Genomic DNA, 57,671 nt, shown 5'->3' on the forward strand with positions numbered 1-57,671 from the left:
TATCGGCGTCGAGCGTCTTGCCGACCACACCGCGAATGTCATATGCCTTGAAGATGGATTGGGAGATCATCGATTCTTTCTCGTTTGCGTGCATGGGAAACAGTCGGACTGTCGCGTCACCACGTCTTCGCGTGACCGCGCACTTCGTTCGGGTTCAGGATGCCGCCAGGGCGCGAGCGCGCCTGCGACCGTTGTCGGAGCCGCCCCGATGCCGTGGTGCGCCCCGTCGCTCGACCGATTCACGCGCGCCCCGGGGCCAATTCGTCGCGAAACGCGCAGAACAGTTTGCCGCCTGCCGCCAGATCGTCGATCTGCGCCAGTGTCAGCGATGCGATACGTGATGCCGTCTTTTCCGAAATGCCCAGTTGCCGCGTGGCCTCGTCGCGGTTGGCGAGCAGCAACCACTTCGCCAGCATGAGATACGAGCGATTGAATTCGGCAATCGCACTGGAAATATCGTGTTGTTCAGCCATGGTCAGTCTTGAGTGGCCAGCGCATCGCGCGTTACCGGTCGATTCGCTCGGACACGGCGGTTCGGCATCCACCGGATTTCGATGACACACTGTACGTCGCGAACGCACCGATGGGCCGACAAAGCTCTGAACGGATCCGCCAGCAAGCGTATGGGCGAGGACGCCGGCATGCGCTGCGTTTCGCATGGAACCGCCACGGCTCCATGCGAATCCGTTCAGTCGGCTTCCGCGAGATACGGCGACGTGAACGCGCGCGGCGGAAACAGCGGCACACCGCCTTGCGGCGTAAAGCTGTAGCGGAGATAAACGGCCGCCGTCCACTCGCGATACTGATACGCGTTGCCGAACGATGCCGTCCCGCCGACGGCGAGCTGCGGAGCGACCTGGTATTCGCCGCGCGCGGCGAGCGAATAGGCAACGCCGGTCTTGCTGCGGGCCGGATACACGGCCCCCGGGTCGAGCCCCACCGCTTGACTGGTGGCGGCGTTCGCCGCCGCCTGCGCCTGCATGCCGGGATCGAGCGGGAAATACGGCACCGCGTTCTGCCGGTAATGCTGGACACCGAACGATCCGTTCAGATCGTAGGAAAACGGACCCGTTCGCCCCGCAAACTCGATCGGTATGTTCAGGATCACATACTGCTGCGGACTGAAATAGCCGCCCTGGCCGTACGTGAAATACGACTGGTTTTTGCTGAAGCGCATCCACGTCGCATTGACGCCCACGGTGAGCGTCCGGTCCGCGTCGCGAAACAGGCGCGTATAGGCGCCACCGCTCCCCTTGCCCGAGAAGTTCCGTTCCACGTGATGGCCGTCGTAGTAGTCGAACGCGCCCTCGACATACAAGCCGCTGGTGCCGTCGTCCCAGCTCAGCGCGCCGCGCGCGCCGCTGCGCATCACGCCGCCCCACTTGAGGCCGGCACTCGCATCGCGCGCGCCCGCGAACGAAAGCACGCTGTCGGTCACCGCGCGGCGCGTGACGGCCAGCGAATAGGCGGCCCGATCGGTGATGGCACCGTTGTAGCGCGCGCCGCCGACCATATCCTGGTACGGGAACCCGACCGGCGTCGCGCCGACATCGACCTTCAATTGCTTGCCTTCGTAGCCCGCGGAGAGACCGACGCCGCTCGCCGTCTGGGCACCCGGCGAGCCGCCGCCGGGCGCCATTGCGAGCCCCGCGCCGAACCGGGCGAGGGTCGGCACATCGGTGGCCGAGCTGGCGCCGTCGAGCATGACGGGGGTGGCGGTGACGACGATGTGACCGTTGCCCGCCTTGATCCGCCCTTCCAGCGGCGCCTCGATATCGGTGAGGCCCGACAACCCCGCTTCGCCCGTACGGTTTCGGAACACGAGGCCGCCGGTCGCCGTACTGGCCTGCTCGCGGTTCACCTGCGCAAGCTCGGATGCGACATCGAGCATCTGTCCGCCGGCGTCCGTGCCCGCATCCGGCTGCGGCGAGCGGGCCGCGATCGCGCTTCTCGCATAGCCGGCCGGCGGCTGCGGGATATAGCGAGGCGACGCATCGGCCTGCCCGTATGCCTGCAACGGAACCGACGACCGCGCGGAGGCGAGCTTCGCGCCACCGCGCGACGGCCTGCTCGCCCTGGTGGAGGGCGCGGATGCCATCGGCGATGCGCTCGTTGCCGCGGCGCGCGACGCCGGCGACATCGGCCACGGCGTGGCGACGTAACCGGCACAGTCGTCGTTCGAATCAGCCTGCGACACGCATCCAGCGGACGCCCCCGCTGACGGTACGTCGGCGGCGGGCTCCCGATAGGGCCGATAGCGCCGCGCGATCGCAGGCCCACCCGATTCGCCCGCGCCAACGCTCTCCTGGCCGTAACCGCCGGGATCGCGCGCGACTGGCTGCAGCGGTATGGCGGACGGCACCATGCGCGCCTCCGGCATGGCGGACGGTGTGACGTAGGTCGCGGGCGGCGCGGGCGGCATCGTATAGGGCACGGTCGGAGCGGAAGAAGACGGGGTGGACCAGGAAGGCATGTCCGGCAGCGGCGGTACCGCGGCGCCGAAGCCGGCGCCGTTCGACGGACGCACGACGTCGACGGCGGTCTTGCCTTCGAACGGATTGGTACCGGGCAGCGGATTCGCGCCGATGCGCCGCATCGCGTCTTCCCAACCGCGCGGAACGTTCGATCGCGCCGGCTTGCTGCTCGGGGGCGGCGTATTGGCGGCCAGCAGCGCACGCTGCAGATACTGCGCGGCGAGCGAAAGATTCCCCTCCGCGCGATACAGACGGCCCGTCGCGGCAAGCAGCCCTGCGTCGTCGGGCGCAATACGCAGTGCGGTCGCCGCGAACGCTTCGCCGTCGCGCCATGCCTTCGCGCCGCTCGCCGCATAGATCGCCGCGACCAGCAAGCCCGTGTCGTCGGGCCGGCGGGCCAGTGCGACCCGATAGCATTTCAGCGCGTTCGGCGCGTCGCCGGCCGACGTATACAGCCTCGCGAGCGCGCCCTGGAGCTCCGGACTGTCGGGCATCGCGGCCAGCCAGGGGGCGATGACGGCATAGCCGCCGGCAAGGTCGCCCTCCTGACGTACCGCATCGGCGCGACGCACGACGATCTCGAGGTTCAGGCGTTCGAAGTCGCCTCGCTGCGCGGGCGACAGCGTCATCGCGGCAAGCCGGCGCATCGCGTCGCCCAGAAGCGCATCGTCGCGCACGGTCAGCAGAATCCGCGCATATTGCAGCAGCAAGTCGGCGTTGTCCGGCTCCCGGGCCAGCGCACGCTGCACGATCCAGAGCGCACGCGACACGTCGCCGGCTTGCGCATAGCCCGCCGACAGCTGCGCCGCGAGCGCCGGCACCGACTGACCGATTCCCTCGGCGTCGTGCAGTACGCCGAGCGCCTGCGCACGGCGGCCCTCGCGCGCCATCCGCGTCGCGAGTGCAACCTGCTGGCCGACCCAGAGGCGGTGCTGCAACGTCGTCATCGCCGCCGTGCGCTGCGCGGGCGCGATGCGCTCGAGCCGCTGCAGCCCGACGCTCCAGTCCTGCGTCTGCTCGGCCAGCAGCGCGCCGGCGTAGAGCGCGTCGGCCATGTCGGGCCGCTCGGCCAGCAATCCGTCCATCATGCTGCGTGCCGACGCGATCGCGCCCTGCCGCACGTATACGCGTGCCAGATCCAGCCGCAGCCATGGATCGTCCGGGCTGCCCGCGAGCGCATCCTCGAACAGGCTGCGCGCCGTGCCCAGGTCGCCGCGCGCTTCGGCCTGCCGCGCCTGCGCCGCCTCGGCCGTACGACGCAGCCGGTCGAGGCCACCGGCCTTCGATTGCTGCTCGGCGCTCAGTTGCGTCGCGAACTGCAACGCTTCGTCGCCGCGTCCCTGCGCGGCCAGCGCGCCGACCAGGCCGCGTATCGCGTCCGGATTGTCGGACTGACGCCGCAGCGCCATCCGGTACGCCTGCTCGGCGCCACGCGCATCGCGATTCTCCAGCAGCGCGTCGCCGAGCATCACCTGCGCGGTGACGTTCGACGGATCGGCAAGAATCGCGCGCTCGAACAGCGCTTTCGCCTTGGCGAAGTCGCCGTTGCTTTGCGCGCCCAGTGCCTCGCTCGTGTAGGACCAGTATGTCGCGCTGCCCAGCGCCGATCGCCAGCGCGCCGTATTCCCGCCTCGCGACGCGCGCTCCAGATCGCTTCGCGCCTGCGCAAAGCGCTCCTGCTTCAGTTCGACGATGCCGCGACCGCCCAGCGCGTCGCTGTCGTTCGGCGACTTGTCGAGCACGGCGTTGAAGCGGGCCCGCGCCGCGTCGAGATCGCCGCGCTGGAGTGCCGCGAAGCCGTCCTCGATCGCGCGGCCGCGCGCTTCGTTCGACGCGTCGCGCTGATCGTCCTCGCGCCCGGTTTGATCCTGTCGCACCATGCTGTCGTAGCGCGCCTTGACCGGCGGGTCGTCGGGCACCACCTTCAGGTAGGCGAGATAGCGTGCCTGATCCGACGGCCTTGCCGCGAGCCAGAGCAGCGCCTGGCGCCAGCTCTGGCGCGCCTCCTTCCCGACTTTCCCGTCGGCGGACAACTGCTCGAGCCGCGCGATGCCGTCGCGGCGCGTCGCGTCGCGATAGGTCAGGTGTTGCGCATACGCGAGCGCGTAGCGCGGATCGTCGGGGTTGTCGCGCGCGAGACGTTCCAGGCCCCGCCGCGCTTCGCTCCATCCGCTCGGCGTGGCCGCGAGCGCCTGGAAATATTCGAGCTGCAGTGCCGGCGACGACGGCGCGCCTTGCAGCGCGCGCTGATACTCGCGCGCGGCCAGTGCGCTCTGCCCCGTTTGCGCGAGGCGGCGGGCATCGCTGATCTCGCCGTCCCGCACGCTCGCGTCGCCCAGGCGCCGGCCAAGCTCGTCGATCCGCGCAAAGCCGGGCGCGATACGGCGCAACTGTTCAAGGTAGCGGCGCGCGCCGTCGTCATCGTGGCGATCGGCGAGCACCATGCCCATGCCGAACAGCGCGTCGGGCTGATTCGGATCGACGCCCAGCACCTTCTTCCAGGCCTGTGTCGCAAGGTCGCCTCGACCGTGCGCCTGCCAGTATCGACCCTGATCGACGAGCACCTTCAGCGCGTCGCTGCCGGCAGCCTCCGCATGCGGCAGTGCCAGCGCGATCAGGAGACTCGCGACACCGCCCGCGCGGGCGGCGCCGAGCCCGCGTAACCGTCGGTTTCGCATGTCATTCCTTCAGCCGGCGCGCCGCGCGCGCACGGAGCAAACGATAGAAGAGCGCCGCCGCGACGAACGCGGCCAGCACGCTGAACAGCGCAAGCAGCAGCGGGCGCTCCGACAGCATCCAGCGCAGGTACGTGATCGGCGGCAGCGCACCGACGTGATACGACGTTTCGTTCGACGTCACCGAGACGGTGCGATCGCGAATCACGACCATCGCGCCCTGGATCGACGTGAGCATGTCGTCGTCGAGCAGTGCGCGGCCGAGCACGTCGTCCGCATGCCCTGTCGCGCCGATCAACGCGACGGCGCTGCGCGTCTTGCGCAACGGCGACTCGAAACCGGCAATCAGCGCGCTCGTGCCGTCCGAGACGATCGAGAGGCCGGCGCGCACGCGTTCGCGCTCGGCACGAGGCGACTGCGCCGCCTCGGCGAGGCCGAAGATGCCGCCGTCGCGATCCGTGCCGAACGGCATGCGCGCCGCCCAGCGGGTCAGCAGAGGCTGGGTATCCGGCGCGCCGAGAATCAGCAGGTCCTTGGACGCGAACGCGCCGACACCGCCGGCATCCGTCACCGTCACGCCGGTGACCGGATAACCCGTCGACACGCCCATGCGGCCCATCGCGAGCAGGTACAGACTGTAGACGTCCGGAGTCGGCTCGGCAGGCAGCACGACGGCCGTGTCCGACAGGTCGGCCATCCGCGTGAACGGAAAGCCGCTGTTGGCGAACGCGGCGAGGTCGGGCAGCGCCTTGTAGTGCGGAAACGACGACACGTCGATCGTCGAATCCGGGTCGATCGAACCCGCGACGTTCTGCAGCAGCCGCCCCGTGCATCTGCCCATATCCGGGATCTCGTAGAAGAAGTGCAGCTGCAGTTGCGTGCGCGGCGTGAGCAGCAGCGGCGGCACGTGCAGCGTCGCGCGGTCGATGCCGTTGGCGATGAACGGCAGGTAGCGACTCAGGCTCCAGCGGGACGTTTCCCGCGCCGGAATCGGCAGCGCCTTCACGAACGTGTCGCCGACGCTCTGGTTGAGCGACGAGCGGTCGGCGCGCAGCGTCGGCGTGTATCGATAACGCAGGTCGATCGGTGCGCCGCGCGTATCCCATGTGAACAGATCGGGCGCCACGCGCAGGTCGAGCCGAATCGCGCCCGCGTCGTATCCGGACACGCTGAGCGCGCGCCCGTCGAGCAGGTCGCCGATCCGCACCGGGCGGGTCGACGACAGCCAGTTCGGCGCGTCGTACGGCACGCGCGGCGCAACGTTCGCGGCTCGGCTCATCGTGGCCTGCGTGCCCGCGAGCGTCTTGCTGCCGAGCGCGAGCGCAAGCGCGGCAACCTTCACTTCGGCCGGCGTTCGACCGAGCACCAGCAAGAGCTGCCCCTGGGCAGGCGCCTGCCGCTCGGCGATGGCCAGCGTCGGTCCGTCGATTGCCGGCAGCGTCACGCCGTTCAGACGATCGTCGGGCGTCGCGAACACCACGGCATTGCCCGATTCGGGCAAACCGCCGGGCCTGGCCGGAAACCGCGCGCCGCGATACGAGGCCAGCGCGCCGAACCACGAAGCGACGATGCCCGCCGCCTCCAGCGTCTCCCGCGGCGGTCGCGCGGCGAATGCGAACGGCAGCTCGAGCCGCCGGACGTCCCGCGAATCGAAGAACGGCGCGGGCAGGACGCCAAGCTCCGGCCGTTCGGGCAGCGCCGCATAGGTCAGGTCGAGCCGGCTCGCGTTGCTTACCGTTGCCCACAGCGAGGAGCTGGCTGGATTCTCGCAATCGTTCGTGTAATGACCGATCAGCTGAACGTTGAGATGGTTGTATTCGGTGACGAAGCGCGGATCGATCAACACGTCGCGTGCAACCGTCATCCCGCCTTGAGCGGCCGGCAACGGCAGCGTCGCCGCCACTTCGCCGTTGACGAGCACCTTGAGCTGCGACAGATTCGGCAGCAGCGCGGGCGAGTAGCTATAAATCAGATGCAGCGTCGCGCTCGTGACGACCTCGTCGCGACGGACCGAGAACGCGATGCCGTTCTGGCCGTCCGTGCCCCGCAGCTGCAGCGGATCGCGCGCCCCGAGATCCGCGAACGTCAGTGCCTGGCGCCGGCCGCCGGGCACGAGCGTGCCGGGCTCGGCGGTGGTCGGCAGCACGCCGAAGCGGCGGCGCTCGGTGTCGGCTGCCGGCACCGGCTCGGCGAGCAACGGCGGGCGCGCCGTGGCGGGCCCGACGGGTACGGCCGGCGACGGCGGCGCCACGTCGCCCGACGACATCGCGCCATCCGCCGCTCGCACCGCGCCCGGCGCCGGCATCTCGGCGGCCGATGCCCCGCCGCCCGATGCGATGCCGCTCGCCACGGCCCAGAGCAGGACCGAGAGCATCCCGCGCGACACGCGCGCATGCCGGCCAATACGGGCAGAAACCGCGGCAACCGCGCCCTGCGAAATGCACGCCTTGCGGCGCGTGCTGCCGCGCTGTCGCGACGCCCACGTCATGCTTTCCGACCTCACGTTATTTTTTGTCGTTGTTTTGACCGCCGCGCCCGAGCATGCGCATGTCCGCATACAGGCGTGCGATCAAGCGAAAGAAGCCGTGCACGCCGACCTTCGAGAGATGCAGGAACGCACGCGGCGGCGAATCGGGCCGGCGGCCGTCCGTCCAGTCGACCCATGCATCCGCACGGGAAAAAGTCGAACTGACGAGATCGAACTCCTGCTGTTGCGACAGGCTCTCGAACCGAATACCGAGACGTCCCGTTTCGACATACTCGATCGTCGCGGGAAACGCGTACTCGTCGACCCCGCGAAACAGCGACACCGTCACCGCTTCGCCGCTCGGAACGCGCGCATCGTCGGGGACGACGACGCCGATGCCGCCCTCCGAGTAGTCACGCGTTTCGCATGCCAGGGTCCGGCCGTTCCCAAACCGCAGCATGACCGGAATGCGCGCCGTGACACGATGAGACACGCGTACCTGCCGGCGTTCGTTCGCCGCCGCGACGGCGAGGCCCAGAATCAGGATGTTGTAGGTCGTCCACGCCAGGTTGAACGCAATCGTCTGGACCTCGCTGCCGACATGACGATTGAGCGACAGGTTCAGGATGCCGATCGCCAGGCCGATCGCGTTCAGGATCACCAGGCTCAGATACGGTTTCGACACGGCCCAATCGAAGTAGCCGCGGTCGATTTTCCCGCCCTTGGCCGTCACGTTGAACTTGCCCAGCCGCGGGTTGATCAGCGCGAGCAACGTCGGCAACGCGATGTACGACGCCAGCACGGCCTCGTACACTTCGGCCCAGAACGAATGCCGGAACCGGCTCTGCATCCGCGAGTTCGTCACGTTCGCGTGGACGACGTGGGGCAGCGCATAGAGCGCAAGCATCGTCGCGGACGCATGGATCACGTGCGCGTTGAAGAACAGGAACGACAACGGCGCGGTCAGGAACACGAGCCGCGGGATACCGTAGAAGAAATGCATCATCGCGTTCAGGTAGCACAGCCGCTGGCCCACCGTCAGCCCGCGCCCGAACAACGGGTTGTCGATCCGGAATATCTGCGTCATGCCGCGCGCCCAGCGGATTCGCTGGCCGATGTGTCCGGTCAGGCTCTCGGTGGCGAGCCCCGCCGCCTGCGGTATCGCGAGATAAGCGGTCGTATAGCCGCGGCGATGCAGCTTGAGCGCGGTGTGCGCATCTTCAGTCACCGTCTCCGTCGCGATGCCGCCGATCTCTTCCACCATCGAGCGGCGCAGCAGCGCACATGACCCGCAAAAAAACGTCGCGTTCCAGAAATCGTTGCCGTCCTGCACCAGCCCGTAGAACAATTCGCCTTCGTTCGGCACCTCTCTGAAAATGCCGAGATTGCGCTCGAACGGGTCCGGCGAAAAGAAATGGTGCGGTGTCTGCAGCAAGGACAGCTTCGGATCCCGAAGGAACCAGCCGAGACAGACCTGCAGGAACGAACGCGTCGGCACGTGATCGCAATCGAAGATCGCGACGTATTCCCCGTCGGTGATCTTCAATGCTTCGTTGAGGTTGCCGGCCTTGGCATGGCGATTGTGATCGCGGGTCGTCCAGTGCACGCCGACGGACTCGCAAAACGCGCGGAATTCCGGGCGGCGTCCGTCGTCCAGCACGTGAATCGACAGCTTGTCGGCCGGGTAATCCAGCGCGAGCGCCGCATAGATGGTCGGTTTGACGACGCTCAACGGTTCGTTGTACGTCGGAATGAACACGTCGACGCTCGGCCAATGCGCGCGCGACGCGGGCAACGGCAGCGGCTTGCGCCCGAGGGGCCACGCGGTCTGGAAGTAGCCGAGCAGCAGCACCGCCGCCGCATAGACTTCGGCAGCCACGAGCAGCGTGCCCCACACCGCGTCGAGCGGATGCAGCCACATGAGCGTGTCGGACAGCCGCCAGTACATGTACCGGCCGGTGGCCGCCACCGACAGCACGATCATGACGAGCGTCGCGTAGCGGCCATCCAGGCGCCGCAGCAGCAGCGAACAGACGATGCAGGCGCTGGCGAACACGAGCTGCCCGATATTGTCGAGCGGCACGGTACACACGAAGTACAGCGCAAGCAACGCGCATGCCGCCGCCGGCAACGCGACGAACCAGCCGTTCCCGGGCAGCGCGTCGACGAACCGATCAACCGCCGAGGGCTGCGCAGCATCCCCGCGGGCGCTCAAGCGACGCTCCGCGCGGTGTCACGCCGCTCGAGCACGCGCTCGAGCCATGCGCCGCACGCGTTCAGATCGGCAGCCGCCTGCGAGCGCGGGTCGTAGCGATTCACGGTCGTCCGGCACGCGAGCGATTCCGCGACCCCTTGATCCGCGTGAATCACGCCGCCGAACCGTGCCGTGCCGAGACTGTCGCACAGCACGCGCAGCACGTCGCGGCCCAGTTCGCGCGACTGATCGACCTGATTGACCACATAGCCGTCGCCCAGGAAATCCGCGCGGGTTGCCGCGTAGACGTCGAGCATCCGCCGCATCTGCGGGATCGTCGCGTACGATGCCGCATCGGCCAGCACGACATTGAGCACGAAATGCGCGGCCGTCAGCGCGGCGCGCATGTAGACCGAGGTGCCCGGCGGCGTATCGAGGATCACGATGTCGTCGTCGCCGAGCTCGAGCGCCGCGAGCCCGCGCGCGAGCCACGACGGATCGTGGTCCAGCAGTCGCTCGAAGCGGCGCTGATCCGCTTCGCTGACCACGCCGAACGGCATGATCGTGATCCCGTCGACGACCGCCGCCGGCCAGCGCAGTCCGTTCAGCGCGGCGGCCGCAAGCCCTTCGGTCATCTCGATCGGCACGCCGAAATGCAGCTTCAGCGCATTCTGCGGATCGAGATCCACCATGCTCACGCGCCGCCGCCGCGACGCCGCCATCACGGCCGCGAGGTTCGCCGCCAGCGTCGTCTTGCCGACTCCGCCCTTTGCCGAAGCGATCGCGACGATCTTCATGAACGCCCCGTCCACACCGACGGTTTCTTCGGCTCCTCGCCCTTCGTCTCGGCTCGCAACCGCTCGAACAGCCGAACCAGCGGCTGCGGCGAGCCTTGCGCGCCCGTACTCGTACTGTCCGACGCCGCCGGCTTGCCGACCAGTTTCTTCAGCGAGCCCGGAGGTTGATCCCGCCTGCCCGCATCCGGCGCAAGCGCCGCGCGCGCGTTGGTGATCACGACATTGCTCGGGCTCGGCCGGTTCTCCAGTGCCCCCGAATCCGGTTGCCCTTGCAGATCGCTGTCACGCAACTCGACACCGCCGAGCAACGGCCAACGCACGCGCGCCATTTCGGCGTCGACCTCGGCACGAACTTCCTGATAGCGTTCGGCATCACCGCCAAAACGCTTGAACAACGATTCGATATCCCCTGAGGTCGACATAGCGTGCCCATTTGTTATCGCGGAAATTCCGGTCGACCGGGCCGCTCAGTTCCTTGCCCGCGCCACGCGCAGCTCGATTCGCGAGTCGTCCGTCGGCGCGATGTCCTGCGCCACACGCAGGCCCGTCGCGCCGACGCTGTCGAACCAGCCCTGATACGCACCTTGCAAAAAAGCCGAGGACCACGCGAGATGGTCATTGCCGAGCGCGCGTAACGGCGCGGCGTAATGGACGATGCGCAGGAATTCGTGTTCGTCGGACAGTTCGGCGTAACCCCACTGCATGTCGCGCCAGCGCGCGTTCAGTGCATCCGTGAGATCGTCCGTCGACTCGCAGGGGCCCAGCGGATGGGCGGCCGCGAAGCGCATGCCGACGCGTTCCATCAACTGCCTCAACTCGTCCCGATCGAGCTGACCGGTGAATTCGCCGGCCAATGCTTCCAGGAATCCGCGCCATTGGGGCGATACCTGGCGCTCGAGAAGATGCTCCAACATTCCCTGCATGGACGACGGACCCGGTGAAAGACAATGATCGGCGTGACCGCATCGCGCGTTTCGCGTGCGGACATCTTGGCAACAGCGTTTTTGCGCATCGTATCGAATCCGGGGAGCCGAATGGCGTTCGATACCTAGTCGAAAAACGCCAAACCATCAGACATAACCGACAATTGGCGGCAGCAGCCCTGGCGATCACCGAACGCGATCGCTCGCGAACCGGCAACCTGATATCAGGCCGTGTTCGTGCGCGATGTGACGCGTGAAACGCTGGAAAGGCGCCGGGTCAGGCCCGGCCGGGGGAAGATTCCGCGCGGAATTCGCAGAACAGTTCGCGACGCTCGGCGAGCACCTCGATCTGGGCCGGCGTCAATGCACCGACGATCGAGGCCGTCTCGTCCGACATGCCGAGTTGTTGTTTCGCCGCTTCGCGATCCGCTCGCAGCAATCGCTGTGCAAGCATCAGATACGAACGGTTGAATTCCACAATCGCGTCGAAGATATCGTCCTGTTCGGCCATGGTCGTTCCTGTTATGGACGACCATTGAATTCGGCCGGCCGCAGGGCGCCTATTCGCAACGCCCGGAGTTTTCGACCACGCACTCTACGTGACGGATGCATCGATGGACGGACAAAGCATAGAAGTAATCCGCCAGATCGCCTGTTTTTTTATTTCCGCTTGAAAAAATACGGTAATGAGGCTTAGCCGTGTTGCCGTTTCGCAGAAACCGCTCGATACCACATTAAAGAAAGCAAAACCAGCGGTTCCCGAAAACCGGACGCATCGCGCGAAATGCCGCCAACGCGCGGCCTAAGTCTGCGCCCTGCGGCTGATCAGCGCTTCGATCTCGCTCGGCGTCAATGCGATGATCCGGGACGCGATCTGGTCCGAAATGCCCAATTCACGTGTCGCCACCTCGCAGTCGATCTTCAACATCTGCTGCATCAGTTCGAGATAGGCCGGATCCAATGTTTCCAGCGTGTGACAAACATCATCCTGTTCCATCGTCACTCCCTCCCAATGACACGCCCGTGAACTCGATGCGCGGCATACGGACGCATCTGCCGACAAACGACAGCCGCAATCCGCTATATAACGCCGAGTCGGCCACATGCATACCGTTTCAAAATAATTCTTTGTGCAATGCCGGCCTTTCAATCAGCCTGTCGGATTCGCCCAGGATTCAGTCGCCGCCTCATCCGCAAATACACCTAGGATTTCCGGAATTGCACGTGCGCGACCATGCAATTGCGTCCTGTGCGACGTCGAATATTCTGTTGCGCCCGGACGCCGACATCGGACATCGACGTTGTCCGCTTTTCATTCCGAACTCATGGAATTACCACTATGTTGAAAGTGACGAAAGCCGTCTTTCCGGTCGCCGGTTTGGGCACGCGGTTCCTGCCTGCCACCAAGGCGAGCCCCAAGGAAATGTTGCCGGTCGTGGACAAGCCCTTGATCCAGTATGCGGTCGAGGAAGCGATCGAAGCGGGTATCACGGAGATGATTTTCGTGACCGGACGCAGCAAGCGCGCGATCGAGGATCATTTCGACAAGTCGTACGAGATCGAGGCAGAGCTCGAGGCGCGCGGCAAGGACAAGCTGCTTTCGCTGGTGCGCAGCATCAAGCCGAGCCATGTCGACTGCTTCTACGTTCGCCAGGCCGAAGCGCTCGGGCTCGGCCATGCCGTCCTTTGCGCGGAGAAACTCGTCGGCGACAATCCGTTCGCGGTGATCCTCGCCGACGACCTGCTCGATGGCCCGAAGCCGGTGCTGCGCCAGATGATCGACGTCTTCGACCATTATCATGCGTCGGTCATCGGGGTCGAGGAGATCGCCCCTGAAGATTCGAAGTCCTATGGCGTGATCGACGGCAAGCGCTGGGAAGACGATCTCTTCAAGCTGTCCGGGATCATCGAGAAGCCCGAACCGGCGAATGCGCCGTCCAATTTCGGCGTCGTTGGCCGCTATGTGCTGAAGCCGAAGATCTTCGAGCATCTTCGCGGGCTCAAACCCGGCGCGGGCGGCGAATTGCAACTGACCGACGCGATCCAGTCGCTGCTCACCGACGAACAGGTACTGGCTTACCGCTACAACGGCACACGCTACGATTGCGGCAGCAAGCTCGGGTACCTCAAGGCGACGGTCGAGTTCGCGCTGCGGCATCCGGAAGTTGCGGCGGACTTCGAGCGGTATCTGCTCGCGCGTCTATCCGAAGCGCTGATCGCATGACATGAACGCGAAATGGCGATTCGCCTCCATTGCACTGTCAACGCCATCGTTACCGCGGACAACGGCTCCTGCCCCGCTCGCTCAAGCGGTTAGAGTCGGACATGTGGACATCGATTAGTCATCTCGGTGACGCGGCGTTGATCGTCCCGCTCGCGGCAGTTTGCAGCGCATGGCTCGCGACGTCGATGCATGGCTGGCGGATTACCGTATCGTGGTTGATGCTGCTCGGCGGCGGAATGCTGGCGGTGGGATTGACCAAGATTCTTTACGCGGGCTGCGGCATCGAGATCCAGACGATCCATTTTCGCGTGATCAGCGGCCACACGATGCTTGCGGCATCGGTGTGGCCGATGGCCTTCCTGCTCGCGCTGCACGACGGTTGGCATGTTCGTGCTCATGTTGCTTTGCTCCCTGGCTCGGCGCTGGCGGCTGCAGTCGCGACCGCACGCGTATTCGATCATGCTCACACCGTGTCCGAGGTGACGACCGGCTGGATTATCGGCACGCTTGTCACGGTGACGCTGCTGCGGTGGAAAGCCGCACCAGTGCTGCTTCCTTGGCGGCGATCGCCTGCGGCCGCATCCATGCTTGCCGTCTCGAGCATTGCATATGGATACAGCTCACCGATCCAGGCCGCGATCGATACCTATTCGCCGTTCCTGTGCATGCCTTTTCGATGAAGCGCCAGCACGGGTGAGCAACGACGTCACGCGGGCAGTTGTGGTATCGGGTCGTCGGATGCTCATTGCAGCCACGTGGCGGCACACACCAACATTCTGTCGGACAGATGCACCGTGCAATCCGCACAATGCTGCCATTGCGCACCGCATCATTTTTCCTGGAATCACGCTGCTAGCCGATGAAAGTCCTCATCTACGGTATCAACTATGCTCCTGAACTAACGGGCATCGGCAAGTACACCGCGGAAATGGCCGAAACGCTCGCCGCAAAAGGTCACGCGGTACGTGTCGTCTGCGCACCGCCGTATTACCCAGAATGGCGAGTGGCGAGTGGGTATCGCGCGGTTTGGTACGCGACCGAATACCGCAACGGCGTCAGCCTGTGGCGAGCGCCGCTGTGGGTCCCGCGCCGGCCACGCGGTGCACTGCGCATCTTGCATCTCGCAAGCTTCGCACTGACGAGTTTCCCCCTGATGTTGCGTCATGTGTTCTGGCGTCCAGACGCCATCATCTGTATCGCGCCTAGCTTGTTGAATGCCCCAGGCGGATGGCTCGCGGCCAAGCTGAGCGGTGCACATGCGTGGCTTCACATCCAAGATTATGAAATCGATGCCGCATTCAATCTCGGCATGCTCGATGGCTCGTTGCTTCGGCGTGTGGCGCTCGCACTGGAGCGGATGCTCATGAGGCGCTTCGATACCGTCTCGACAATCTCCGGGAAGATGATCGAACGCGCGATGCATAAGGGTATTTCCCCCGGCAAGCTCGTACATTTCGCGAACTGGGCAGACACTCGTTCGATCTATCCGCTCGGGCGCCCAAGCGAGCTGCGGGCCGCTCTTAATATCTCGCTCGACGCTACTGTCGTGCTTTATTCCGGCAACATGGGTGCAAAGCAAGGGCTCGATATACTGGCGGACGCGGCGCAACGCCTGGCACTACGCGACAACCTCGTGTTTGTCTTTTGCGGCAATGGCCCAGCACGTGATGATCTCATCGCACGTTGCGGCAAGCTGAGAAACTGCAGATTCATGAATCTGCAGCCTGCCAACCGCCTCAACGAACTGCTGAATCTTGCGGACATACATGTGCTTCCCCAACGAGCCGACGCCGCTGACTTAGTAATGCCTTCGAAGTTGACCGGCATGTTCGCGAGCGGCCGGGCAGTCATTGCTATGGCCAACACCGGTACGGAACTGCACAACGTGGTATCACGGCGCGGGGTACTGGTTCCCCCCGGAGATCCGGAAGCACTGGCAAACGCAATCGATGCGCTCGCTGCCGATGCACGGCAACGGATGAGTCTCGGGCTCGCCGGACGCAGTTTCGCAGAGGCCGTACTGTCACGCGAAGCGGTGTTGCGCGAATTCGAGGCCAGATTGTCTGCATTGCAGCGAACATCGTCCAATACTTAATTGCGTGGCCGATAACGGGGCTTCGCTCATACCTCCGTCATGTTCGGCCAACCAGTCGCAAATCGCTCCCGGGCGCGTCTTCCGGTCGCCTTGCGCAATATGCTCAACGGCGCCCTTCTGGCCGCTGCAGCTCGACAGCTTTCACCGATATCAGATACTCATAAACACATTGCAAGAACGTGTAATGCCATCCGGCACGCCCGTCGAGAAACGACCGACGGACAACCATCATGTAGAAAAACTTGAACAAAGGCCGACAAGGCATCCTGTAGAACAACGCCTTTTGATGAAACCGTCGAACATTAAAGTCGCGATCGAATAGAGCCTTGATGATCGAGAAATCGGCCTGCCGCCGACGAAGCAACTCGCCGGCTTCCATTGACGAATAGATGTTGTGTTTGCCAACCCAGTGAGCCATACCCTTCGAGAACGGAAAGTGGTCCAGCGGCCCGGCGAGTTCACGAATATCCCCATCGACGATCAGAACTTCGTTCACCTCACGCTCGTAATGCACACGCGACGGACGCACGAGCCGGATAAAGTATGGCGAGATTTGCGCATGCTTCAACCACCGTCCGAGAAAGTAGTCTCTGCGACGCACCCGAGCTGCGCCAATCTCATTGGGAGCATCGGGAACAAAGCGGCGAAGTTCGTTCAACAGTTCCTGAGAGGGACGCTCATCGGCATCCAGGATCAGCAGCCAATCATGCTTGAAATCGAAATTCCGCAATGCATGGTTTCGTTGAGCGGCGAACCCGTCGAACTCCCGTGCAACGACGCGCGCACCGAACGCGTTCGCGATTTTCACGGTACCGTCTTCGCTCATCGAATCAAGGACCCAAATGTCGTCTACGCCGTCGATGCTCTTCAGACACCCCGGCAGGTCTGCTTCCTCGTTCTTCGTCAGGATCAGGACTGAGAATCCGTATGTCATTCCGCTCCTCTGCGCACGCGCGAGTTAATTCGACGGGCGGGCATACCGGCATACACCGCCCACTGTTCTTCGAGCGGCCGCGACACGACCGCCCTTGCCGCCACCACCGCGCCCTCGGGTACGACGGCTCCCGGCGTGAGGAAAGCCTCGGCGCAGACCCACGCATGATCACCCACCGTAATTGGACGCGTAACGAGCTGGAAATTGCGTGAGTGAATATCGTGTGAACCAGCGCATAGGTGGGCACCTTGTGAAATCACGACGTGACTTCCTATCTTGATATTGGCCATGTTGTAGAGGATCACGCCATCCGCTATTCCGACATGCGAACCAATCTCCAGCATCCATGGCGCCCAGATCCTGACGCGCGGATAGACATGAACGTGGGGTCCCAATTTTGCGCCGAACGATCTAAGCAATAGCGATCGCCATGCGTGCAGCGGCCTGGGACTGAATCTGAATAGCAAGACATAAACCGTTCCCCAGACAGCGCGACGCAGTCGATTCGAAAAATTGAACGACGGCTCGGTGAAGGGATCATTACCGTCAATGATCATACAATCGAGAAATGAGCGAGGGCGGATCCGCACCGATCGGCACGGGAACAAATCACGTCGGCTCTCCGTAGCAGCCAACGGCAAGAGAAACGAGTACGTCGAGCCGTAAGTCTACCGTCCTGCGTGCCCATTCCAAGCGTATCAATCCGCCAAAATCTAGCTGTTCGCGCACCTAGGCTCCGGACCTCACGGGCTGCGGGCTATCATCGAATCGATCGAATTTCATTTCGACTCATTTCAATTCTCCCGAGAGCCGAATCATGAAGGTTAGCGTTGCGGTATGCGGCCGGTTTCACTTTCACAACTATATTGATCGGCTAGACGAGCTCGAAATTCTGGACACGTTCTACTACTCACACAGAGCGCGTACCACCCCGTTTTCGCTGGCGCATGGACGGGCAGTCAATATATGGGCAAAGGAATATGCGGTTCGAGCTCACTCGAAGCTGTTGAAGAGCCGGTTAAGCGATCGGCTCTTTCCCATATACCACGATCTATGGCAGTTCGGCGTGCGCTTCAACTGGCGGCCGACACCGCTTCTGCATGTCATGGCGCATGGCACTGCGCGCCACATCGTTGCAAAGGCAAAGCGCGAAGGTTCAATCGTACTCGGCGAGGTTGTCAACACTCACCCTCTCTATCGCGATCGGCTCCTCTCGGAAGAAGAGAACAGGCGCGGACTTCCACATGGCCATCGGATCAACCGGCAACAACAGCGCCTGATCGATGAGGTCAATCTGTACGACTACATCCTGGCGCCGTCGTCGATCGTTCGGGAGTCGTTCATTCAGCATGGCGTTCCCGCGAGCATCATCAAGGTAATTCCCTACGCAGCCAATGTGCAGAGATTTCGTCCGCTGGAACGGCGCGGAACGAATCCGAATCGATTCGGCATCCTCTGCGTTGGCCAGATCTGTCTGCGCAAGGGGCAGATCTACCTCCTGGAAGCCGTGAAGCAACTCGGCGACGCGCGCGTACATGTCACATTGATCGGACAGATCGACCCGACGATCGAGCCACTGCTCGCTCCGTACCGGCACTTGTTCACACACATTCCTCGCGTAGACAATGCTCAACTCAATGACTACTACAACGCGGCAGATCTCTTCGTACTTCCGTCGCTTGAAGAAGGACTCGCCGTTGTACTATGCGAGGCGCTCGCGACAGGTTTGCCGATCGTCGCGACACGAGAATCCGGCGCCGCCGAGATCATCGAGCACGATCGCAGCGGCAAGATCGTCCCGTCCGGCTCCGTCGATCAGCTAGCCAACGCCATCGGCGAGATGATCGGCTCGCCAGACAAGATTGTGGAATTCTCTCGTCAGGCAAGCATCGCGGCAGCCAGTACGCACAACTGGATTCAGTATGTCGACAAACTGCATCAGGTCTATGTCGACTGCCTCCGTTAGACAGTGAGGCGCGATGTACTCTCTTGCAGGCGCAGGCCGTCGTCGATACGCACTTATCGACTGATCCGCGGTACGGCGCCTGAAATCCCTACCGACAGCCCCTGCACGCCCGGGAGCAAACCGGCTGCAGACCTCCCGCCATCCGCACGCCGTGCGGAACGCAGGCTCGAGACTGAACCGGCGCCCATTCCGGAGTACATGCTGCCGCGAGCGTAGCCCATTCGCTCCACGTCATCTGCGTATGGATTCTTCGCAGCGGCGGCGGCCATCGCGAATGTCCGCAACTCGCTTGAATTCGATACGGATTGTTGATAAATGCCAGAATAGTTCTTCAATGAACTTTCGCCCGGGTCACTATCGATCCCCCTTGCTTGCGCGCCGGTGCCTGATCTCGGATGATCGTGGCACCCGGGCAACGCACACGTCGCAAGCGACGCGATTGGTGCCGTCGCTCCAGCCGCGATCGACACTGCATATAGTAACGACACTATTTTCCGTACATTGAATAAGCCAGTTGGTTCATTCATCTCGATTCACCTCGTCGGTCAGCAGAACTTTTATATCCACGTGTTTGGCAGAGGCCGTACGACCGGAAATGCACACGACCCTCAATCGCACGAATCGGACGTTCGGCAACGTCGACAACTGGTCGCCCATCATGCCCAATACGTGGCGTTCACTGATCGTGCGAATGCCGGACGCTGCCACGTTGACGATACCCCGCCAGACCGGGTGGCCGGTGTAATTCAATCCGGTCAGGGCCAGCTTCGCGTCGGAATCGACTGCCGCAGTTGTATGCAAGTCGCCGATCTCGATGGTCAGCTCACGTGCCCGCCTATGGATCGTAAGATCGAAAGGGCGCCGACGCTCGTCGTCACCGAAGTCGAATCCGACAGCAATCATTTCGTCATCGTGATGTGCATCGCGAATTCGCGCGTCGTCCGCATTCAATTGAACAGCAATATCGAACGAAGCATCCGAAGTGCTTCGCGGGCTAGAAAACCGAGCATCGATATCCGATTGCGCTCCGACAATGACTGGATCGATGATCGTCAAACGATGGCAAATGTTTGCGATGAATACCTGATTGACACGCGCCACAACAGCAGCATCTCGTGCCGTGACACCAATTGCCGTGCGCCCGTTCTCGAACCATATCCCCACGACATCGAATTGCGGTTGACCACTTTCGTTTCGAAGCACCGAGCCGATTGTCAATGCACGCGGCACAGGGTCGTTGATGCCGGAAAAGTCAGTATACAGGACGCCAGTTTCCGTGCCGGTCACCTTGATCCTGACAACTCCGCCCCCCGTAGTCAGCGGCAGGGTAGTGCCGCGAGAGGAGACCAGCCTGGGTCGATTGAACACGACCGACTCCATCGGCGTGGAGAAACTCAGCGTTACGAATGCGCTGGCTGGCCGTCGTGCTCCATCGAAGGTGACGTCATTGAATTCGACGTTGCGACAGCTGATGATCGGAATCGGTTCTTCTATCGTCGAATTGTTTACGACGATCCGGTTCACAGCCGGGCCGTTGGAAAAGAAACCGATCTGGCATCGGTTGTATTCGATCCTGTCAACCAGTTTGTCATTCTCGACGAAGCGGATATACGAGTCGTTGACGACGATGGTTCCGCTGGCAGACGGATAGAAGTAACCATTGACGCGAATGCGGTTGCATACGATCAGGTCGGCAGAAAACGCGTACAGGCTTCCGTCGAGCGAATTGACATCATCGTCATGATTATCGCGCGACGAAAGGAATTCCAGATCGTCGAGAACGACTCGCTTGGCAATGTGAAAACCAGCCCGATCCAGACTCAGAATACGCGGGGCGCCGGTCGCGCTGGCCATTCGATCACGCTCGCTACCGTTCTGTGCGATATCGGCCCAACGCGCGTCATAGGTGTTCCGCAGGGGCGCAGCAAGCTCGAGGGTATCGGCACCGACTTTCACGATCGTGTTCCGCTCGAAATATCGAATCGATGGCGGGTAGCCCTGCGAGTCCTGATTGAACCCATAGACCAGTATCGGCATTCCCGTCCGATACTTCAACGCGGCGCCAGTGCTCGCCAGGCGTACGCGCAATGTGCCGGCGGCCACCGACTCGATGCGGTCGCCATTCACGAACTCGCCGAAGCCAGGTATCGAACCGGCATTATCGAGAAAGTAGTCCTGGTTGATGATAAGCGGTACGCGTTCAGTCGTGGACTGCGACTTTCCGATATTGCACAATTGCGTGCCTCTTCCGCCTCTTACATGCACGTCCGCGACGCCTTGCAGCCACCTGCCGGTCAGAATATTCAACCTTCCGTCCGGTAGGACGAGATCGAATGCGGCATCGGTCCACCGCATTTTCTCGCGAATCTTCAACAGTGCCCGTGAATTCTGTTCCGCGGACGCAGCTGCTGATACACCGTAGGCTGCAGCATCGATCACTTCGCGAACCGATGGTCCAAGACGGCGCTCCAACGCACCGGCATCAGGCAAAACCGCGTCCGCACTTGCGGCGGACGCAATCAACTTCAGGAACGCTCGCCTAGATTGCTTCACGCCGCTCGCTCCCGCATCTGGATCATGGTCATACCCGAAAACGCCTGTCTGCACGAAGTTACTCGCACCTTGTACCAATCGGCTCTGGTCATGCCACCGAGCCGACCGTGCTCGGAAGTACCTTGGCCGCAGCTGCCACCGGCGGCCGAATCCTCGCCATTCTGATCTTTCCTGCCCTCACCAAAATATAGACTGCAACGAACGAGAAACCGAAGAAATAAGCCATCGGCACCCCCCCATCGCGAAACAGCGTCGAGATATAGCCATTGAAAATCCAGTACGACGCAAATAGTTTTGGACTAGCCGTATACGTGACACGGTGATGAAACCGGTACAGAAGCAAGCCGACCACGAACATACCGCCGACTAGCGACGGGAACCCGAATATCGAATACAAATCTGCATGCAACGACCAGGTCAGCGCAAAGAAATTCCCATATTTCAGGAGGTTTATCCTTTGCGTGGTCGTCGGTTTGTCAGGCCATATTGCGCGAGGGATCGGCCACACAAGCAGCCGCAGATATTGCGTTCCCCAGTTGAACCCTGTCCTCTCGGGAACAAGTTCGTAGATTGCCGACGACACGTCAAACTCCTGGAAGTCGCTAGTTCCTGCGCCGACCGCTCTCGATTTCTGATATCGATCCACGATCTCAGAAATACTCGTGTCGCCAGTCAGAATCTTCCGGGCTGCGAGGCGGTCCGAACCGACGACATCGAACACGAGGATCAGGCATACACCAATGATGATCGTCTTCATCGCAAAGCTGCGGCGACCACGCCGCATCAAACCGATGGTCAGTGCACTCAGCACGACAATGACGAATGACAGCCGCTGTGCACCGACGAGTATGCGCAATAACACGAATGCGCCAATCCCGGCGACCATGGGCGGCGTAACGCCATACGTGAGAATCAGGATCAGCAACGCCGCCGGAATGAATTCTGCAAACGCCATTAGATAGCCGGACACGCCGACCAGACGCTGCCCACCGTTCGCATCAACCTGCACTTCGAACGATTGGACCGAATCAATACCGGCCGTTCCATACGCGACATGCGTCGAATACAACCCGAGCACAACGAGAACGATCAGCGCCAGAAAAAAGCGAACCTTGTCGGTGATGACGAAGCGGGTCGGAGGAATCCTGAGCTGTCGGAGATTGCGCGGCTCGACGAGCGCAGGCAGGATGACCGCCGCAACCAGCGCACAGTTGATATTTAGGCAGGTCAGCCAAAGCGTCCCATCTGACGGCGTCAACCCAATGGTGTTCCACAGGAGAGATTTTCCGATCAGATAGATGTTGATCGGGCGAATGACATATCCCAAGAAGTGATAGATCAAATACAAGAAAATCGGATGATAGATTGGCATGCGCATCGCCATGACGAACGCGAAGCACATTCCCCAGCACAATAGATTGATTACCGCTATATAGCCAATGATTTCCATGTCACCTCTTCCCCGGTCGGATACTCACTCGATGACGCACGAAGGCTTCCCACGAGACCCCATTAGCCAACCATAGACGTCGGCCATCTGGGTCGCAACGGCATTCCATGTGAAGTGATCTTCGACCAAAGCTCTTCCGCCATTGCCCATTGCCACGAGCTGCGCATCGTCAATGCTATGGAGTTCGTCAAGAAAAGCCATCAGCCCCTCGACTGAATTGAGGATTTCGAAAGCTGCACGTCGGGAAAATCCGATCGATAGATTGCATTCGCGTGTAAGCGCGACCGGTTTTCGGAAAGACCATGCCTCCAGAGGCACCATGGGCAGCCCTTCGCTGAACGATGGCAGAATCACGCAATCGCAAGCCGCGTACGTCTTTGCCTTGTCCTGGCCGAATTGCGGGCCAACGAAATGGACACCGTCCCCGTTCACACCCTCGCTAACCATGCTGCGCAAGTGACCGATATAGGAAGGATCCCCCCAACCACCGACGATCAGATTCCAGCGGACATGGATCGAATCCGCAATGACGCGATCTTTCCAGGCTGTTAGTAGATTCTCCACGCCCTTTTTGGGATGTAGCCGTCCAAAATAAAGCAGCAGCTTTCTGGATCCCAGCTCGCCGGTCCACCACGACGGCAGACCGGGACTGTCGAACTCCGGAATCGTCACGCCGTTATGCACGACGGCGATCGGCTGTTTCAGACCAACGGCCCGGATCGCGTCTGCCTCTTCACGATTGAGTGCATGAAAGCAGGCCGCACGATTCAGATGACTGCGTTCATAGGCTGCCAACGCAAGCCATTTCTTCAATTTCGAACGATTCAGAATCCAACGATCGAGCATCCCGTGCGGCGAGATGATGTAAGGCTTGCGTTCGCGCCGATGCCACGCGACGACATCCGCCGACGGATGCATCCAGATGCCGTGCGTATGGACGACATCCGCATCGGATGCAAGTATCGAAGTACGCAAAGCCGGAGAGTAGCCGAGCATTGCAGGACCGACCGCATCGCAGGTCGTCACCTGGGTCCCGCGCCATTGCGGAAGATCGCCCTCGGTGTTCGAGTCGTTCAGGGCGAACACCTGTGGTACGAACCCGTTTTCCGGGAGTGCGAGTGCAAGACCTCGTACCGCGTCGAACAGGCCACCGCCGGTTCTGGACACGGACGCCGTCACGAACCCAACACGATGGGCCGGATCCGCGAGGCGATGGATATCGACCGTCCGAGTCACGCTGCCTCCCGCAGGAGATCCGCAAATCGGGGATACAGGCGGCGATAGCGCTCGACCGCGCGATCGATCTCTTCCTGTCCCTCGGATGGAGCCCGGTAGTCGGCAATCATCGTCTTCGCCACCTCGTCAACATCGAATCCGTCGATGTCGTGAACGCGGGCGCTCAGACCGAGGTCCGTCATGATGCCGCTAGTTTTGGGTAGATAGGAAAGCGCAACTAGCGGCCGCCCTGCCAACAGACCGAAGATGCATGAATGAAAACGGCTTCCCAGAAAAACCGACGCGCCGGCGATGATGCTCCTGACGTCCGAAACCGGTCGATCCTTCTGATCCAAGATGACAAACCCCGGACACTGTGCCGCAATCTCACGACCTACCGGCAGATCCGCCGCAACCTGGTTGACGATCACAATGCGCACGCCCAGCGCGTCGTGCAGGACATTCAGAAGCGTGCATATTTTGCGCACGTACCTTTCCTTGGCCTCCGCTTGGTTGGGGGCTAGCGGAAACGCCCATTCGATCACCGAGACCGCGATATAAGGCTCGTTCGGTTCGAATCCAAGCTCGATCTTCATCGATGCCGTCGCTGCCGGCGCCGACGCATGCCAGAAGGCAAGGTCGCCCGTCCGGGCCACGCGCGCTGCCGGCAACGCCAGCGTCTCGACGACAAAATGGTACGACTCGCTTTCCCGCACGCAGATAAGAGCCGCCTTCGCGAGCACCTTCGCGGCAAACCATCGGCCGCGCCTGGAGCGGATCGGACCGACGCTCTGCGGTGCCAGAACCACAGTGGCGCCGAATCTCGAAGCGACCCAGATCTGTATCAGGTTGGCATAGTAAGACGGATTGGAATCCTCGAGATACCCGCCCGGACAACTGACGACGACGTCGGCTTTCCCGAGCGCATCGATTGCGCGCCGTTGCTCGACCGGAATCAGACGGCCGAGGAGTCGCGGGCGTCGCAACGATACATATCCGATCGTAATGCACTGGCGCACGACATTGCACAGACGACGACGCCACACATTCTTCGACACGCAGTTTCCGAGCCGCTCGTGCCACGTCACACGTGGCAGATGGGCACGTTGCGTCGAGGGCTGATATGCAATGCCACTGAGAGAAGCGTTTGGATAGGCTTCGCGGATCTCGTCGATACATACTTCGATGAGTGCCGCATCACCTTTGTTGACCGCACCAAAGACATTGGCCACAACGACATGATTCACTTGCATTTCGAGAACCTGTTCGCGAAGTTCAACACATTTTCGGAAAACCGCTGCAAATCCCAGTCCCGCAGATTCCACGGAAAGTTGCGCCTGATCGCAGACAGCTTTTCGTCGTCGAGCAGCGTCGCGACGCCACGGTCGATGTCTGCATCCGTTCCATCAGTAACGAATCCGTTTTCGCCGTGTCGGACCAACTCATGCGCTGCCCCACAGCGATCGCTACACAATACTGGCGTCCCGCACGCGAGGGCCTCGTTCAGACAGAGGCCCCATTGGTCGTAGTCACTCAAAAGCATCATGAAATTGGCAAGAGACAGAAAAACCGGCATGTCCCGATTGGGTACCAACCCCTTGAATACGACGTCGTCTGCGATGCCGAGGCGCTCGCAACGCGCTCGCAACGACTGATCCAGATCCCCCGCGCCGATGATGAGCAGCGAAACACCGATTGCCCTTGCCTGCGAACGTGCATACGCGTCGATGACCTTGTCCACACGCTTGCGGGCGACCAACCGCGACACGCAAACGATGTACTTTTCCGGTAATCCCATCTGTCTGCGAAGCTCGTGGGCTTGAGTACGGGCCGCCGCAGCGGCTGTCATGAATCGGTCGTTATCGACCACGTCATATCCGACGTGGATGTGCTCCTCCGGTATCCCAAGGAACTGGAAATAGTGTCTCTGCCGGTGTCCTGCCACGATTGCACCGTCATAAAGGCATGCCAGCCGCGCCTTGAACAGCTCGCGGCTTGGCTGGCGCACGCCGTCGTCGAACTTGCTGTCGGCACAAAACACAATTCTCGTGCGACGCGTCAACCATCGATAGATCAGCCCGACAAGCGAATACGGAAAGTTGTACCCGATAGTCACGATCATGTCTGGCTTCTCCCGAACAATTTCCTTGAACAGGTACGCCAAAAACATTGGCTGCGTGCGTCGCGAGCGTTCCTCCATCACATACCGCCAGCCGTCTTCCGATGCCTCGCGCCCGGAGCGCTGCACCTCGCGATGCAGGTAGTCCGTCGACTTGCGATCCATCACCAGAACGCGAAATTCGACGCTCTCCTGGGCAAGACGGCGTCCCGCATCGCTCAAGCGTGCGGTATGATAATCGCCTACGCTACCGATCAAGAACAGAACCTTCATAATCCTTCTCGCGATACTTTTGAAATACCTCGTACTCGCCAAAGAGAACCAGGAATACGTCCAGTCCCAGCAGACAGATCGCAACGGATACGATCCCACCGTGGTGAACGGCGAATAATCCAATAACTATCGCAACACTCGCGGCGACCAGGTAAGCGACTGCAAAGCGGATATGGCGGTTGATCGCAATGACGAATATGGAAGCCGACTGCCACATAGAATTTGCGACCATCGACAGCAACAGAATGTCGAATAATGCCGAATCAAAAACGACATGCTTCCCGGTCCATGCCGAATAGAATCGTTCACCGTACTCACTCATTCCGATACCGATCGTGCCCGCAACGGCTATCGTGACGATCGTCAGTCTGCGCTTGATACGCGCAACGTCGCCTTTTCTTCCGACGGCGGAAAGTTTCGACACCTCCGACCAGACCGAGTTGGACAACAGATTCATCATTTGCACTGCTACGCGAGTCAACGTACGCATCGTTGAAAATGCCGCCACCTGAGCGGGACCGAGTGCAGTTCCGATCACCCACAGAATCCCCTGAAAATTCAACCCGTTGCTGAGTGGGAATCCAAGGAATGCCAGTGACGGAACCAGTGATCTCCTGAGCCACATCCAGTCGATCGTCAATGGAAACAGCGTGGCCCATGGGCAATAGCGCTTCTTCACGATCTGCTGCGCTGCGAAGCCGGCAATGCGCGCGACCAGCATCGCGGTTGCGACTGCTATTGGTGTCTTAAATACCATCAGCGCAATCAGTCCGAACGTCAGCGCAACAAAGCGCGTCGCGTTCAGTATGCCAACTGACAGCGCATAGCAATTGGCACTTCGCAATGCGGCTGTCTGAGGTCCATACATTACGCTCAGACATACGTCCCCAATCAGGATCAATGCGACAAATCTGACCTCATCCGCCGACATGTACCGAAACACGTGTGCGCCAGTACCCAAGACCCACCACGCCGCACCCGACACGATCAGTACCGTAAGAACGAACATTGCGACTGTCGCTGAGAGTGTCCGGTAAATTATCTGAAGTCGGTCGTGATCTCCGACTGCGGCCCGTTGATCCATCTCGTTCGCCGCAACAGTCGACAAGCCCAGATCACTCAACGCGAGGTACGTGGGAATTGTCGAGATTAGAATCCATTCTCCATATTTCGCAGCGCCCCACACCGACAGAAACAGCGGAACCGATACGATCTGTGCGAAAACACTCACGGCCTGTCCGAGACCGTGAGCGAAAAATGCCTTGATGATACGTTTTGCCGACATGGTAGGTTTGAGCAGATAACGGGATATGGCGTGTGGTTCATACCCCGCCTTGATGTCATTTCCGTGCCGCGTATTCGTACTGGTACGCATACTTGTATTTTCCGTATGCGTAACCCCCGGTGTTCAGCGGCAGATCGTTGAAGATCACGCCCTTCAGCGTCCCGCCTCCCTGGCGCAGTTGCTTGATCGCCATTTCCACTTCTCGAGGCGGGTTCGCGCCGAAGCGCAACACTAACAATGTCACACCTGCGTAGCGCCCCACGATAGCGGGATCCGTGACGGCGAGAACGGGCGGGGTATCGATAATCACGTTATCGTATCGAGACGCCAGCTGATTTAACACCTTATCGAAGTTGGGATGCAGCAGCAGTTCGGCCGCGTTCGGCGGCAACTCGCCGGTCGGCATGAAGTCGAGCCCCTTCACGAGCGTGTCTCGTTGAATGAATTCCCCAGCATCGCCGTCCGATCTGATCAACTCCGTCAATCCGCGCCCACGCGCCGCGCCGACATAGCGATGCAAATAACCTCGGCGGAGATCGCCGTCGATCAGCAGGACTTTCTTTCCCGTACTCGCCATCAGCGCGGCAAGGTTGATGGCAATGAACGACTTACCTACACCCGGCGCGGGACCGGTTAGCATCAAGATGTTGTTTCGCGCGTCGAATTGCGCGAACTGCAGTGCTGTACGCAAACTGCGGATGGCCTCGACAGCGAGGTCGTTCGGCGCGGCCATGGTCAACAATGGCGTATCGCTTCCGCCGGATCGTTCGATTCGCCCGAACGTCGATTGTTGCTCGCTATGCGGAATAGTCGCATAGACGGGAAGCCCGAACTTGTCTTCAACTTCGGCCGGATCCTCGATGCCGCTACGCAGCGCCTTGAACGCAAAAGAGATGACCAACCCGAGGAATACACCGAGCGTCGTCGCCACGAGGATGATCAGCCCGGGACGCGGCCAAACCGGCACCGTGATGAGCTCCGCGCCATCGAGCAAACGGACGTTCCCGGTCTTCCCCGCCTTCAGTACCCGCAATTGTTCGACGTTGTTGAGCAGGGTCGTATAGATTTCCTGGGCGACCATTGCATCTCGAGCGAGGCCAACGGCGTCCTGTTCGTTTGCCGGAATCGCCTTCAATCGCTGATTGAAGCCGGCGATCTGAGCATTGACTGTATCGAGTTGCCGATTGACAGCATCAACATTCGGATGCTGCGGCGTGAAGCGTTGAAGCAACTGATCTCGTTGCAGTACGAGCTGGCTCTTCTGAACCTCCGCCTGCACGATCTGATTCAGCAAGGTCTGTGCCTCGACGGGCAGATCAACAATGGTATTTTTTGTCCGGTAATTGTTGTACTTCGTTTCGGCCTTTGTCAGGTTGTCCTTCAGCCCCGGCAACTGACGATCCAGGAACCGAATCATATTGTCGGCCTCGGCCGATTTCCTATCGACGTTCTGCTTGACATACAGTCTGGCGATCTCATTCAGCACTGCTTGGGTCCTGTGCGGATCGTCGCTGCGCCAGACCGTGCTGATGATGCCTGAATCTTTCCCTTGCTCCGAGATACTGAGTGACTTCTGAAGCCGGGTGATGACATCGAGACGCTTCGAATGAACGAGCTGAAATCGCGCCCCTGATCGGCCGACCAGGCGATCGACGGTCATCACGACTACGCCGCCCTTGACCGACGCACGGCACTCCTTGCCGACTTCGCAATTGCCGATCACCGCTTCATCCTCGGGCGAACGGAGACTGTATTTTCCGTTTGGCAGCAAGGTCAACGTCCAGATGCCACCGTTGTACTGAGACGGTACCTCCATCTTCGAGACTTCAATCGCCTCGCCCCCCCATGCAAAGGAATCCAGATTCAAGCGTGCCGGTCCATCGACGGGCACCGGCACCCGTGATGCGAGGAAACGGCCCACCAGCGGGAAATAGGTTGGCTTTGCGTCGATGTCCAGATGTACTGCATCGACGGTAGGACCGAGAATCATCCGCGACCTCAGGATCTCGATCTCGGTCGTAGCGGCCGTCTTGAGTTCGAACATGCTCGCCAGATCGCCCAGGGCGGATCCTATCGAATTACCGTTCTCTTCGACCTGCACCAGAATGTTCGACTCGTAGGTCGGCTTCGTGATCAACGCGTACACGGCGCCAAGCAACGCTGCACCGAACGCGAACGCGAGAATTACGTTCCTGTATTCCAGCAGCGCGGCCAAGTGCTCGCCGAGACTCGTGCTTTCGTCAGTCGGGGAACTGCGTTGCCTGGACAGGAATTCATCTGCTTCTTGCATGTGCGTGGTTCAAATAGGTGAGTTGCTGAAAGTTGTCCGAATCGGGACCTTCATTCCCTTCAACGGTTTTCCCGGGTTTCTAGTCAAGTAAGCGCGTCTGCACTGCATCCGGTTCCGTGATGCGCCTGCCGGAAGTCGCTATCCTTTCCGACCACTCGCCCACGCCTTTTTCGATCGAACCAAGTGCCATCGCGAACGACTCCCGACCGCGCCCGAACGGGTCGCGGATATCGGTATTCCCGAATTCGCCCAAGCGAAACACTCTTCCCCGCGACAGCGGGTTCAATCTTTCGACATAACGTTTCTGCTCCATGTCCATCACGAGCACGAGATCGGCTTGCATGCATTGCGAGCGCAGCAATTGCCTGGCACGATGACGTTCGATGTCGAATCCTTTTTCCCGCATCAATTCCCTAGCGATCGGGTCTGCCTGCTCCCCTACCAGCGCACCGACTCCTGCGGATTGCACGACACAATCCGGTAGCTCGCTCGCCAGCATGACCTCGGCCATCGGACTGCGACATATGTTTCCAATACAGACAACCAATATGGACCGAATCATCGAATTTTCCCGGTATTACCGCACCTAACGCCGGATGCCTATTGCTGAAACGTACTATCGAAACGCTCCGAAGCAACCGGACGCTGTTGCTATCACGTGCAACATCCGCCATCCTGGTCCGCCGGCTGCACGTCGTGTTCTACGACGTCGCTGTATCGGCGTATCTCGCCTGATAATCTGCATAGGCAATCGATAGCCCCTCCTCAAGGTCGGTCGTTGCGCATATCCCGAGCGAATGCAGCTGACCGACATCGAGCAATTTCCGCGGCGTGCCATCCGGCTTCGACGTGTCGAAGACGATCTCACCATCGAATCCCACCACCTTTGCGATGGTTCGTGCGAGCTCGGCAATCGATAGGTCTACGCCTGTGCCTACGTTGATATGCGCCACCGGTGGACGCCTGTCCCGCTTCCACTGATCGGCCGGAATTTGCATGATTGCCACCGCGGCATCTGCTAGATCGTCTACGTAGAGCAACTCGCGCTTCGGATTCCCACTTCCCCAGACCGTAACCATTTTGCTGCCGCCGATCTTGGCTTCATGCATCCTGCGGATGAGCGCTGGCACGACATGACTGTTTTCCGCGTGGTAGTTGTCGCCAGGACCGTACAGATTGGTCGGCATGACGCTGCGAAAGTCGGTGTCATGCTGCCGGTTGTAGCTCTCGCACAATTTCAGCCCGGCTATCTTGGCGACGGCGTAGGGTTCGTTAGTCGGCTCGAGATACCCGGAAAGGAGAGCCTGTTCCGGGATCGGCTGCTCGGAGAATTTCGGATAAATACATGACGAGCCGAAGAACATGAGCCTGTCGACAGCGGCACGATACGCATGGTGAATGACGTTCGCCTCGATCATGAGATTGTCGTAGATGAAATCAGCCGGATACGCCGAGTTGGCCTGGATTCCGCCGACCTTGGCCGCGGCCAAATATACGTGATCGATCGCCTCGCTCTGGAAGAAGGACTCGACCGCTTCGCCATCGGCGAGATCGAGTTCCGCTCGCGTGCGCGTGATGATCGTACAGAACTTCATCGCCGACAGCCGGCGAACGATCGCACGCCCGACCATCCCATTGTGGCCGGCGACGAATACTTTGGTGTGTTCGCCCATTTTTGCTACTCGTTGTATGCGAATGCCGTGAAACCGGCCAATTTGATCAATGCGTCGCGCTTTGCCGCCTGGTAGTCGGCACGAACCATTTCCTTGACCAGGTCTTCGAACGATATTTTTGGCGTCCAACCAAGCTTTTCTCGTGCGTTCGTTGCATCACCGAGCAACGTTTCGACTTCCGTCGGACGGAAGTAGCGCGGGTCGACGCGCACGATCACGTCACCCTGTTTGACCTTGAGCTCGCTATTCTCGACCGCTTCCACGATAGCTATCTCACTGACACCCGATCCTTCGAAGCGAAGGACAATTCCCAATTCGAGCGCTGCACATTCGACGAACTTCCGAACACTGTGTTGGACACCCGTCGCAATGACGAAGTCTTCCGCCTGGTCCTGCTGGAGCATCAGCCATTGCATCTCGACGTAGTCCCGCGCATGCCCCCAATCGCGCAGTGCTGAGAGATTGCCGAGATACAGGCAATCCTGCAGACCTGCCGCGATTCTCGACAGCGCGCGCGTGATCTTGCGTGTCACGAAGGTTTCGCCGCGCACCGGGGACTCGTGATTGAAAAGAATGCCGTTGCACGCATAAATGCCATAGGCTTCCCGGTAATTCACGGTGATCCAGTACGCATAAAGCTTGGCAACTGCATACGGGCTGCGTGGATAGAACGGTGTTGTCTCCCGCTGTGGAATCTCCTGGACGAGCCCGTAAAGCTCCGATGTCGAAGCCTGATAGAAGCGCGTCTTTTCCTCAAGGGACAGGATGCGAATCGCCTCGAGCACGCGCAGTGCTCCGATACCGTCCGCATTCGCCGTATACTCGGGTTCCTCGAACGACACAGCGACATGGCTTTGCGCGGCAAGGTTATAGATTTCATCGGGCTGCACGCGCTGGACGATGCGTACGATACTCGTCGAATCCGTCAGATCGCCGTGATGCAGCATGAATCGACGATCCGATACGTGTGGATCCTGGTAAAGATGGTCGATACGGTCGGTATTGAACAGCGACGCGCGGCGTTTGATACCGTGCACCTCGTAACCCTTTTCTAGCAGAAACTCCGCCAGATACGATCCATCCTGTCCCGTCACACCTGTGATTAGCGCAACTTTACGTGTCATGCTTTCGCTCCACATCCAATATTCGCCGCCGGGGGGTTGCGAATCTCATGCTGAATTTCGGAACCGCTCGTTCGACGAGATGGCATGGACGCCCACGGCATCCAATCGGCTCCGCGTCGATTACTTCGTCACTACCGCAGCCGTCAATCCTGCGTTCACCGCCGGCAACAGCAAGCTGAGCACTCGGTTCAGGCGAACCAGACCGTTACCGTCGACATAGACGACGTCATTCGGCTGAAGCTGAAACTGATTGGCCAGAACCATCGCAACCGGCGAACGTGCGTCTAGATGAAAGACGTGCGGTGCGGCATTCAATGCCCCACGAATCACATACATTTGCGCGGCGTCAGCTGTGTTGACATTGATGCTGCCCGCCTGAGAAATCGCATCGCTCAGCGAAAGAGAGCCGTCCCGCATAGGCAAGGCTGTCATTGGCTTGTTGACTTCCCCCATTACGTACACGCCGTTTTGATCGCGCGGCAGCACGCGTAGCAAATCTCCGTTGCGCAGCACGATGTGCGCCGGATTCTCCCCGTGGGCAAGCATTGCCGTGAGGTTAATCGGGTAGGATTTCACGCCGCGAACGAGCACCATTCGGCTCTGATCTGCGGTGGCGCTGAAGCCGCCGGCCCGAGTAACGGCTTCGTACAATGTCATCGGAACATCGTTGACGGGAACCGCCCCAGGCGTATGCACCTCGCCATCCACGTAGATCTGCTTCGACCGGAATGACGCAACTCGTACAGTGACCTGCGGATTGCGAAACATGCTTGAGAGTGCGGCCGTCAGCTTCTTCTGAACCTCATCGGGTTGAAGGGAGGCGACGTGCACTTTGCCGATGTACGGAAACTGAAGGTCGCCGTTCTGATCCACCAGATGACCCGGTGCAGGATCGAACGGCCGCGAGTTCGGTGTGGAAAGTTGAGGTCCTTGCGATTCGACTAATTCCGGGTGATCCCAAACCGTGATTTGCAGGACATCACCCGGACCGATGACGTACGGCGCTGGTTTCGAAAAAAGAGCAGCATATTCGGGTGTACCCGCCGCCTGATGCTGCTCCTTGGTCTGTTTGATCAAATCGACCGTAATTTCAGTGATTGGTACATCCGCTCGCGCGGCCGGATGCTGACTGTCGGCAACACTAACGGGAATCGATGCAGGCGCTTGCATGCGCATTCCGGGCGCAAACGTGCAAGCCGACAGCGTCACGCATGATGCAACCAGTAGCGTCACCCGCATGCGATCAATCGGATACCAGTACCGTTCACGCTCACTGCGTACCATCGTCATCATCAAAGCAATTTCCGCAAGTTTCATCCGTTTGCCCTAGGCGCACGTCGTTGAGCAACGCGCGTTGAAAATTTCGAAACCATCTTGACGTGCGAGCTCCACGATATCAGCTCAATAGGCATTGGAATTCACCAACCCCTTCGCCACCGTCGCCAACACGATCCGCATATCCAGCGCAAACGACCAGTTCCGCAGGTAATAGAGGTCGTACTCGACGCGCTTCTGCATCTTCTCGAGCCGATCGGTTTCCCCGCGATACCCGTTCACCTGGGCCCATCCGGTAATCCCCGGCTTGATCCGATAACGATGGATGTACCCATCGACAACTTTCTGATAAATCCGATCGTGCTCGATCGCATGCGGCCGCGGCCCCACCACCGACATCTCACCGCGCAGCACGTTAAGGAACTGCGGCAGCTCGTCAAGACTGGTCCGCCTGAGAAAACGTCCGACCCGTGTGATACGCGAGTCGCTCTTCGTCGCCTGCGTAACCACGCCTGCCTGTTCGGCGTGTACGCGCATCGTGCGGAACTTGAGGATCTGGAATTTTCGCCCGTCGGCACCCTTGCGGTATTGCTTGAAGAACACCGGCCCGTGCGACGACAACTTCACCGCGACGGCGATCACCACCATCAGCGGCAACAGCGCCACCAGCGCGACTGCCGCGAACAGGCGATCGAACACCTCCTTCTGCCACATCGCATGGCGCGGCATAGGCGACGCCACGAGATTGATCGCCGGCGCGCCGATGAGGTCGATCATCGCGCCGTCGAACAGCGCGACGCTACGCACATCGGGAATGAAGCGGATATTCACGAGATCGTCGCCGAACGCATTGACGAACCGCAGCACGGTCGCTTCCTCGGACAAAGGCAGCGCAAGCCAGATTTCCCGGACACCGTTTTCACGGACAAACTGCGCGAACTCATCGAGCTCCGTGAATACCGGCACACGATTCGAAGCATTTGCGATGATCGGGCGCAGGTCGAATATGGCCGCCGGACGAAAGCCGCTGGCCGGCGACTCCTCGATGTTCCGAACGACCTGCTGGCAGTGCTGTGCATGCCCGACCACCGCGACACTGCGCAGGTTGATGCCTGCATGCCGAACACTGCGCAGAAAAAGGTGCGTGCCGATTCGCGATGCGATCAGCGCACCGCCCGTCATCGCGGTCCAGTACACGAACCACAGCCGGGAAATCACATCCGAGCGATGAAGCGAGAACATCAACACAATGCCGCATGCCTGAACGACGAGCCACGCGAGCGAGATCTTCCCGCTCAGCCTCAACATCGACCGGCCACGCCACGATTCGTACACACCGAACACCGGAAACAGCACCAGCGAGAACGCAATCGCGAATGTGACGAGTGCGCTGTCGACGTGCCCCACTGAAACCGCCTCGTATCGAAATTGCGACGCAAGCAGCGAGCCGGCGACGATCAATGCGATATCCACGAGCCGAGCCATCATTCCTTGTAGACCGAACATTTCAATCTCCCGTCTGACGCCAGCGATCACAGTCGAATCGGAGCATTACGCTCGTCCGTACGTATCATCGAAGCGCACGATGTCGTCCTCTCCGAGATACGATCCCGATTGCACTTCGATGAGCTCGAGCGGCAACTTTCCCGGGTTCTCGAGCCGATGCGTGACGCCAAGCGGAATGTATGTGGACTCGTTTTCGCCGAGCATGAATTGCTCGTCTCCGCGGGTAACGAGCGCGGTCCCGCTCACGACGATCCAGTGTTCGGCACGGTGGTGGTGCAGCTGGAGCGACAATCGCCCGCCCGGATGCACGACGATTCGCTTGACCTGGAATCGAGCGCCGTGATCGATCGAGTCGTAATAACCCCACGGGCGCCGCACCTTGCGGTGCGCGTCGGCTTCCGGCGCCTGCTGCGCGCGGATCCGGCTCACCAGGCCCTTCACGTCCTGCACGCGCGAGCGGTCGGCCACGAGCACCGCGTCGGCGGTCTCGACGACGATGGCATTGGTCATGCCCACGCATGCGACGAGTCGCCCTTCCGAATGCACGAAGCTCGACGTCGCCCCTTCGAACACGACCTTGCCGCGCCCGACGTTGCCGTCCGGATCCTTGTCGAGCGCTTCCCAGACAGCATCCCACGAGCCAAGATCGGACCAGCCCGCATCGAGCGGCACGACCACGCCGTCCACCGTGCTCGCCTCGGACGCAAGACGTTCCATCACCGCGTAATCGATCGAATCCGACGGCGACTGACGAAAGGCGTCATCATGCGGGCGGAAGAACGGACCGTCGTTGGTGCCTTGCACATGTGCCGTCATGCAGGCCGCGTGCATGTCGGGCTGAAGCGCGCGCAACGTATCGAGCCAGACGCTCGCGCGCACGACGAAAATGCCGCTGTTCCACCAGTACGAACCCGCCTCGACGTACTGTGCGGCGAGTTCGGCAGCCGGTTTCTCGACGAATCGCTCGATCCGGTGTGCGCCCGCGCCCAGCGCTTCGCCAATCTTGATGTAACCGAAACCCGAATCGGGCCGGGTCGGCGGCACGCCTAGCGTCGCGATCGCGCCGCGCCGCGCATGGTCCACCGCCAGTTCGATCGCGCGATGAAACGCAGCCGTATCGGCAATAGCGTGATCAGCCGGCATTGCAACGACGATCGCGTCTTGCCCGTCCGCACAGGCAGCGGCAGCTGCAAGGGTCAGCGCAGGGGCCGTATCCCGTCGGGTCGGCTCGACGATGATGCGGGCATCGAGTCCGCTGGCCCGAAGCTGCTCGGCTGTAACGAATCGATGCTCCTCGCCGCAAACGACGATGGGCGCCGATACGTCGCCTTCCCCGATCGAAAAACCCGTCATGCGCTGGACGGTTGCCTGCAGCAAGGAGTCCGCGCCCAGTACGCCGATCAACTGCTTCGGATACTGCTCTCGCGACATGGGCCACAAGCGCGATCCCGATCCGCCTGCGAGAACAACCGGTGCGACGCGGACCTTCACGTCGAGCGAATCTCCATGATCCGATCCGATGTGTCCTGCCTCGCTTCGTGCTGTATCGATGGACGCCGACATGATCTGCACTCCTATTCTCTCAGGCAATGAATTTGATCTGCTAAACCGCGAGAATGTGCTTTGTCTTTCTCGAGGCCGATCCAGCTTTTTTCTACAATTCCTGTTCCGTCTCGCTCGAACGTGCGCGGGACCGGTATTCCGAAGGCGTCACGTCCAGGTGTCGCCGGAAAATCTTGGCCAGACGATCACCATTTCCCCACCCGCATCGCCGTGCGATCGTACCGATCGGCAAATCGGTTTCCATCAAGAGCTGCACCGTGCGCTCCAGGCGAACCTGCAGCAGGAATTCCGACGGCGTCATCCCGATTTCCTGCTTGAAATGGCGCAGGAAGTTCCGTTCACTCATGGCAGCGACGCGCACTGCGTCACTGACGGATATCGCTCGTTCACAGTTCTTTCGCAACCAAATCTGCGCCGCCCGAACCCGGTCGGCGGGTACGCCATTACTTGCGTCGTCATCCTGCTCGACCGGGGCGAGTGCGTCACTCAGTGCAAGCCGCGCCGCAATCCCGCGCACGGCATCGCCGCCCAGATCGCGCTCGACCAGCGCCAACGCTGCTCTCGCCGGCTCGTAGCCGTCGCGCATCACGTTCACCACATCGGTCGCGAGCGAACCCGTTCGCGCGGCATCGATCAACATCCTGCCTTCGCCGATCGGTTCGACCATGCCCGTCTTCGGCAGCACGATCCGCAACCAGTCAATCATTCGGGCGTCGCGCGCGGCGCGCCGCGCACCTTCTCCGCCTGCAACGAACAACGCATCGAACGCATTCGCCGATCCGGCATCGCATGCCGATGTCCGCACGCTGATGGCCGACGACCAGACGATGTTTCCACCCTTCGACGAATAGAACCGAATGTCGTAGAGCGGACGTCCGGTTGCTCGCGGCGCATAGATTTCGTTGGCTACTTCGAATACCTCGAACACCGCGCCAGCTGCAAACAACGAGAATCCATCGAAGATGACAACGCCGATGTTCCGATTCCTGCGTGACCGCTTCCCCCCATCATCCGCTGCCGCCCCATCACTCGAATGATCGACAACCATGTGCGTCATAGCGTGCTCTCGGACATTCAGTCCAATCAACTTTTGCCGTCTTTGGTCGATGTTTTTTGCTCCGTTGCAACGCATCATACCGAGGGCGCCGAGTGGCGTTTAAACACTGGCCGAATCGAACAAACAGTCGTCGGATTAGTCTGCGGGATTTCCCTGATCGGCCAAATCCTGGCGGTTTCTGACTAGCTCGCCACAGCGAAATTAAGGACGACGATGGTGGCGGAGCGGCAACGATCACGCTGCGAGCGGGTGACATGCGACGGAGATGACAGGACGATTGCAGCGGCATCGCATGCACCGCTGGTCGCCGCCCGTCCGGCAAGGCGCGCGGCACGTGCTTACATGAATCGCGGCGCCGCTGGATGTGATGCGGCACGCTCGCACATGGGCAGCATCATCCTGGAAGAACCGATTCGCCGCCGTAAAGTCCGGCGACACGGCGGCACAATGCGATCAGCGCCGATCATGTTCGGCCAGCGTCGATTCGACGTATTCGGCCACGAGCATCGTGCGAAGCCGACTAGCCTGGATCCGCCATTCCGGTATTCGGCGAAGCATGCTGACGCTGCGATGCAGCGGCCGGCTGCCTTCGTTTCCGGCGTATTTCGCAAGAGGTCCGGCTATCCGCCCGGCACATGCATCAAGCCCGGGCATATATCTGCGAATGTGATCGTCTATGACATCAACGCGCTCGCAATGAGCGACGCAATGCCTGCGGGAAGCGCAAACATCACGGACAGCGCCATTCTCTTCAGGATTCGCGCTCGCGCCACTTCACGCGAGCCGCGGGCTCGACGCGACTGAAATTCGAGCAACAGCAGCCCCTGACCATGTCGTGCGCCGGCCCAAAGACCCGACGCGGCGCTAAAGACGAGGTAGAAGAGAATCCACACGAAGCAGAACCTCGAGAAGATCAGAAGAACGACGTTCATATCGGCCATGCTCCGTTGTCGGCAATGGTCTCGCGCATCCAACCACGCGCGGTACGATGCCGCTAGCGTACATTGCAATGCAGCATGTCTGACATGACAATTGTTCCGACGATTCCGCCAATCGGTTAGCGCACGTTTTCGACCGGCAATGCGCGTCGCCGCGCGCGTCACGGAAGCGACGTGCGCGGCGACATCAGGCCGGTTTCAGATTGTGCTCAGGCGATGATGCGAGACACGCGGTGATCCACCGCACTCGGCATAGCTTCCCGATCGATGAACGTTCGGCTCGAGATACTGTTCGTACTGCTTCGCTATTCGCGACGCCGGACGACACGTCTCGTCTTGCGGTTCCACGATTCGAACGACGGCGACTGACAATCGCAGCACGTTCAGCTCGACCCGTGAGGAATAAAAAGGCCTGCGCGCCGGATGGCGCGCAGGAAAAATTCCGAGGAGAGTTCCGGGGTGAACGCATCTCCTCGAAAGGCCAGACGAAAGACTAACGTCGAATCGACCGTTTCGAAATGAGATGGCGGCTACGACCACGATCATGGCCGAATGAAAATGTATCGATGCGCGCGCACGCAATTCTCGACAGGCATTGCGCCGTCATGCCCGATCCGCTTGGTGCGATTGGCGGATTGCTTCGGTGTTTTGGCCGACGCGCGCAACCTCGGCCGGCCATGATGAGATGCATGCAGGCGAACATCCGTCGCTCGAGCATCGGCAACGCCGGCACGTCACGCCGGTAACCGAATTGCATTCGAGCGCGGAACGATGCCCGTGCACTTCGACAGATTTCCTGGAGCCGATCAGTCATGCTTCCGCTGGACACTTTCTTGCGCGTCGTCGACGCAACCCCGCTCGTTGCGATCGACCTGATCATCTCGAACGGCAATGACGCCTACCTGCTCGGTCACCGCGTCAATCGCCCCGCGCAGGGTTTCTGGTTCGTGCCTGGAGGTCGGATCCGGAAGAACGAACGTCTCGATGATGCGTTCAATCGCATCGCGCAAGACGAACTCGGATGCAGCGGCCTGGACCGCGGCGATGCCGAACTGATCGGCATCTACGATCACCTCTACGAAGACAACTTTGGCGGTGAACCCGGCATCTCGACACATTATGTCGTGATGGGCTACAAGCTCCGTGGCAAGTTCGACCTTGTGTCTCTGCCGAATGCGCAGCACACCGCATACCGCTGGGCGACCGCCGACGAAATCGTCGCCGATGAAACGATTCATCCGAACACCCGGGCCTACTTCGACACGCTCGCCTGAAATCAAGCATGCACCGCGCCCAGGCCCGGATCGGCCGCCCAACGCCAGCGGGCGTCACGGCGGAGCAATTTTCATCGAGACGACGTACCGTTCCGCCAATCCGAGCCATCCGTCGACGTGAACATTCGCTCACGAGCGACCGCACGATACTCCGTCGGCGACATCGAAAGATGTTGACGGAACAGCTTGGCCAGCCGGTCCCCGCTGCCAAGGCCGACGCGCCGCGCGACCTTGTCGGCGGGCAAATCCGTCTCGATCAGCATGGAGCACGCTTTCTCGAGCCGTACGCGCAGCACGAACTCGGTTGGCGTCACGCCAATTTCGTTCTTGAAGCGTCGCAGGAAATTCCGCTCGCTCATCGCGGCTGCCTGCGCTGCATTGGCGATCGAGATGCGATTCGCGCTATTGCTCCTGAGTTGATGCGCGGCCGCGCGAATCAATTCGCTGGCTCGCGCCTCCTGCACGCCAAACAGAACGCTCGCAAATTTTCTGTTCGCGCCGGGCATCATGCATGCGACGATCTCCTGCGCGATTTCGTAGCCCGCGTCGCGCACGACAATCGACAACGCCGCGGCAAACATGCCTTCTTCGTCGTCGCCGGACGGCGCCGGGTCGCCCGCGCCGCAATCGGCCAGCGTCGCTTGCATCGCATTCGGCACGGTGTCCGGACTTTTCTGGTTCAGGCGAAGCCCGGTCAGCATTTCGACGCCGCCGCCATCGCCCTTCACCACGCGCGCGCGCTGATGAGCATGGTGCAACCAGGCGATAAAGGAATCATCAAGACCGCTCGCCCGCCCCTGTCCGCCGAGCACGAACATCGCCTGCACGCTGCTCGCATCGAGCGGGCGAGGCACGTCCGTCCAGATCTGGACGCCCGACGACGAACGAACAGCGCCACCATGACTCGAGTAGAGCCGTAATTCGTAACGATCGGCAAACGCGGCATCAACGCTCTCAAGCTGATTCGCAAGTTCGAATACTGCGGCCAGCCGGCCCATTTGCATGATTGAAAACCCGTCGAGCAACAGGATGATTACGCTGTCCCGCCGACGACCGATGCTTCTTCCTCGATCCCCGCTCACTCTCAACCCCGTTGTCGTTACATTCGGCACTGTTTGCATCATCTCGGCCCTTAACAATTTTTTGCATTTTCTGCAGCGCATCATATGCGGCTAAATCGACGGCCGTTCCGTCAGTGTCCGATCTCGCCTCATTGTTGACGGAATCCATCAAGGCGGCGATGTGGTACTAATTATTTGTTGAGAATCAAGAGAACGGTGTATCACGCCAATACAGAGTCGACCGAACTTGATCTAGATCATTGACGTAATATTTTTGCAACATTGAGTATCAGATTCAGATCGTTCAGAATATGTACCGCCCTTCTCCAGAAGGGGAACACTCGTTCCATTTCTTGCCAACGGATTTCATTCAAATGCCGCCGGGAATGGCAGCGCTGGCAGCATCAAGCGCCCAGTCAGTCCTGGCGGGCGTTCCGGGCAATACAGGCAACGCAGCCTGCCGTATTGGACATTTCCTGGTGGACTACCTCGTGCAAGAGTGATTCGAAAAATTTTCCGACGAGTCGTGGTTTAACGTTTGCGAGCACTCTCTGAATTTCCTATGCACGATTCAAGAAAACGTATTCATCGACCACCTTGTTTCATCAGAACAATTTACATCGACGCTGAGATCCGTAACAGACGGTAATCTCGAACCCGAAGTGCGACACCGCCTCCCGCGTCAAGCAGAACGTCAAAAACGGCCGTTTTCGAGACGCGTGGATAATCCGTGAACCGATCGCGGTACATACGATTTCTTCAATGGTACGAACACATTACGACACTGAAATGGAGCCTCGCGCTGCTCGCAAAAAATAGTTGTGCACCGCACACCCCGTTCGCTCACGAGCCATATGCGCTCACTCGGCGGCGACGACGAGCCTCTCAGCGGCCGAACGGAGCCCGATGGCGCATGCGGCGGCACGTCAATCGAAAATGCTGCCCCAGCCGGAATCCCGGTCGTTCGCACTGAATGAGGCAAACCGGAACATTCAGCGCACCCTGCTTCGGCGCCATCATCCGATTTCATAAGCAAAACGAACTATCTGCGAACGGACTCACACAGCACGCACATCGATGTCCGACGCATGGCTATGCTCATTTCCAATGATCGCGTCCAGGAAACGTGCGCGACTGCCAACGCAGCATCAACCGCAATGATCGTCGCTCCGTCACGTGACGAGCCTTGGGTACGTGGTTCAATAATTTCCGTCAACTCGCGCGTTGATTTGGCGATCATCCGATTGCCATCTCTCTTATAATTTTCGATCTTATATTTATTCGCTTTCAAAATATTTAGTCGACGAATTCTCCGACATGACATGCTGCTTTCGAACGATCGACTTTTCGGGCAGCATCAACCTCGCCGAGCATCAACCGATTCACTCGACGCTCCGTCTTTTATCGACAGACGAAGTACCTGAATTGCACGCGGAATCCAGAATTTGAATTGATTGCAGCGCCCTTGCACAATGAATTTTCGTCGCTACCGCCGATTCCGTACGGATTCCATTCAACACCTTTTGACAACCTTGCAAGCACGGCGCCTACGCGAGCCATGCGCGAATCTGATGGCGACGGCACTCGGCGAACGAGAGCCGACGGCGTATCGAATCGATCCTGGCGCGTCAACAATAAATTTCCATATTCACCCAATAAATTTCCGCAGTCCGATTAGATCGGGTTCTTGACTGATCCCTCCTATAAATATCAGTTGCCTTTTAATTTAATCAACGAATAACCAGCCAATTCGATCGACGTGGGACATACCGAAAGTCGTCTATCGAAATTATTTTTTATCGACACTGTGCTCCTTTAATTTCGCATGGTAAATATCTCGACGCAATCCGCATCTGTTCATTTTGACCGCAGACATCCATACAAAACGGAGAGACCATGAAACGCGCATTTTTTCCGATCCTGACGATCGCGTCGGCCGCTATCGCCGGCTCGGCCCACGCACAGACGAGCGTGACGCTGTACGGCACGATCGATACGTCGCTCACGTACGTGAATCACGCCGATGGGAGCAAGAACCTTTGGGCGCTCGGCAACAGCAGCGCCGGCAATCTGTCGGGCAGTCGCTGGGGGCTCAAGGGCGCGGAAGATCTCGGTGGCGGCCTGACGGCGATCTTCCAGTTGGAAAACGGCTTCAATCCGAGCACGGGCGGCCTCGGTCAAGGTAGCCGCATATTCGGTCGCCAGGCCTATGTGGGCCTGACCAGCAATCGATATGGTTCGATCACGCTCGGCCGCCAGTACGATCCGCTGATCGATCTCGTGCAGCCGATCACCGCCGACAACTACTTCGGCAGTGTGTTCGCCACCGCCGGCGACGTCGACAACTACGACAACAGCTTCCGTGTCGACAACGCGATCAAATACACGTCACCGGTCATTGCCGGACTCCAGTTCGAGGCGATGTACTCGCTCGGCGGTGTCGCGGGCAGCACTGGCTCGAAGCAATCGTATTCGGCCGGCGTGTCGTACAGCAACGGTCCGCTGAGCCTCGCTGGCGGCTACTTCTATGCGGCGAACGCGAATCCCGCCACCGGCGATCGCACGACATGGTCGAGCACGTCGGACGGCACGTTCGACGGCGCAATCAATACGGGTTACCAGACAGCCCATTCCATCGGCATCGCCCGTGTCGCCGGCCAGTACGTATTCGGCCCGTTCACCGTCGGCGCCGGCTACAGCAATGCACAATATCGACAAGACGGCGCATCGGTATTCGCAAAGAACGAACACTACAACACCGCGCAAGGCTTCCTGAACTATCAGGCATCGGCAGCGCTGCTCGTCGGGGTCGGCTATAGCTTCACGAAGTCGGGTGGCAACACCGCGGCAAACTATCACCAGGCGTCCGTCGGCGCCGACTACAACCTGTCGAAGCGTACGGATGTCTACATGACGGCCGCGTATCAGCACGCAAGCGGCACGACCGCCGACGGTGCTGGCGGTGCGATGCCGGCACAGGCGTCGATCGGTTCATACGGCTACAACGGCACGAAGTCGCAGACGTTGGTCAATCTCGGGCTGCGTCACCGGTTCTGATTGTCATTCCGGCTCGCCGGCAAGACCGGCGACCGCCTTGGACACGCGTGGCAGTTCACCTTCGCGGCACGTTGACCTGATACGACATACCACGGGCGTCGAGGTCCGATTGACATCGACGCCCATCAGAGCGCACCGATCGCGAAACGACTCAGGCAACATCGACTCACCCCGCCCCTGCTCGCTACGCCTTTTTCGTATACGCGCTGCACCAGCCTTTTGCATTGACCTGCTTGCCGGCGAAAATGGCGCACGGCGCCATCGCGACGCCGGTCTTGCCCTGGAAAAACTGGCAGTTCGCACAGGCCTCGCCCGCCTGAAATTTCGGGAACTTCACATGGTCGACCCGGCTGGCATCCGTCTTGTAACCGAGCGCCTGGGCATTTGCATCGGATTCCTGCACAACACCGGCATCCGCCGCCGCCGCGCGACGTCCAATGGCGAGCGCGGAGGCGAGAACGGTGGTGGCTGCTATAAAACGTCGGCGTGAAAACTTCATGAGGTCCTCCCTTTCAAGGGTGCGTGAACGGATGTCCGGAAAACGTCGCGCCCCGATGACGGGACGCCGGCCGTCCCAAAACGGCGCCCGTCGATGGCACACGCATCATGCCCATCCTGATGCGCGGCGCCCGTCGGCCAAGGCGTGGTCGGCAACGGCGTCAGCGGAAGAAGAGTTCCCGCATGCCGAACGTGTGATGGGCTTCGGCGGCCATCAGCACCATGAGCACCAGCAGGCACAGGGGCGGTATCAGGATCGCGTACACCAGCGCCAGCCGTTCCCACATCATGTGCATGAAAATCGACACGATCAGCCCGGCCTTGGCGATCATGAGCACGACGATCAGCACCCAGCGCAGCACGCCCTGTACGTGGAAGTAGTCCACCAGGTACGACAACGTGCTCAGGACGAACAGCAGGCCCCAGATTTTCAGGTAGATGCCGATCGGATGCTGCTGGCCGTGCGCGGCGTCGGGTCGATCGGCCGGATCGGTGTGGTCCATTGCCTGCCTCACCACAAATAGAACAGCGCGAAGATGAACACCCACACCAGGTCGACGAAGTGCCAGTACAAGCCGGCAATCTCGACGATCTGGAAGTTGCCGTGCGCGGCGAACCCCGGCTGCAGGATCTTGCGTGCGATCAGCAGCAGGTAGATCACGCCGCAGGTCACGTGAAAGCCGTGAAACCCGGTGATCAGGAAGAAGCACGCGCCGAACTGTGCCGCGCCCATCGGGTTGCCCCACGGGCGTATCCCTTCACGGAAGATCAGGTTGCTCCATTCGAAGGCCTGCAGCGACACGAACGTCGCGCCCAGCAGCGCGGTCGCCAGCAACAGGGCCGCGGCGGGCCTTGCGTTGCGCCGGTAGCCGAAGTTGACGGCCATCGCCATGGTGCCGCTGCTGCTGATCAGGGTGAACGTCATGATGGCAATCAGCAGCAACGGCACTTCCACGCCGCCCACGGTGAGCCCGAACACCTTGGACGTGTCGGGCCACGGCGCCGTGGTCGACATGCGCACCGTCATGTAGCCGATCAGGAAGCTGCTGAAGACGAAGGTGTCCGACAGCAGGAAGATCCACATCATCGCCTTGCCCCACGGCACCTTGAAGGCTTCGCGGTCGGCCGACCAGTCGGTGACGATGCCACGCCAGCCGTCGGGCCCGGCGTCGGTCGACGCGATGTCAGCCGATTCGCCGGCGGATTCGGAGGGGAGCGTGGGCGAGGTCATGGCGCGACTCCGTACAGCGGCCCGCAGATGGCGGCGACGATCCCGGGGGTGATCCACCACATCGCCGCCAGCAGCACGAGCCAGACCGCGAGCAGGAAATGCCAGTAGCGCGCGCAAAGCCCGATGACCCGTTGGGCCCGGAACGGGTCCGCGCGCCGGAGCTGTACGATCGTCACGCCCCACGCCGCCAGCCCGCCCAGCACATGCAATCCGTGCAGGCCGGTGAGCAGGTAGAGGAAGCTGTTGGACGGATTGACGCTGACGGTCTGCCCGGCCGCCGACAGTATGTGCCACGCGGTCAGTTGCCCGATCACGAACACGGCCGCCAGCACGCCGCCGCCCACCAGCCACGCCATGCGGTGCGCGGTCAGTTGCCGGGCACGCTGCATCGCGACGCTGGCCAGCGCCAGCGCGCCGGTATTCCACCACAGCAGCGCCGGATGCGGGATCGGCTGCCAGTCGGATTCGCGCATGCGCATCGCATAGGCGAGCAGCAGCAACGAAAACAACGTCGTCGCAACCGCCATGAAAACGGTCAGGCCGGTGCGGCCCGCATTCGACAAGCCGGGTGGCGCGTCGGGAACGAAGGGGCGCGGCAGCGTGGTCATTCGCGGGCCTCGCCGGGGTGAAGCGTCGGGTGGGCTGCCTCGGGTTCAGGCGCCGTCGCGGGCGGCTGGTTTTGCGGCACGAAGTCTTCCTCTTGCCCCGGCGGACTGTATTCGTACGCCCAGCGGTAGACGACGGGGAGCGCTGCGCCCCAGTTGCCGTGCACCGGCGGCGTCTGCGGCGTCTGCCATTCCAGCGTCGTGGCGCGCCACGGGTTGCCGTCGGCCCGCCGACCGTACACGAGGCTCCACGCGAGGTTGAACAGGAACAGCAGTTGCGCCGCCGCGACGATCAGCGCAACGACGGTGATGAACGTGTTGAGCGTCTGTGCCGAATGCGGAATGAAGCTGTAGCCCTGATACGCGTAATACCGCCGTGGCATGCCCAGGATGCCGAGATAGTGCATCGGGAAGTAGATCGCATAGGTGCCGACGAAGGTGACCCAGAAGTGCGCGCGCCCGAGCGTATCGTTCAGCATGCGGCCCGTCACCTTCGGATACCAGTGGTAGAGGCCGCCGAACACCACCAGGATCGGCGACACGGCCATCACCATATGGAAGTGCGCGACCACGAAATACGTGTTCGACAGTGGAATGTCCACGCTCACGTTGCCGAGGTAGAGCCCGGTCAACCCGCCCAGCACGAAGGTACTGACGAAGCCGATCGCGAACAGCATCGGCACGGTCAGGTGGATATCGCCGCGCCACAGCGTCAGCACCCAGTTGTAGACCTTGAGGGCGGTCGGGACGGCGATGATGAGCGTGGTGGTCGCGAAGAAGAAGCCGAAGTACGGATTCATGCCGGCGATGAACATGTGGTGCGCCCAGACCACGAAGCTCAGCGCACCGATGATGACGATGGCCCACACCATCATCCGGTAGCCGAAGATGCTCTTGCGCGCGTGCGTGCTGATCAGGTCCGACGCGATGCCGAAGGCCGGCAGCGCGACGATGTAGACCTCCGGATGCCCGAAGAACCAGAACAGGTGCTGGAACAGCAGCGGGCTGCCGCCGACGTGCTTGAGCGTCTGCCCCATCGACACCACGGCCGGCACGAAGAAGCTGGTGCCGAGCGTCCTGTCGAGCAGCATCATCACCGCCGACACGAACAGCGCCGGAAACGCCAGCAGCGCCATGATGGTGGCGATGAAGATGCCCCACACCGTGAGCGGCATGCGCATCAGCGTCATGCCGCGCGTGCGTGCCTGCAGCGTGGTGGTGACGTAGTTCAGGCCCCCCATCGTCGCCGCGACGATGAAGATCGCCAGCGACACGAGCATCAGCACGATGCCCCATTCCACGCCTGGCGTGCCAGGCAGGATGGCCTGCGGCGGATACAGCGTCCACCCCGCGCCGGTCGGCCCACCTGGCACGAAGAAGCTCGCCACCAGCACCAGCACGGCCAGCAGGTAGACCCAGTAGCTCAGCATGTTGAGGAACGGGAACACCATGTCGCGCGCGCCCAGCATCAGCGGGATCAAGTAGTTGCCGAAGCCGCCCAGGAACAGCGCCGTCAGCAGGTAGATCACCATGATCATCCCGTGCATCGTGACGAACTGGTAGTAGTGGTTGGCATCGATGAAGGCGAACTTGCCGGGAAAGCCGAGCTGCAGCCGCATCAGGTCCGACAATACGAGGCCGACCAGGCCGATGGCGATGGCCGTCAGCGCATACTGCACGGCGATGACCTTGTGATCCTGGCTCCACACATAGCGGGTCCAGAAGCTGTGCGGGACGTGGTCGGTGTACGCATGGGTCATGGCATCTGCTCCGCTACGGCTGCGCCGCACTGCTGGCGGGCGTCCCGCCCTGCGCCTTGATATAGGCCACCAGTGCGGTCAGCTCCTGGTCGCTCAGGTCGAAGTGCGGCATGATCGGCGAGAAGCCCTTCACGACGCGAGCCGTCGGATTGCGGATGAACGCGCGCAGATAGGCTTCGTCCACCTTCGCGGTGCTGCCGTCGGCCATCGTTTCGGTCTTGCCGTACAGGCCCTTCCAGGTCGGGCCGACAAGCGGGCTGCCGTCCACGGTATGACAGGCGACGCAGCCCTTGCCCGCCGCGAGCGTCTTGCCCAGGTTGGCAAGCGCCTGCGCGCTGCCGCCGGCCGCGGCGGGGGCGGTCTGCACGTGGGCCAGTTGCTGCTGCGCGAACGTGGTCTGCTGCGCGAGCCAGCGCGAGAACGCGGCTTCGTCTTCCACCACCACCACGCCGCGCATGCTGGAGTGCCCGATACCGCAGAGCTGCGCACACAGGATGTCGTAGCGACCAGCCTTGGTCGGCGTAAACCAGAAGGTGGTCACCATGCCGGGCACCATGTTCATGCGTGCACGAAACGGCGGGACGTAGAAGTCGTGCAGCACGTCGCGCGACCGTGTCAGGACCTGGACCGGCCGGTTGAGCGGCAGGTGCACCTCGGGCCCGTTGATCAGGTAGTTGTCGCGGCCGTTGGGGTCGGCGGGATTCAGGCCGAACGGGTTGTCGTTGCTGATGTAGCGCACGTCCGTCGTACCCAGCTTGCCGCCCGGTCCGGCAAAGCGGAAGCGCCATTGCCATTGCTGGCCGAGCACTTCCATCTGCAGCACGTTGCGCGGCGGCCGGATGTAGTCCGCGTAGACGAAGAGCCCCGGCGCCAGCAATGCAGCCACGCCGATCGAGGTCAGGCCGATCAGCCACCATTCCAGCCGCTTGTCGTGCGGGTTGTAGGCGGCGCGATGACCGCTGCGGTGGCGGTAGCGCACCAGTGCGATCACGATGAACAAGTTGATCGCGATGAAGAATGCGCCGGTGATCACGAGCGTGATCGTCAGCATGTCGTCCATGCGCACCCAGTTCGACGCGATCGGCGTGATCCACCACGGACTGGCAAAGTGAAACCCCACCGCCAATACGATGATCAGGACCAGGGCAATCGCAAGGGCCATAGGCCGCCTCGCTGCGTGTCACGCGCTCGAGCCGCCGGCATGACGCTGCTGGCGTCGTCGTGCCGCATCGCCGCATTTCGTATTCTTCGTATCGTCGGCGCCGGCACCTCGGCCGGGACCGCTTCGCGACGCGTTGCACACGACGGCTCTAAAAGAAAAGGTAGTTCTCTCCCCTGCATCGTGCAAGGCAGCGCCACAGGGGAAGCGCACGCCGTGTACGACCCGCGCGCATGGCGGCGTCGCATACGGCGATGCCATGCAGGACGGCCGCCGGGTATTCAGGGTCAGCGCGGCGCGGCGGGAAAAAAGCGACGCGTCAGTTCCCCCTGCTCTGGCTGCGCCATCGCTCCAGCCTGCCGTAGGCGACAGCGGCAACCACGCCGAACAGCAGGTTCGCCAGCAAGGGGCCGGAACCCCGCTCCGAGATGAACCACGGGAACACGGCCGTCATCACATGAAAGTTCCACGCATACGCGACGATGCCGAAGGCCAGCCCGATCACGGCCTCCATGCCCACGCTCGAATCGAAGCGGAAAGGCGCCATGATCGCGGCGAGCATCATCCCCATGATCGCGCCGAGCACGTAGTGCAGCAGCAGTGCCATCGCGACGATTTCGAGGCTGAATTGCGACATCTGGCTGAGCGCACCGCGGCCCATCACCATCGCCGCGATCTTGTGGGTCGGTTGCCACGGGCTTTCACCGAGCACCAGGGTCGACCAGAAGAATTCCAGCACGATCACCAGCGCGCCGCCCGCAAGACCGGCCACGGCAGCGGCGATCCAGTCCGGCGTGCGCCGTTCCCAATGGTGGGATTGCATGTGCAGTTCCATATGACCTCCTCGCTGACGGTTCAGCTTCAGCACTCGGGTTCATTTCAGCAGGCGCCATTCGCGTCAAAAGTACGTCCCGTGCGAGATTCGGAATGGCCGGACACGAGGCCGGCGCAACGCACGAAAGGCCTCCGCGGCGCGTTCTTCCCGCCATCCGGCGTCGGCATGTCGGCAGGCACGCCGTTGGCGCGCGGCGTTTTTCTCTTCGCTCGCCCGGTGAGGAAACAAGGCCGCTACGCCACGATAAATACGGCGAGCATCTCCCGTGCCCGCGCGAACGATGCTGCAACGCCAAGGGCGGCCGCATCGACACGCAACGGCATGCCACCCATCGCAGCAATGCGAACACGCGTCCGGCGAATCACGCCGATGAGCGCAGGTGTTCGTGTAGGGGCGGGTTTTCGCGTGTCAGGGAAAGATCGGCGTCGTGGGCTCGCCGCCCTCCAGGTCCGCCTTGGGAAAATGCTGCGCGACCATCTGCTCGATTTCCTGCTCTCGCAGTGGCGGCACGTCGGCCATGATCAGGATCTGACCTTCCCGGATGGCCTCACGAAAGCGCGCGAGTCGCACATTCGGCTCGGCAATGCCGATCATCGCGGCTGTCCACGCCCCGAAGCCCGCTCCGGCCACCGTCAATGCGACGACGGCACCGCCCGCAATCACGAGCTCCGCAGGGGGGAATACCAGCGCAACGAGGCCGATAAGCGCGCCTGTCGCGCCGCCGAGTGCGACGCCGCGCTCGAGCGCGTGCACGACATCGCTGCTTTGTAGCAAGGACGCTTCGGGCAACTGATCGAGCGTGACGCTGTGATCGGCGAGAACGTGAATATGGCGCCAGATGATGCGCGCGCGCAGCAAGTCATCGACGATCGCCTTCGCCATCTGCGTATCGGGTACGAGGAAATAAAGGCGTCTCATATTGGCACCCCTCTTTTGCCATCGGCTCATCCGCAACAGAACTTTTTCTATTCTATGTCAGCATCGGCCATGCGGTATCCGCACACATACGAGTGTCGGTGCCGTGATGCGCATGGATTCTTCGAACGTCCGATCCCGCCCCGATGCGGTGCGTTGGTTCAAACACGTGGACAGATGCGCTTGACGAGAGGCACGCTGCGTCAATGGTGGCTGGTCGGCACTATCCGCGTTTGCGCAGCGGCTCCAGCAGGCTCCTCAGGCCGTTGTGGTCGATCTCGTGCATCAGCGCGAGCTGCCGGCCGATTTCGCCGCGCGGAAACCCTTCGCGAGCCAGCCAATTGAGGTAAGGCCCGGGCAGGTCGGCAATGAGTCGACCCTTGTATTTTCCGAAGGGCATGGTGACGGTGACAAGGCATTCAAGGTCTGGGGCTCGCATGCGCGTATTGTGCACGGCTTTCCGCCCCCGCGCGCCGCGGCCCCACCGCGTGCTCACCGGTCCACGCCGGCCGACGGTCGTGAAACCGGCCCTTCACGGAAGGCCGAATCGAGAAGCCGATCCTGGCTGACGGCCAGAGTCGTGCCTGCGCTCCGATCGACTGACAAATACCGATGAACCGGTCGGAATGAAGCACCGACAATCGGCGCGGGAGTGCCTCCGACGGTACCTCACGGAAGCGACTCGATAAACCACCGCCCTCCTTCTTGCCTGCTAGACTGGAACTTCCCCCTGCAAACCATGGAGGGAATCATGATGTCCATCTACGTCGTGAAAACCGGTGAACAGTTCCTCTGCACTGCCGAGGACGGCGACATCGGCATGGCACCGGCCATTGAAGATGCCGCATCCTTTGGTTCGTATGACGAAGCGGAAAAAGCGGCCAGCATGCATGCCGACCCCGGATACGAAATCGTGGCCGTCTGCGTGATCAGGCACTGAGCATCGATCCGCTGCTCGGTGCGGATGATGGTCTGCGTTTTCGATGCAAGTCGCCGTTCGACATCGTCGTCCATGCGACGACGACGGCGACTCCTCCTCGCCCCCGCAAACTGTCGATCGGCAGGATCCGGCTGCAGCAGGTGCTGCCCAAGCTGTTCATCGCGCAGCGGATCGTCCGCACGATGCAAGGCGAGCTGGTCATGCCAAGCCGGCCGGGCGTCGGTACATCGTTCATGTTCCGGATCGGAGCGGAGAATCACGCCGAGCGCTGGGGACGCAACAGCCTGCGCAGCGTCGACCCCAGCGCCGCATCGTCTGACGGCGCAGCCGTCCTGACCGGCTCGGCTTCCTGCGTCCGCCGTTTCGGATCGAGCCCGGTGCCGCCGGTGCGCCGCCGCGCCGCATGCCGCTCGATGACCCGCTGCAACAGGCAGAACACGCACAGCAGCGCGCCGATCACGATCCGCGTCCACCACGAACTCAGCGTGCCGTCGAACGTGATCAGCACCTGGATCGTGCCGAGAATGCCGACGCCGAACACCGACCCGATCACGTAACCCACGCCGCCCGTGAGCAGCGTGCCGCCGATGACCGTCGCGGCGATCGCGTCGAGCTCCATCCCCTGCGCCTGCAGCCCGTAGCCGGACAGCACGTACAGCGTGAACACCACGCCGCCGAGCGCCGAACAGAAGCCGCTCAGCGCATACACGCCGACCTTCGTGCGCGCGACCGGCAGCCCCATCAGCAGCGCCGAGCGCTCGTTGCCGCCAATCGCATACACGTTGCGGCCGAAGCGCGTGAAATGCGCGACGTAGATGGCCGCGGCCAGCGTCGCGAGCGCGATCAGCGCACCCGCGCTCAGCATCCCGCCGCCGATCGGCACGCTGATGCCCGCGAGCGCATGGAACGTCGGCTCGTTGATCGTGATCGACTGCGTCGTGATCAGGAAGCACGCGCCGCGCGCGAGAAACATCCCGGCCAGCGTGACGATGAACGGCTGCAGCCGGAAGTAATGGATCAGCGCGCCCATTGCCGCGCCGTACAGCGCGCCAAACACGAGCACCAGCGGCACGATCGTCCAGACGGGCCAGTGCAGCCGCTCCGCACCGACCGCGCAGAAGATCGTTGTCAGCGCAACGACCGAGCCGACCGACAGGTCAATGCCGCCCGACACGATCACGAACGTCATCCCGATCGCGACGATCAGCAGGAACGCGTTGTCGACGAGCAGCCCGGTCAGCACCTGCATCGAGAAGAAGCCCGTATACATCACGGATCCGAAGCCGAACAGCGCGGCGAACAGCACGATCGTCACGACGATCGGCAGCGTGCGCGGGTCGGCGAGCCGTGCGAGGAATCGGTTCATCGGGGCGTCGCTCCGGTGGTGGCGCGCGAACGCGCGAAAGACAGCAGTCGCGACACGTGCCGGACCACCAGCGCGCGCGCCGCGTCCGACTGGATCAGCGTCACGACGATCACGACGACCGCCTTCACGACGAGCGTCGCCTCCGGCGGCACGCCGATCGAATAGGTCGTGTAGGTGAGCGTCTGGATGATCAGCGCGCCGAGCACCGAGCCGGCGAGGCTGAAACGGCCGCCGAGCAGCGACGTGCCGCCGAGCGTCACCGCGAGGATCGCGTCGAGTTCGAGCAGCAGCCCCGCGTTGTTGCCGTCGGCGCTGCGCACGTTCGAACTCGCGAGGATACCCGCGAGCGCCGACATCACGCCGGAACACAGATACACGCCGAACACGACCGCCCCCGCGCGCAGCCCGACGAGCCGCGTCGCGACCGGGTTCACGCCGATCGCGCGGATGAACAGGCCGAGCGCGGTGCGGTTCACCAGCAACGCGGTCGCCGCGATCGTCGCGATCGCGATCCAGACCGAGCACGGCACGGCCGCGAGATAGCCGCCGCCGAGCGCCAGGTAGCCGGGCGCGCCGATCGGGATGATCTGTCCGCCGGTCAGCAACTGCGCGATGCCGCGTCCGGCGACCATCAGGATCAGCGTCGCGATGATCGGCTGCATCCCGACGAACGCGACGAGCACGCCGTTCCATGCGCCGGCGAGCAGCCCGACGCCGAGCGCGGCCGCCAGCGCCGTGCCGAGCCGTGTCGGGTCGCCATCGAGCACGATCGCCGCGGCCGCGCCTGCGATCGCGACGATCGCGCCGACCGAGATGTCGATCCCGCGCGTGGCAATCACGAGCGTCATCCCGAGCGACACGATCACGAGCGGCGCCGCACGGTTCAGGATGTCGATGGGCGCGCCGAACAGGTGACCGTCGAGCAGCGAGATCGACAGGAAGCCCGGCCGATACGCGACGTCGAGCGCGAACAGCAGCGCCAGCGTCAGCACCGGCCATACGAGCGGATGACGAAGCAAGGTGCGTAGCCGCGTCACGACCGGCCTCCCGCGATCAGGTGGTACACATGTTCCTCCGATACATCGCCGCCGCTCAGTTCGGCGACCTTGCGACGGTCGCGCAGCACCGCGATCCGGTGGCTCACGCGCACGACTTCGCTGATCTCCGACGAGATGAACAGGATCGCGAGACCCTGCGCGCACAGCGCGAGCACGCGCTCCATGATGTCGAATTTCGCGGCGACGTCGATGCCGCGCGTCGGCTCGTCGAGGATCAGCAGCTTCGGTTCCGTCGCGAGCCAGCGCGCGAGCAGCACCTTCTGCTGGTTGCCGCCCGACAGCAGCCCGATCGGCTGCTCCGCGTCGCGCGCCTTGATGCCGAGCCGCGCGATGTACGTGTCGGCGAGCTCGCGCTGGCGCGCGCGGCTGATCAGCCGCCACCAGCCGCGCCGCGCCTGCAGCGCGAGGACGATGTTCTCGCGGATCGACAGCGCGGCGACGATCCCCTCCTTCTTGCGATCTTCCGGGCAATACGCGATTCCGTTGCGGACCGCGTCGTGCGGCGACGCGAGCCGCGTGCGCGCGCCGTCGATCTCGATCGCGCCGGTGTCGGTGCGCTCGGCCGCGAACGCCAGCCGCGCGGTCTCCGTGCGCCCCGAGCCGAGCAGCCCGGCGAGCCCGACGATTTCGCCGGGCCGCACGTCGAGGTCGAGCGGGCTCATCATCCCGCGCCGGCCGACCTGTTGCATCGACAGGAACGGCGCGGCCGCACCGGCATCGTGCTGCACGGCCGCCGCGCCGGCCTGCTGCGTGCCGGACATCGGCTCGCGGCCGGTCATCTTCGCAACCAGCATGTCGACCGGCAGGTCGCGCGCGAGATACTCGCCTTCGCGCTCGCCATTGCGCATCACGGTGATCCGATCGGATACCGCATAGGTCTGTTCGAGAAAGTGCGTGACGAACAGGATCGCGATGCCCGACGCCTTCAGCCGGCGCAGCACGCCGAAGAGCCGCGCAACCTCGCCATCGTCGAGGCTCGACGTCGGCTCGTCGAGGATCAGCACGCGCGCGTCGACCGATACGGCCCGTGCGATCGCGACCATCTGCTGCACCGCGATCGGATACGCGTCGAGCGAGCGCGTGACGTCGAGCGACAGATCGAGCTCGGCGAGCGCATCGCGCGCGCGGGCATGGATCGTCTTCCAGTCGATCGCGCCGCGCCGCATCGGCTGCCGGCCCGCGAAGATGTTCTCGGCGACCGACAGGTTCGCGCACAGGTTCACTTCCTGGTACAGCGTCTGGATCCCGGCCGCCTCGGCCTCGCGCGGCGCGGCGAAGCGCACCGCCGCGCCGCCGACGCGAATCTCGCCCGCATCGTGCGCATGCACGCCGGTCAGTACGTTGATCAGCGTCGACTTGCCCGCGCCGTTCTGGCCCATCAGGGTATGGATTTCGCCCGGAAACAGCCGGAAGTTCACGCGCTGCAGCGCGTGGACACCCGGAAACGCCTTGTCGATGCCGATCATCTCGACCACCGGCGGATTCGTCATGGATCACCCTCGCTTCGAAGCGGTTGCCGGGCGGCGGCAGCCGTGCCGCCGCCCGCGTCCGTCGAGACTCTCAAGAAAGCGCCGGGCCGCCCCAGGTTTTCCTCCCCGCAGGAAGTCCCCTTGGGGGCCTGACGCGAAGCGCCAGGTTTCGGGCGCGCTCAGTACTTGCGGGTCGGCAGCACCTGCGCCGCGACGTTCATCGGGAACACCGTCTCGTTCGTAACGATACGCTTCGGCAGCTGCTTGCCGGCGACCACGTCCTTCACCGCTGTCATCAGCTGCGGGCCGAGCAGCGGGCTGCATTCGACGTCGACGTTGATCTTGCCGGCGACCATCGCCTGGAAGCCGCCCTTGGTCGCGTCGAACGACACGACGCTCACGTCCTTGCCAGGCTTGATGCCGGCCTCCTCCATCGCCTGGATCGCGCCGAGCGCCATGTCGTCGTTGTGCGCGTAGACAACGTTGATCTGCTTGCCGTAGGACTTCGCGAACGCTTCCATCACCTGCTTGCCGCCCGCGAGCGTGAAGTCGCCGCTTTGCGACGCGATCACCTTGAACTTCGGATTGTTCTTGATCACCTCGAGCAGGCCCGCGCGGCGGTCGTTGGCCGGCGCGGAGCCGACCGTGCCTTGCAGCTCGACGATGTTAATAGGGCCCGGGTCGTTCTTGTAGCGCTCTTCCAGCCAGTGGCCGGCGCGCCGCCCTTCCTCGAGGAAGTCGGAGCCGATCATCGTCACGTACAGCGACGGATCCTTCACGTCGACGCCGCGATCGGTCAGGATCACCGGGATATGCGCGGCCTTCGCTTCGGTCAGCACCGGCTCCCAGCCCGACTCGACCACCGGCGAGAACGCGATCACGTCGACCTTCTGCGCAATGAACGAGCGGATCGCGCGAATCTGGTTCTCCTGCTTCTGCTGCGCGTCCGAGAATTTCAGGTTGATGCCGGCGTCCTTCGCCGCGCTCTTCACCGACACGGTGTTCGCGGTGCGCCACGCGCTCTCCGCGCCGACCTGCGAGAACCCGAGCGTGATCGGCTTTTGCTGCGCGTGCGCGCCGGTGGCCAGCACCGTCGCCGCCGCGACGATCGCGCCGGCCGCCAGCTTCCTGATGAATGTCATGGTCCGTCTCCGATGATGTCGTTGTATGCCGCGGCGCCGGCCTGGCGCGGTGCCGTGCTGCGCTGTTGTGGTTCTGCGTGGCGCGGGCGCGGTTCGGGGCGGCGCCGGCCGGCGCTTGCGGCCAGCCCGGTTTGTACACCCCGGATCAGTCTAGAAACAAGTCCGATAACCTTCCAATGAAATATTGGATTGAAGCGATATCGGTATCGGCATACGTATAAACACCTAAGC

At 61.7% G+C, this 57,671-nt stretch carries 49 protein-coding genes (1 of these 49 running past the window's edge); 7 read left to right on the forward strand and 42 right to left on the reverse strand.

What is annotated here, in order from left to right; all coding sequences use genetic code 11:
- Positions 1-239 precede the first annotated feature (239 nt).
- The 9 genes from DIE15_RS31420 to DIE15_RS31460 all read right to left on the reverse strand — a co-directional run bounded on the left by DIE15_RS31420 (position 240) and on the right by DIE15_RS31460 (position 12,527).
- Positions 240-473, reverse strand: a complete 234-nt coding sequence (locus tag DIE15_RS31420; RefSeq protein WP_057928197.1) for a flagellar transcriptional regulator FlhD — start codon at positions 471-473, stop codon at positions 240-242.
- A gap of 215 nt (positions 474-688) precedes the next feature.
- Entirely contained in the window at positions 689-5,152 is a 4,464-nt protein-coding gene (locus DIE15_RS31425; RefSeq protein ID WP_124835200.1) for a cellulose biosynthesis protein BcsC, read from the reverse strand.
- A 1-nt stretch (position 5,153) separates the two neighbouring features.
- Complete coding sequence (bcsB, locus tag DIE15_RS31430) at positions 5,154-7,637, reverse strand: cellulose biosynthesis cyclic di-GMP-binding regulatory protein BcsB (protein WP_124835202.1); 2,484 nt, start codon at positions 7,635-7,637, stop codon at positions 5,154-5,156.
- A 16-nt stretch (positions 7,638-7,653) separates the two neighbouring features.
- Complete coding sequence (gene bcsA, locus DIE15_RS31435; RefSeq protein ID WP_124835204.1) at positions 7,654-9,831, reverse strand: UDP-forming cellulose synthase catalytic subunit; 2,178 nt, start codon at positions 9,829-9,831, stop codon at positions 7,654-7,656.
- The gene (bcsQ, locus tag DIE15_RS31440) at positions 9,828-10,607 is read right to left on the reverse strand and encodes a cellulose biosynthesis protein BcsQ (RefSeq protein ID WP_124835206.1); all 780 of its coding nucleotides are present in this window, start codon (positions 10,605-10,607) and stop codon (positions 9,828-9,830) included. The genes bcsA and bcsQ overlap by 4 nt, the downstream gene beginning before the upstream one ends.
- Complete coding sequence (bcsP, locus tag DIE15_RS31445) at positions 10,604-11,029, reverse strand: cellulose biosynthesis protein BcsP (RefSeq protein ID WP_124835208.1); 426 nt, start codon at positions 11,027-11,029, stop codon at positions 10,604-10,606. Before bcsP ends, bcsQ begins: the two co-directional genes overlap by 4 nt.
- A gap of 45 nt (positions 11,030-11,074) precedes the next feature.
- A complete protein-coding gene (gene bcsD, locus DIE15_RS31450; RefSeq protein ID WP_124835210.1) occupies positions 11,075-11,530 on the reverse strand; it encodes a cellulose biosynthesis protein BcsD in 456 nt (151 codons plus the stop codon).
- Between the two features lie 277 nt (positions 11,531-11,807).
- Positions 11,808-12,041, reverse strand: a complete 234-nt coding sequence (locus tag DIE15_RS31455; RefSeq protein WP_124835212.1) for a flagellar transcriptional regulator FlhD — start codon at positions 12,039-12,041, stop codon at positions 11,808-11,810.
- A gap of 291 nt (positions 12,042-12,332) precedes the next feature.
- Positions 12,333-12,527: a flagellar transcriptional regulator FlhD gene (locus tag DIE15_RS31460; protein WP_057928189.1), complete on the reverse strand. Its 195-nt coding sequence runs from the start codon at positions 12,525-12,527 to the stop codon at positions 12,333-12,335.
- 342 nt (positions 12,528-12,869) lie between these two features.
- On the opposite strand from DIE15_RS31460, the gene galU reads away from it, so the two are divergent.
- The 3 genes from galU to DIE15_RS31475 all read left to right on the forward strand — a co-directional run bounded on the left by galU (position 12,870) and on the right by DIE15_RS31475 (position 15,849).
- Positions 12,870-13,754, forward strand: coding sequence for a UTP--glucose-1-phosphate uridylyltransferase GalU (galU, locus tag DIE15_RS31465; protein WP_124835214.1), 885 nt, complete (start codon positions 12,870-12,872; stop codon positions 13,752-13,754).
- Positions 13,755-13,855: 101 nt separating this feature from the next.
- Positions 13,856-14,434 (forward strand): phosphatase PAP2 family protein, encoded by a 579-nt coding sequence (locus DIE15_RS31470; protein WP_124835216.1) that lies wholly within the window; start codon positions 13,856-13,858, stop codon positions 14,432-14,434.
- A gap of 179 nt (positions 14,435-14,613) precedes the next feature.
- Positions 14,614-15,849, forward strand: a complete 1,236-nt coding sequence (locus DIE15_RS31475) for a glycosyltransferase WbuB (RefSeq protein WP_124835218.1) — start codon at positions 14,614-14,616, stop codon at positions 15,847-15,849.
- A gap of 103 nt (positions 15,850-15,952) precedes the next feature.
- On the opposite strand, the gene DIE15_RS31480 is transcribed toward DIE15_RS31475, so the two are convergent.
- Both DIE15_RS31480 and DIE15_RS31485 read right to left on the reverse strand, forming a co-directional pair.
- Positions 15,953-16,783 (reverse strand): glycosyltransferase family 2 protein, encoded by an 831-nt coding sequence (locus DIE15_RS31480; protein WP_124835220.1) that lies wholly within the window; start codon positions 16,781-16,783, stop codon positions 15,953-15,955.
- Positions 16,780-17,340, reverse strand: a complete 561-nt coding sequence (locus tag DIE15_RS31485) for a putative colanic acid biosynthesis acetyltransferase (RefSeq protein WP_124835222.1) — start codon at positions 17,338-17,340, stop codon at positions 16,780-16,782. Before DIE15_RS31485 ends, DIE15_RS31480 begins: the two co-directional genes overlap by 4 nt.
- 260 nt (positions 17,341-17,600) lie before the next feature.
- Between DIE15_RS31485 and DIE15_RS31490 the strand changes: the two genes are divergently transcribed.
- Positions 17,601-18,749, forward strand: coding sequence for a glycosyltransferase family 4 protein (locus DIE15_RS31490; protein WP_124835224.1), 1,149 nt, complete (start codon positions 17,601-17,603; stop codon positions 18,747-18,749).
- Positions 18,750-19,268: 519 nt separating this feature from the next.
- Here DIE15_RS31490 and DIE15_RS31495 read toward each other — a convergent pair.
- The 15 genes from DIE15_RS31495 to DIE15_RS31565 all read right to left on the reverse strand — a co-directional run bounded on the left by DIE15_RS31495 (position 19,269) and on the right by DIE15_RS31565 (position 39,073).
- A complete protein-coding gene (locus DIE15_RS31495; RefSeq protein WP_124835226.1) occupies positions 19,269-21,302 on the reverse strand; it encodes a hypothetical protein in 2,034 nt (677 codons plus the stop codon).
- A gap of 88 nt (positions 21,303-21,390) precedes the next feature.
- Positions 21,391-22,752 (reverse strand): O-antigen polymerase, encoded by a 1,362-nt coding sequence (locus DIE15_RS31500; protein ID WP_124835228.1) that lies wholly within the window; start codon positions 22,750-22,752, stop codon positions 21,391-21,393.
- A gap of 24 nt (positions 22,753-22,776) precedes the next feature.
- Positions 22,777-23,988: a glycosyltransferase gene (locus DIE15_RS31505; RefSeq protein WP_124835230.1), complete on the reverse strand. Its 1,212-nt coding sequence runs from the start codon at positions 23,986-23,988 to the stop codon at positions 22,777-22,779.
- Positions 23,985-25,220, reverse strand: coding sequence for a polysaccharide pyruvyl transferase family protein (locus tag DIE15_RS31510; RefSeq protein ID WP_124835232.1), 1,236 nt, complete (start codon positions 25,218-25,220; stop codon positions 23,985-23,987). Before DIE15_RS31510 ends, DIE15_RS31505 begins: the two co-directional genes overlap by 4 nt.
- Complete coding sequence (locus tag DIE15_RS31515; RefSeq protein WP_124835234.1) at positions 25,211-26,359, reverse strand: glycosyltransferase; 1,149 nt, start codon at positions 26,357-26,359, stop codon at positions 25,211-25,213. Before DIE15_RS31515 ends, DIE15_RS31510 begins: the two co-directional genes overlap by 10 nt.
- Positions 26,334-27,734 (reverse strand): lipopolysaccharide biosynthesis protein, encoded by a 1,401-nt coding sequence (locus DIE15_RS31520; RefSeq protein ID WP_124835236.1) that lies wholly within the window; start codon positions 27,732-27,734, stop codon positions 26,334-26,336. Before DIE15_RS31520 ends, DIE15_RS31515 begins: the two co-directional genes overlap by 26 nt.
- Positions 27,700-29,934: a polysaccharide biosynthesis tyrosine autokinase gene (locus DIE15_RS31525; RefSeq protein ID WP_124835238.1), complete on the reverse strand. Its 2,235-nt coding sequence runs from the start codon at positions 29,932-29,934 to the stop codon at positions 27,700-27,702. The genes DIE15_RS31520 and DIE15_RS31525 overlap by 35 nt, the downstream gene beginning before the upstream one ends.
- A 79-nt stretch (positions 29,935-30,013) precedes the next feature.
- Positions 30,014-30,496, reverse strand: coding sequence for a low molecular weight protein-tyrosine-phosphatase (locus DIE15_RS31530; RefSeq protein WP_148095692.1), 483 nt, complete (start codon positions 30,494-30,496; stop codon positions 30,014-30,016).
- 139 nt (positions 30,497-30,635) lie between these two features.
- A complete protein-coding gene (locus DIE15_RS31535) occupies positions 30,636-31,607 on the reverse strand; it encodes a GDP-L-fucose synthase (RefSeq protein WP_124835240.1) in 972 nt (323 codons plus the stop codon).
- A gap of 5 nt (positions 31,608-31,612) precedes the next feature.
- Entirely contained in the window at positions 31,613-32,731 is a 1,119-nt protein-coding gene (gene gmd, locus DIE15_RS31540) for a GDP-mannose 4,6-dehydratase (RefSeq protein ID WP_124835242.1), read from the reverse strand.
- A gap of 120 nt (positions 32,732-32,851) precedes the next feature.
- Positions 32,852-34,015, reverse strand: coding sequence for a polysaccharide biosynthesis/export family protein (locus DIE15_RS31545; RefSeq protein WP_409364323.1), 1,164 nt, complete (start codon positions 34,013-34,015; stop codon positions 32,852-32,854).
- Positions 34,016-34,132: 117 nt separating this feature from the next.
- Positions 34,133-35,512 carry an undecaprenyl-phosphate glucose phosphotransferase gene (locus tag DIE15_RS31550; protein ID WP_124835286.1) on the reverse strand — a complete coding sequence of 460 codons (1,380 nt, stop codon included), beginning with the start codon at positions 35,510-35,512 and terminating at the stop codon, positions 34,133-34,135.
- A 45-nt stretch (positions 35,513-35,557) separates the two neighbouring features.
- Positions 35,558-37,075 carry a mannose-1-phosphate guanylyltransferase/mannose-6-phosphate isomerase gene (locus DIE15_RS31555; protein ID WP_124835244.1) on the reverse strand — a complete coding sequence of 506 codons (1,518 nt, stop codon included), beginning with the start codon at positions 37,073-37,075 and terminating at the stop codon, positions 35,558-35,560.
- Between the two features lie 91 nt (positions 37,076-37,166).
- Positions 37,167-38,132 (reverse strand): GlxA family transcriptional regulator, encoded by a 966-nt coding sequence (locus DIE15_RS31560; RefSeq protein ID WP_124835246.1) that lies wholly within the window; start codon positions 38,130-38,132, stop codon positions 37,167-37,169.
- Between the two features lie 674 nt (positions 38,133-38,806).
- Positions 38,807-39,073 carry a hypothetical protein gene (locus DIE15_RS31565; RefSeq protein ID WP_124835247.1) on the reverse strand — a complete coding sequence of 89 codons (267 nt, stop codon included), beginning with the start codon at positions 39,071-39,073 and terminating at the stop codon, positions 38,807-38,809.
- An 809-nt stretch (positions 39,074-39,882) separates the two neighbouring features.
- Here DIE15_RS31565 and DIE15_RS31570 point away from each other — a divergent pair.
- The gene (locus DIE15_RS31570) at positions 39,883-40,344 is read left to right on the forward strand and encodes a GDP-mannose mannosyl hydrolase (protein ID WP_124835249.1); all 462 of its coding nucleotides are present in this window, start codon (positions 39,883-39,885) and stop codon (positions 40,342-40,344) included.
- A 71-nt stretch (positions 40,345-40,415) separates the two neighbouring features.
- Here DIE15_RS31570 and DIE15_RS31575 read toward each other — a convergent pair whose 3' ends face one another.
- The gene (locus DIE15_RS31575) at positions 40,416-41,468 is read right to left on the reverse strand and encodes a GlxA family transcriptional regulator (protein WP_124835251.1); all 1,053 of its coding nucleotides are present in this window, start codon (positions 41,466-41,468) and stop codon (positions 40,416-40,418) included.
- 1,833 nt (positions 41,469-43,301) lie between these two features.
- On the opposite strand from DIE15_RS31575, the gene DIE15_RS31580 reads away from it, so the two are divergent.
- On the forward strand, positions 43,302-44,462 hold the full coding sequence (locus DIE15_RS31580) for a porin (protein WP_057928171.1): 1,161 nt from the start codon (positions 43,302-43,304) through the stop codon (positions 44,460-44,462).
- Positions 44,463-44,646: 184 nt separating this feature from the next.
- On the opposite strand, the gene DIE15_RS31585 is transcribed toward DIE15_RS31580, so the two are convergent.
- The 9 genes from DIE15_RS31585 to DIE15_RS31625 all read right to left on the reverse strand — a co-directional run bounded on the left by DIE15_RS31585 (position 44,647) and on the right by DIE15_RS31625 (position 51,904).
- Positions 44,647-44,961 (reverse strand): high-potential iron-sulfur protein, encoded by a 315-nt coding sequence (locus DIE15_RS31585; RefSeq protein WP_124835253.1) that lies wholly within the window; start codon positions 44,959-44,961, stop codon positions 44,647-44,649.
- Positions 44,962-45,121: 160 nt separating this feature from the next.
- Entirely contained in the window at positions 45,122-45,463 is a 342-nt protein-coding gene (locus DIE15_RS31590) for a cytochrome C oxidase subunit IV family protein (protein WP_057928169.1), read from the reverse strand.
- An 8-nt stretch (positions 45,464-45,471) separates the two neighbouring features.
- The gene (locus DIE15_RS31595; protein WP_124835254.1) at positions 45,472-46,191 is read right to left on the reverse strand and encodes a heme-copper oxidase subunit III family protein; all 720 of its coding nucleotides are present in this window, start codon (positions 46,189-46,191) and stop codon (positions 45,472-45,474) included.
- Complete coding sequence (locus DIE15_RS31600) at positions 46,188-46,799, reverse strand: cytochrome c oxidase subunit 3 (protein WP_057928167.1); 612 nt, start codon at positions 46,797-46,799, stop codon at positions 46,188-46,190. Before DIE15_RS31600 ends, DIE15_RS31595 begins: the two co-directional genes overlap by 4 nt.
- Positions 46,796-48,556 (reverse strand): cytochrome c oxidase subunit I, encoded by a 1,761-nt coding sequence (gene ctaD, locus DIE15_RS31605; protein WP_124835255.1) that lies wholly within the window; start codon positions 48,554-48,556, stop codon positions 46,796-46,798. The genes DIE15_RS31600 and ctaD overlap by 4 nt, the downstream gene beginning before the upstream one ends.
- 13 nt (positions 48,557-48,569) lie before the next feature.
- Positions 48,570-49,718: a c-type cytochrome gene (locus tag DIE15_RS31610; RefSeq protein ID WP_124835257.1), complete on the reverse strand. Its 1,149-nt coding sequence runs from the start codon at positions 49,716-49,718 to the stop codon at positions 48,570-48,572.
- A 316-nt stretch (positions 49,719-50,034) separates the two neighbouring features.
- Positions 50,035-50,550 (reverse strand): hypothetical protein, encoded by a 516-nt coding sequence (locus DIE15_RS31615; protein ID WP_057928164.1) that lies wholly within the window; start codon positions 50,548-50,550, stop codon positions 50,035-50,037.
- Positions 50,551-50,958: 408 nt separating this feature from the next.
- Complete coding sequence (locus DIE15_RS31620; protein ID WP_057928163.1) at positions 50,959-51,468, reverse strand: hypothetical protein; 510 nt, start codon at positions 51,466-51,468, stop codon at positions 50,959-50,961.
- Positions 51,469-51,688: 220 nt separating this feature from the next.
- Complete coding sequence (locus DIE15_RS31625) at positions 51,689-51,904, reverse strand: DUF3820 family protein (protein WP_057928232.1); 216 nt, start codon at positions 51,902-51,904, stop codon at positions 51,689-51,691.
- Between the two features lie 312 nt (positions 51,905-52,216).
- On the opposite strand from DIE15_RS31625, the gene DIE15_RS31630 reads away from it, so the two are divergent.
- A complete protein-coding gene (locus tag DIE15_RS31630) occupies positions 52,217-52,405 on the forward strand; it encodes a hypothetical protein (RefSeq protein ID WP_057928231.1) in 189 nt (62 codons plus the stop codon).
- On the opposite strand, the gene DIE15_RS31635 is transcribed toward DIE15_RS31630, so the two are convergent.
- The 6 genes from DIE15_RS31635 to DIE15_RS31660 all read right to left on the reverse strand — a co-directional run.
- Positions 52,395-52,640, reverse strand: coding sequence for a hypothetical protein (locus tag DIE15_RS31635; protein ID WP_124835259.1), 246 nt, complete (start codon positions 52,638-52,640; stop codon positions 52,395-52,397). The two genes, DIE15_RS31630 and DIE15_RS31635, sit on opposite strands and share 11 nt — an antisense overlap.
- Positions 52,641-52,661: 21 nt before the next feature.
- Complete coding sequence (yjfF, locus tag DIE15_RS31640; RefSeq protein WP_124835261.1) at positions 52,662-53,771, reverse strand: galactofuranose ABC transporter, permease protein YjfF; 1,110 nt, start codon at positions 53,769-53,771, stop codon at positions 52,662-52,664.
- The gene (locus DIE15_RS31645; protein ID WP_124835263.1) at positions 53,768-54,808 is read right to left on the reverse strand and encodes an ABC transporter permease; all 1,041 of its coding nucleotides are present in this window, start codon (positions 54,806-54,808) and stop codon (positions 53,768-53,770) included. Before DIE15_RS31645 ends, yjfF begins: the two co-directional genes overlap by 4 nt.
- A complete protein-coding gene (locus DIE15_RS31650; RefSeq protein ID WP_124835265.1) occupies positions 54,805-56,319 on the reverse strand; it encodes a sugar ABC transporter ATP-binding protein in 1,515 nt (504 codons plus the stop codon). The genes DIE15_RS31645 and DIE15_RS31650 overlap by 4 nt, the downstream gene beginning before the upstream one ends.
- Positions 56,320-56,477: 158 nt before the next feature.
- Entirely contained in the window at positions 56,478-57,440 is a 963-nt protein-coding gene (locus DIE15_RS31655; RefSeq protein WP_124835267.1) for an ABC transporter substrate-binding protein, read from the reverse strand.
- A 225-nt stretch (positions 57,441-57,665) separates the two neighbouring features.
- On the reverse strand, positions 57,666-57,671 hold the end of the coding sequence (locus DIE15_RS31660) for a hypothetical protein (protein ID WP_124835268.1). The gene runs 318 nt beyond the window's last position; 6 of the gene's 324 nt are visible here — the last part of the coding sequence; the start codon falls outside the window, past its right edge; it ends in the stop codon at positions 57,666-57,668.

This window comes from Burkholderia sp. Bp9031 (genome assembly GCF_003857965.1).
In the GTDB taxonomy this organism is placed as follows: domain Bacteria; phylum Pseudomonadota; class Gammaproteobacteria; order Burkholderiales; family Burkholderiaceae; genus Burkholderia; species Burkholderia ambifaria_A.

Coding starts and splice junctions, on each gene's coding strand:
- DIE15_RS31625 (WP_057928232.1), bottom strand. CDS start 51,904: ATGCGAGCCCCAGACCTTGAATGCCTTGTCACCGTCACCATGCCCTTC.
- bcsB (WP_124835202.1), bottom strand. CDS start 7,637: ATGACGTGGGCGTCGCGACAGCGCGGCAGCACGCGCCGCAAGGCGTGC.
- DIE15_RS31550 (WP_124835286.1), bottom strand. CDS start 35,512: ATGTTCGGTCTACAAGGAATGATGGCTCGGCTCGTGGATATCGCATTG.
- DIE15_RS31500 (WP_124835228.1), bottom strand. CDS start 22,752: ATGGAAATCATTGGCTATATAGCGGTAATCAATCTATTGTGCTGGGGA.
- DIE15_RS31580 (WP_057928171.1), top strand. CDS start 43,302: ATGAAACGCGCATTTTTTCCGATCCTGACGATCGCGTCGGCCGCTATC.
- DIE15_RS31530 (WP_148095692.1), bottom strand. CDS start 30,496: ATGATTCGGTCCATATTGGTTGTCTGTATTGGAAACATATGTCGCAGT.
- bcsD (WP_124835210.1), bottom strand. CDS start 11,530: ATGCAGGGAATGTTGGAGCATCTTCTCGAGCGCCAGGTATCGCCCCAA.
- DIE15_RS31490 (WP_124835224.1), top strand. CDS start 17,601: ATGAAGGTTAGCGTTGCGGTATGCGGCCGGTTTCACTTTCACAACTAT.
- DIE15_RS31650 (WP_124835265.1), bottom strand. CDS start 56,319: ATGACGAATCCGCCGGTGGTCGAGATGATCGGCATCGACAAGGCGTTT.
- DIE15_RS31470 (WP_124835216.1), top strand. CDS start 13,856: ATGTGGACATCGATTAGTCATCTCGGTGACGCGGCGTTGATCGTCCCG.
- DIE15_RS31565 (WP_124835247.1), bottom strand. CDS start 39,073: ATGGCCGATATGAACGTCGTTCTTCTGATCTTCTCGAGGTTCTGCTTC.
- bcsP (WP_124835208.1), bottom strand. CDS start 11,029: ATGTCGACCTCAGGGGATATCGAATCGTTGTTCAAGCGTTTTGGCGGT.
- DIE15_RS31600 (WP_057928167.1), bottom strand. CDS start 46,799: ATGACCACGCTGCCGCGCCCCTTCGTTCCCGACGCGCCACCCGGCTTG.
- DIE15_RS31425 (WP_124835200.1), bottom strand. CDS start 5,152: ATGCGAAACCGACGGTTACGCGGGCTCGGCGCCGCCCGCGCGGGCGGT.
- DIE15_RS31520 (WP_124835236.1), bottom strand. CDS start 27,734: ATGCGTACCAGTACGAATACGCGGCACGGAAATGACATCAAGGCGGGG.
- DIE15_RS31535 (WP_124835240.1), bottom strand. CDS start 31,607: ATGGGCGAACACACCAAAGTATTCGTCGCCGGCCACAATGGGATGGTC.
- DIE15_RS31525 (WP_124835238.1), bottom strand. CDS start 29,934: ATGCAAGAAGCAGATGAATTCCTGTCCAGGCAACGCAGTTCCCCGACT.
- galU (WP_124835214.1), top strand. CDS start 12,870: ATGTTGAAAGTGACGAAAGCCGTCTTTCCGGTCGCCGGTTTGGGCACG.
- DIE15_RS31485 (WP_124835222.1), bottom strand. CDS start 17,340: ATGATCATTGACGGTAATGATCCCTTCACCGAGCCGTCGTTCAATTTT.
- bcsQ (WP_124835206.1), bottom strand. CDS start 10,607: ATGAAGATCGTCGCGATCGCTTCGGCAAAGGGCGGAGTCGGCAAGACG.
- DIE15_RS31615 (WP_057928164.1), bottom strand. CDS start 50,550: ATGGAACTGCACATGCAATCCCACCATTGGGAACGGCGCACGCCGGAC.
- ctaD (WP_124835255.1), bottom strand. CDS start 48,556: ATGACCCATGCGTACACCGACCACGTCCCGCACAGCTTCTGGACCCGC.
- DIE15_RS31655 (WP_124835267.1), bottom strand. CDS start 57,440: ATGACATTCATCAGGAAGCTGGCGGCCGGCGCGATCGTCGCGGCGGCG.
- DIE15_RS31510 (WP_124835232.1), bottom strand. CDS start 25,220: ATGCAAGTGAATCATGTCGTTGTGGCCAATGTCTTTGGTGCGGTCAAC.
- DIE15_RS31635 (WP_124835259.1), bottom strand. CDS start 52,640: ATGAACGATGTACCGACGCCCGGCCGGCTTGGCATGACCAGCTCGCCT.
- DIE15_RS31555 (WP_124835244.1), bottom strand. CDS start 37,075: ATGTCGGCGTCCATCGATACAGCACGAAGCGAGGCAGGACACATCGGA.
- DIE15_RS31420 (WP_057928197.1), bottom strand. CDS start 473: ATGGCTGAACAACACGATATTTCCAGTGCGATTGCCGAATTCAATCGC.
- DIE15_RS31630 (WP_057928231.1), top strand. CDS start 52,217: ATGATGTCCATCTACGTCGTGAAAACCGGTGAACAGTTCCTCTGCACT.
- DIE15_RS31560 (WP_124835246.1), bottom strand. CDS start 38,132: ATGACGCACATGGTTGTCGATCATTCGAGTGATGGGGCGGCAGCGGAT.
- DIE15_RS31480 (WP_124835220.1), bottom strand. CDS start 16,783: ATGACATACGGATTCTCAGTCCTGATCCTGACGAAGAACGAGGAAGCA.
- DIE15_RS31545 (WP_409364323.1), bottom strand. CDS start 34,015: ATGGTACGCAGTGAGCGTGAACGGTACTGGTATCCGATTGATCGCATG.
- DIE15_RS31585 (WP_124835253.1), bottom strand. CDS start 44,961: ATGAAGTTTTCACGCCGACGTTTTATAGCAGCCACCACCGTTCTCGCC.
- DIE15_RS31475 (WP_124835218.1), top strand. CDS start 14,614: ATGAAAGTCCTCATCTACGGTATCAACTATGCTCCTGAACTAACGGGC.
- DIE15_RS31570 (WP_124835249.1), top strand. CDS start 39,883: ATGCTTCCGCTGGACACTTTCTTGCGCGTCGTCGACGCAACCCCGCTC.
- gmd (WP_124835242.1), bottom strand. CDS start 32,731: ATGACACGTAAAGTTGCGCTAATCACAGGTGTGACGGGACAGGATGGA.
- DIE15_RS31590 (WP_057928169.1), bottom strand. CDS start 45,463: ATGGACCACACCGATCCGGCCGATCGACCCGACGCCGCGCACGGCCAG.
- DIE15_RS31575 (WP_124835251.1), bottom strand. CDS start 41,468: ATGATGCAAACAGTGCCGAATGTAACGACAACGGGGTTGAGAGTGAGC.
- yjfF (WP_124835261.1), bottom strand. CDS start 53,771: ATGAACCGATTCCTCGCACGGCTCGCCGACCCGCGCACGCTGCCGATC.
- DIE15_RS31455 (WP_124835212.1), bottom strand. CDS start 12,041: ATGGCCGAACAGGACGATATCTTCGACGCGATTGTGGAATTCAACCGT.
- DIE15_RS31620 (WP_057928163.1), bottom strand. CDS start 51,468: ATGAGACGCCTTTATTTCCTCGTACCCGATACGCAGATGGCGAAGGCG.
- DIE15_RS31610 (WP_124835257.1), bottom strand. CDS start 49,718: ATGGCCCTTGCGATTGCCCTGGTCCTGATCATCGTATTGGCGGTGGGG.
- DIE15_RS31595 (WP_124835254.1), bottom strand. CDS start 46,191: ATGACCTCGCCCACGCTCCCCTCCGAATCCGCCGGCGAATCGGCTGAC.
- DIE15_RS31515 (WP_124835234.1), bottom strand. CDS start 26,359: ATGAAGGTTCTGTTCTTGATCGGTAGCGTAGGCGATTATCATACCGCA.
- DIE15_RS31460 (WP_057928189.1), bottom strand. CDS start 12,527: ATGGAACAGGATGATGTTTGTCACACGCTGGAAACATTGGATCCGGCC.